The 55,609-nt window shown below is 68.8% G+C and carries 54 protein-coding genes and 1 other RNA gene (2 of these 55 only partly in view); 31 read left to right on the forward strand and 24 right to left on the reverse strand.

Features of this window, described 5'->3' with window-relative positions:
* Positions 1-1,024, reverse strand: partial view of a M3 family metallopeptidase gene (locus AB3X08_RS09595; RefSeq protein ID WP_369937884.1) — the 5' end (the start) only. The gene continues 1,178 nt to the left of window position 1, outside the view; the window shows 1,024 of its 2,202 coding nt (coding positions 1-1,024); the start codon lies at positions 1,022-1,024; its stop codon lies beyond the left edge, outside the window.
* 208 nt (positions 1,025-1,232) lie between these two features.
* Between AB3X08_RS09595 and AB3X08_RS09600 the strand changes: the two genes are divergently transcribed.
* Positions 1,233-3,275 carry an amidohydrolase family protein gene (locus tag AB3X08_RS09600; RefSeq protein WP_369937886.1) on the forward strand — a complete coding sequence of 681 codons (2,043 nt, stop codon included), beginning with the start codon at positions 1,233-1,235 and terminating at the stop codon, positions 3,273-3,275.
* 4 nt (positions 3,276-3,279) lie between these two features.
* Entirely contained in the window at positions 3,280-3,771 is a 492-nt protein-coding gene (locus AB3X08_RS09605) for a glutathione peroxidase (RefSeq protein WP_369937888.1), read from the forward strand.
* Between the two features lie 141 nt (positions 3,772-3,912).
* Here the strand turns inward: AB3X08_RS09605 and AB3X08_RS09610 are convergent, their stop codons facing one another.
* The 6 genes from AB3X08_RS09610 to AB3X08_RS09635 form a co-directional block, all read right to left on the reverse strand.
* Complete coding sequence (locus tag AB3X08_RS09610) at positions 3,913-4,692, reverse strand: ferredoxin--NADP reductase (protein WP_369937890.1); 780 nt, start codon at positions 4,690-4,692, stop codon at positions 3,913-3,915.
* A 97-nt stretch (positions 4,693-4,789) separates the two neighbouring features.
* The gene (locus AB3X08_RS09615; RefSeq protein ID WP_369937892.1) at positions 4,790-5,185 is read right to left on the reverse strand and encodes a hypothetical protein; all 396 of its coding nucleotides are present in this window, start codon (positions 5,183-5,185) and stop codon (positions 4,790-4,792) included.
* A gap of 25 nt (positions 5,186-5,210) precedes the next feature.
* Positions 5,211-7,094: an ABC transporter ATP-binding protein gene (locus AB3X08_RS09620; RefSeq protein ID WP_369937893.1), complete on the reverse strand. Its 1,884-nt coding sequence runs from the start codon at positions 7,092-7,094 to the stop codon at positions 5,211-5,213.
* A 374-nt stretch (positions 7,095-7,468) separates the two neighbouring features.
* A complete protein-coding gene (locus AB3X08_RS09625; RefSeq protein WP_369937894.1) occupies positions 7,469-8,374 on the reverse strand; it encodes a dimethylarginine dimethylaminohydrolase family protein in 906 nt (301 codons plus the stop codon).
* Between the two features lie 119 nt (positions 8,375-8,493).
* Entirely contained in the window at positions 8,494-8,934 is a 441-nt protein-coding gene (locus AB3X08_RS09630) for a carboxymuconolactone decarboxylase family protein (RefSeq protein ID WP_369937896.1), read from the reverse strand.
* An 84-nt stretch (positions 8,935-9,018) separates the two neighbouring features.
* On the reverse strand, positions 9,019-9,912 hold the full coding sequence (locus tag AB3X08_RS09635; RefSeq protein WP_369937897.1) for an RNA polymerase sigma-70 factor: 894 nt from the start codon (positions 9,910-9,912) through the stop codon (positions 9,019-9,021).
* Positions 9,913-10,012: 100 nt separating this feature from the next.
* Here AB3X08_RS09635 and AB3X08_RS09640 point away from each other — a divergent pair, with 100 nt between their 5' ends.
* Positions 10,013-11,533: a fumarate hydratase gene (locus AB3X08_RS09640; RefSeq protein WP_369937898.1), complete on the forward strand. Its 1,521-nt coding sequence runs from the start codon at positions 10,013-10,015 to the stop codon at positions 11,531-11,533.
* A 106-nt stretch (positions 11,534-11,639) separates the two neighbouring features.
* On the forward strand, positions 11,640-12,275 hold the full coding sequence (locus AB3X08_RS09645; RefSeq protein ID WP_369937899.1) for a glutathione S-transferase family protein: 636 nt from the start codon (positions 11,640-11,642) through the stop codon (positions 12,273-12,275).
* 70 nt (positions 12,276-12,345) lie between these two features.
* Here AB3X08_RS09645 and AB3X08_RS09650 read toward each other — a convergent pair whose 3' ends face one another.
* Positions 12,346-13,497 carry a phospholipase A gene (locus tag AB3X08_RS09650; protein ID WP_369937900.1) on the reverse strand — a complete coding sequence of 384 codons (1,152 nt, stop codon included), beginning with the start codon at positions 13,495-13,497 and terminating at the stop codon, positions 12,346-12,348.
* A gap of 128 nt (positions 13,498-13,625) precedes the next feature.
* Positions 13,626-14,111: a DUF456 domain-containing protein gene (locus AB3X08_RS09655; RefSeq protein WP_369937901.1), complete on the reverse strand. Its 486-nt coding sequence runs from the start codon at positions 14,109-14,111 to the stop codon at positions 13,626-13,628.
* A 236-nt stretch (positions 14,112-14,347) separates the two neighbouring features.
* Here AB3X08_RS09655 and AB3X08_RS09660 point away from each other — a divergent pair, with 236 nt between their 5' ends.
* Positions 14,348-14,563, forward strand: coding sequence for a cold-shock protein (locus AB3X08_RS09660; protein WP_184410209.1), 216 nt, complete (start codon positions 14,348-14,350; stop codon positions 14,561-14,563).
* Positions 14,564-14,659: 96 nt separating this feature from the next.
* Here AB3X08_RS09660 and AB3X08_RS09665 read toward each other — a convergent pair whose 3' ends face one another.
* Positions 14,660-15,145 (reverse strand): glycine zipper 2TM domain-containing protein, encoded by a 486-nt coding sequence (locus tag AB3X08_RS09665; protein ID WP_369937903.1) that lies wholly within the window; start codon positions 15,143-15,145, stop codon positions 14,660-14,662.
* Positions 15,146-15,296: 151 nt separating this feature from the next.
* On the reverse strand, positions 15,297-15,728 hold the full coding sequence (locus tag AB3X08_RS09670; protein WP_369937905.1) for a hypothetical protein: 432 nt from the start codon (positions 15,726-15,728) through the stop codon (positions 15,297-15,299).
* A gap of 95 nt (positions 15,729-15,823) precedes the next feature.
* Between AB3X08_RS09670 and AB3X08_RS09675 the strand changes: the two genes are divergently transcribed.
* Positions 15,824-16,666: a tRNA threonylcarbamoyladenosine dehydratase gene (locus AB3X08_RS09675; protein WP_369937906.1), complete on the forward strand. Its 843-nt coding sequence runs from the start codon at positions 15,824-15,826 to the stop codon at positions 16,664-16,666.
* Positions 16,667-16,701: 35 nt separating this feature from the next.
* On the opposite strand, the gene AB3X08_RS09680 is transcribed toward AB3X08_RS09675, so the two are convergent.
* From AB3X08_RS09680 to AB3X08_RS09700, 5 genes are all read right to left on the reverse strand, one after another.
* A complete protein-coding gene (locus AB3X08_RS09680) occupies positions 16,702-17,025 on the reverse strand; it encodes a hypothetical protein (protein ID WP_369937908.1) in 324 nt (107 codons plus the stop codon).
* A 12-nt stretch (positions 17,026-17,037) separates the two neighbouring features.
* The gene (locus tag AB3X08_RS09685) at positions 17,038-17,472 is read right to left on the reverse strand and encodes a tetratricopeptide repeat protein (RefSeq protein WP_369937910.1); all 435 of its coding nucleotides are present in this window, start codon (positions 17,470-17,472) and stop codon (positions 17,038-17,040) included.
* A 154-nt stretch (positions 17,473-17,626) separates the two neighbouring features.
* Positions 17,627-17,920, reverse strand: coding sequence for a hypothetical protein (locus AB3X08_RS09690; protein WP_369937912.1), 294 nt, complete (start codon positions 17,918-17,920; stop codon positions 17,627-17,629).
* Between the two features lie 36 nt (positions 17,921-17,956).
* Positions 17,957-18,739: a TatD family hydrolase gene (locus AB3X08_RS09695; RefSeq protein ID WP_369937913.1), complete on the reverse strand. Its 783-nt coding sequence runs from the start codon at positions 18,737-18,739 to the stop codon at positions 17,957-17,959.
* A gap of 6 nt (positions 18,740-18,745) precedes the next feature.
* Positions 18,746-18,985, reverse strand: coding sequence for a DUF6116 family protein (locus AB3X08_RS09700; protein ID WP_184410205.1), 240 nt, complete (start codon positions 18,983-18,985; stop codon positions 18,746-18,748).
* A gap of 174 nt (positions 18,986-19,159) precedes the next feature.
* On the opposite strand from AB3X08_RS09700, the gene AB3X08_RS09705 reads away from it, so the two are divergent.
* The 12 genes from AB3X08_RS09705 (at position 19,160) to AB3X08_RS09760 (ending at position 32,699) form a co-directional block, all read left to right on the forward strand.
* A complete protein-coding gene (locus tag AB3X08_RS09705; protein ID WP_369937915.1) occupies positions 19,160-19,972 on the forward strand; it encodes a glycine zipper 2TM domain-containing protein in 813 nt (270 codons plus the stop codon).
* A 106-nt stretch (positions 19,973-20,078) separates the two neighbouring features.
* A complete protein-coding gene (locus tag AB3X08_RS09710; protein ID WP_369937917.1) occupies positions 20,079-21,242 on the forward strand; it encodes an acyl-CoA dehydrogenase family protein in 1,164 nt (387 codons plus the stop codon).
* A gap of 60 nt (positions 21,243-21,302) precedes the next feature.
* Positions 21,303-21,842, forward strand: coding sequence for a GNAT family N-acetyltransferase (locus tag AB3X08_RS09715; protein WP_369937919.1), 540 nt, complete (start codon positions 21,303-21,305; stop codon positions 21,840-21,842).
* A gap of 90 nt (positions 21,843-21,932) precedes the next feature.
* A complete protein-coding gene (locus tag AB3X08_RS09720; protein ID WP_369937921.1) occupies positions 21,933-22,487 on the forward strand; it encodes an NADPH-dependent FMN reductase in 555 nt (184 codons plus the stop codon).
* 208 nt (positions 22,488-22,695) lie between these two features.
* Positions 22,696-24,114 (forward strand): replicative DNA helicase, encoded by a 1,419-nt coding sequence (locus AB3X08_RS09725; RefSeq protein WP_184410200.1) that lies wholly within the window; start codon positions 22,696-22,698, stop codon positions 24,112-24,114.
* A gap of 176 nt (positions 24,115-24,290) precedes the next feature.
* Entirely contained in the window at positions 24,291-25,400 is a 1,110-nt protein-coding gene (locus AB3X08_RS09730; RefSeq protein ID WP_369937923.1) for an FIST N-terminal domain-containing protein, read from the forward strand.
* A 2-nt stretch (positions 25,401-25,402) separates the two neighbouring features.
* Entirely contained in the window at positions 25,403-26,536 is a 1,134-nt protein-coding gene (locus AB3X08_RS09735) for a sensor histidine kinase (protein WP_369937925.1), read from the forward strand.
* A gap of 3 nt (positions 26,537-26,539) precedes the next feature.
* Positions 26,540-27,646: an HDOD domain-containing protein gene (locus AB3X08_RS09740; protein WP_369937926.1), complete on the forward strand. Its 1,107-nt coding sequence runs from the start codon at positions 26,540-26,542 to the stop codon at positions 27,644-27,646.
* Positions 27,643-28,800, forward strand: a complete 1,158-nt coding sequence (locus AB3X08_RS09745; RefSeq protein WP_369937928.1) for an HD domain-containing phosphohydrolase — start codon at positions 27,643-27,645, stop codon at positions 28,798-28,800. The genes AB3X08_RS09740 and AB3X08_RS09745 overlap by 4 nt, the downstream gene beginning before the upstream one ends.
* Before the next feature lie 96 nt (positions 28,801-28,896).
* The gene (locus AB3X08_RS09750; RefSeq protein WP_369937930.1) at positions 28,897-30,318 is read left to right on the forward strand and encodes a cryptochrome/photolyase family protein; all 1,422 of its coding nucleotides are present in this window, start codon (positions 28,897-28,899) and stop codon (positions 30,316-30,318) included.
* Positions 30,319-30,439: 121 nt separating this feature from the next.
* Positions 30,440-31,894: a WS/DGAT/MGAT family O-acyltransferase gene (locus AB3X08_RS09755; protein ID WP_369937931.1), complete on the forward strand. Its 1,455-nt coding sequence runs from the start codon at positions 30,440-30,442 to the stop codon at positions 31,892-31,894.
* 106 nt (positions 31,895-32,000) lie between these two features.
* On the forward strand, positions 32,001-32,699 hold the full coding sequence (locus tag AB3X08_RS09760) for an OmpA family protein (RefSeq protein ID WP_369937932.1): 699 nt from the start codon (positions 32,001-32,003) through the stop codon (positions 32,697-32,699).
* A 153-nt stretch (positions 32,700-32,852) separates the two neighbouring features.
* On the opposite strand, the gene AB3X08_RS09765 is transcribed toward AB3X08_RS09760, so the two are convergent.
* Positions 32,853-33,947, reverse strand: a complete 1,095-nt coding sequence (locus AB3X08_RS09765) for a LysR family transcriptional regulator (protein WP_369937934.1) — start codon at positions 33,945-33,947, stop codon at positions 32,853-32,855.
* Between the two features lie 129 nt (positions 33,948-34,076).
* Between AB3X08_RS09765 and AB3X08_RS09770 the strand changes: the two genes are divergently transcribed.
* The 6 genes from AB3X08_RS09770 to AB3X08_RS09795 all read left to right on the forward strand — a co-directional run bounded on the left by AB3X08_RS09770 (position 34,077) and on the right by AB3X08_RS09795 (position 41,821).
* Positions 34,077-34,301 carry a hypothetical protein gene (locus AB3X08_RS09770; RefSeq protein ID WP_369937935.1) on the forward strand — a complete coding sequence of 75 codons (225 nt, stop codon included), beginning with the start codon at positions 34,077-34,079 and terminating at the stop codon, positions 34,299-34,301.
* Positions 34,298-35,071 carry an SDR family NAD(P)-dependent oxidoreductase gene (locus AB3X08_RS09775; RefSeq protein WP_369937936.1) on the forward strand — a complete coding sequence of 258 codons (774 nt, stop codon included), beginning with the start codon at positions 34,298-34,300 and terminating at the stop codon, positions 35,069-35,071. Before AB3X08_RS09770 ends, AB3X08_RS09775 begins: the two co-directional genes overlap by 4 nt.
* A gap of 11 nt (positions 35,072-35,082) precedes the next feature.
* Positions 35,083-36,276, forward strand: a complete 1,194-nt coding sequence (locus AB3X08_RS09780) for an efflux RND transporter periplasmic adaptor subunit (RefSeq protein WP_369938503.1) — start codon at positions 35,083-35,085, stop codon at positions 36,274-36,276.
* Between the two features lie 163 nt (positions 36,277-36,439).
* Positions 36,440-39,610 (forward strand): efflux RND transporter permease subunit, encoded by a 3,171-nt coding sequence (locus tag AB3X08_RS09785; protein WP_369937937.1) that lies wholly within the window; start codon positions 36,440-36,442, stop codon positions 39,608-39,610.
* Positions 39,611-39,641: 31 nt separating this feature from the next.
* Positions 39,642-40,376, forward strand: coding sequence for an SDR family oxidoreductase (locus tag AB3X08_RS09790; RefSeq protein ID WP_184410188.1), 735 nt, complete (start codon positions 39,642-39,644; stop codon positions 40,374-40,376).
* Positions 40,370-41,821, forward strand: a complete 1,452-nt coding sequence (locus AB3X08_RS09795; RefSeq protein ID WP_369937939.1) for an efflux transporter outer membrane subunit — start codon at positions 40,370-40,372, stop codon at positions 41,819-41,821. The genes AB3X08_RS09790 and AB3X08_RS09795 overlap by 7 nt, the downstream gene beginning before the upstream one ends.
* A 241-nt stretch (positions 41,822-42,062) precedes the next feature.
* Here the strand turns inward: AB3X08_RS09795 and AB3X08_RS09800 are convergent, their stop codons facing one another.
* Together AB3X08_RS09800 and AB3X08_RS09805 are read right to left on the reverse strand one after the other, a co-directional pair.
* Complete coding sequence (locus AB3X08_RS09800; RefSeq protein ID WP_369937940.1) at positions 42,063-43,049, reverse strand: GGDEF domain-containing protein; 987 nt, start codon at positions 43,047-43,049, stop codon at positions 42,063-42,065.
* Positions 43,050-43,308: 259 nt separating this feature from the next.
* Positions 43,309-44,346: a LysR substrate-binding domain-containing protein gene (locus AB3X08_RS09805; protein ID WP_369937941.1), complete on the reverse strand. Its 1,038-nt coding sequence runs from the start codon at positions 44,344-44,346 to the stop codon at positions 43,309-43,311.
* 108 nt (positions 44,347-44,454) lie between these two features.
* Here AB3X08_RS09805 and AB3X08_RS09810 point away from each other — a divergent pair, with 108 nt between their 5' ends.
* The gene (locus AB3X08_RS09810; RefSeq protein ID WP_369937942.1) at positions 44,455-45,039 is read left to right on the forward strand and encodes an FMN-dependent NADH-azoreductase; all 585 of its coding nucleotides are present in this window, start codon (positions 44,455-44,457) and stop codon (positions 45,037-45,039) included.
* 269 nt (positions 45,040-45,308) lie between these two features.
* Here the strand turns inward: AB3X08_RS09810 and AB3X08_RS09815 are convergent, their stop codons facing one another.
* Positions 45,309-45,590, reverse strand: coding sequence for a hypothetical protein (locus AB3X08_RS09815; RefSeq protein ID WP_369937943.1), 282 nt, complete (start codon positions 45,588-45,590; stop codon positions 45,309-45,311).
* A 541-nt stretch (positions 45,591-46,131) separates the two neighbouring features.
* Positions 46,132-46,483: a transfer-messenger RNA gene (gene ssrA / locus AB3X08_RS09820) on the reverse strand.
* Between the two features lie 674 nt (positions 46,484-47,157).
* Between ssrA and AB3X08_RS09825 the strand changes: the two genes are divergently transcribed.
* A complete protein-coding gene (locus tag AB3X08_RS09825; protein ID WP_369938504.1) occupies positions 47,158-49,404 on the forward strand; it encodes a S8 family serine peptidase in 2,247 nt (748 codons plus the stop codon).
* Positions 49,405-49,475: 71 nt separating this feature from the next.
* On the opposite strand, the gene smpB is transcribed toward AB3X08_RS09825, so the two are convergent.
* Positions 49,476-49,979, reverse strand: a complete 504-nt coding sequence (gene smpB, locus AB3X08_RS09830; RefSeq protein WP_369937944.1) for an SsrA-binding protein SmpB — start codon at positions 49,977-49,979, stop codon at positions 49,476-49,478.
* A 60-nt stretch (positions 49,980-50,039) separates the two neighbouring features.
* On the opposite strand from smpB, the gene AB3X08_RS09835 reads away from it, so the two are divergent.
* Both AB3X08_RS09835 and AB3X08_RS09840 read left to right on the forward strand, forming a co-directional pair.
* Positions 50,040-50,471, forward strand: a complete 432-nt coding sequence (locus tag AB3X08_RS09835; RefSeq protein ID WP_184410181.1) for a type II toxin-antitoxin system RatA family toxin — start codon at positions 50,040-50,042, stop codon at positions 50,469-50,471.
* On the forward strand, positions 50,468-50,731 hold the full coding sequence (locus AB3X08_RS09840) for an RnfH family protein (protein ID WP_369937945.1): 264 nt from the start codon (positions 50,468-50,470) through the stop codon (positions 50,729-50,731). Before AB3X08_RS09835 ends, AB3X08_RS09840 begins: the two co-directional genes overlap by 4 nt.
* Before the next feature lie 27 nt (positions 50,732-50,758).
* Here AB3X08_RS09840 and AB3X08_RS09845 read toward each other — a convergent pair whose 3' ends face one another.
* Positions 50,759-51,157, reverse strand: a complete 399-nt coding sequence (locus tag AB3X08_RS09845) for an outer membrane protein assembly factor BamE (RefSeq protein ID WP_184410179.1) — start codon at positions 51,155-51,157, stop codon at positions 50,759-50,761.
* 103 nt (positions 51,158-51,260) lie between these two features.
* Between AB3X08_RS09845 and fur the strand changes: the two genes are divergently transcribed.
* Entirely contained in the window at positions 51,261-51,680 is a 420-nt protein-coding gene (gene fur, locus AB3X08_RS09850) for a ferric iron uptake transcriptional regulator (RefSeq protein ID WP_369937946.1), read from the forward strand.
* A gap of 425 nt (positions 51,681-52,105) precedes the next feature.
* Here fur and recN read toward each other — a convergent pair whose 3' ends face one another.
* A complete protein-coding gene (recN, locus tag AB3X08_RS09855) occupies positions 52,106-53,773 on the reverse strand; it encodes a DNA repair protein RecN (RefSeq protein WP_369937947.1) in 1,668 nt (555 codons plus the stop codon).
* Between the two features lie 113 nt (positions 53,774-53,886).
* Between recN and hrcA the strand changes: the two genes are divergently transcribed.
* Positions 53,887-54,945: a heat-inducible transcriptional repressor HrcA gene (gene hrcA, locus AB3X08_RS09860; protein WP_369937948.1), complete on the forward strand. Its 1,059-nt coding sequence runs from the start codon at positions 53,887-53,889 to the stop codon at positions 54,943-54,945.
* Between the two features lie 174 nt (positions 54,946-55,119).
* Positions 55,120-55,609 carry the 5' portion of a nucleotide exchange factor GrpE gene (grpE, locus tag AB3X08_RS09865; protein ID WP_184410175.1) on the forward strand. The gene runs 32 nt beyond the window's last position, so 490 of the gene's 522 nt are visible here — the first part of the coding sequence; the start codon lies at positions 55,120-55,122; its stop codon lies off the right edge, out of view.

Consider the following 55,609-nt stretch of genomic DNA (forward strand, 5'->3'; position numbering starts at 1 on the left):
TGGCGACCGCGGCCGGCGCCAGCTTGCCGAGCATCGCATTGACCGCTTCCGGAGTCTTGGCGGTCTGGTCTTCCAGCGAGTAGGCGGCGTGGTTCGGATAGCCCAGCAGCTTGGCGCGTTCGGCGCGCAGGCTCATGATCCGCGACACCAGCGCGGTGTTGTCGTACTTGCCGCCGTGGCTGCCGCGCGACACCGAGGCTTCGTAGATCTTCTGCCGCAGCGCGCGGTCCTTGAGCTGGGTCAGCGGCGGCTGGCCGGTGGTGTTGAGCAGCGCGATCACGTACTTGCCGTCGAGCTTGCGCGCCTTGGCCGCCTCGGCGGCCGCGGCGATCTGTTCGTCGGACAGGCCGTCGAGCTGCTTGACGTCGTCCACCACCACCGCGGCGGCATTCACTTCGGCCAGCACGTTCTGGCTGAATTGTGTGCCGAGCTTGGCCAGTTCGGCATTCATCGCCTTGAGCTTGGTCTTGTCGGCATCGCCGAGCTTGGCGCCGTCGCGCACGAAATCGCTGTAGTACTTCTCGACCAGGCGCACGCCCTGCGCGTCCAGGCCGAGCTGCTGGCGGGTGTCGTACAGCGTCTGGATGCGCGCGAACAGCTTGGGATTGAGCGAGATCGTATCGCGGTGCGCGGCGAACTTGCCCGAGTACTCGGCCTGCAGCTGCTTGCGCGCATCGTTGGTGTCGGCGCCGACCAGGTTGAAGAACACCGTGGTCGCGCGGTCCAGCACCTGGCCGCTCTTCTCCATCGCCACAATGGTGTTGTCGAACGTCGGCTTTGCCTTCTGGTTGGCGATCGCCTCCACTTCCTTCAGCTGCTGCGCCATGCCGGCGTCGAAGGCCGGGGCGAAATCGCTGTCCTTGATCCGGTCGAACTGCGGGTAGTGCAGCGGCAGCGGACTTTCGGCGAAGAACGGATTGGCCTGCATGGCCGCTTGCGAAGCGGCGGGCGTGGCGGCGTTGGCGTAGGCGGGCATGGCGAGTCCGAGCGTGGCGGCGAGCGCGAGGGCGAGGCGGGTGGTCATCAAGCGGTATCCAGCGATAAGGTCGGACCATGCAGGCTACCCCACTGCGGCGCGTGCGACCCGTGACTAAAGCCATGGGCACTGTGCCGCAGCGCAGCACATGCTGCGGCGCGCTTGCCTTCGTCGCGGCGGCGGCGTCATATAGCGCCTGACCGATGCAGACCACTGCCATTGTGTGAAGACGGCCGACGGCCGCGGGGAGAAATCGATGAAAGCGATCTTCGGCTTGTGCGTGGCCGCGTGCGCGGCATGGGCGGCGCCGGCGTGGTCGGCGCAGACGCTGCGCTACGTGGTGTTGGTGGACGGCGGCAAGCAGGCCGGGCAGCAGAATGTCAGCGTCGGCGACGACGGCGTCACCCGGGTCGACTTCGTGTTCAAGGACAACGGTCGCGGCCCGGAACTGAAGGAGCAGTACACGCTGGCTGCCGATGGCACCTTCAAGACCTACCAGGTGAAGGGCACCTCCACCTTCGGTGCGCCGGTGGACGAGCGCTTCAGCCGCGACGGCGAGCGCGTGCAGTGGAAGTCCACGTCCGACCAGGGCGAGCGGCGCGTGGCCGGCGGCGCGCAGTACTGGCCGCTCGGCGGCACCCCGGCGGCGACCTCGGCGGCGGTGGCCGCGCTGAGCCGCCGCGCCGACGGCAAGCTGCCGCTGATCCCCAGCGGCGCGCTGACCCTGCGCAAACTGCAGCAGGCGCAGGTCGGCCAGGGCAACAGCGCGCGCAAGGTGCAACTGGTGGCGCTGACCGGGGTCGGCTTCACCCCCACCTTCGCCTGGCTCACCACCGACGCCGCGCCACGCCTGTTCGCGTTCATCGCGCCGGGCTGGATGCAAATGATCGAGACCGGCTACGAAAAGGATGCCGGCGCGCTGGAAGCGGCGCAGAGACAGGCCGAGGCCACCGCCCTGGTCGAGTTGCAGCAGCGCCTGGCGCATCCCTTGCCCGGCACTACGCTGATCCGCAACGCGCGCGTGTTCGACAGCGAGCACGCCACGCTCGGCGCCGCCTCCGACGTACTGCTGCGCGACGGCAAGATCGTCTCCGTGGTCGCCACCGGTAGCGCGCAGGCGGCCGCGCAGCAGGTGGTCGATGCGCAAGGGCGGGTGCTGCTGCCAGGCCTGTTCGACATGCACGGGCACGTCGGTCGCTGGGACGGCGGCCTGCACCTGGCCGCCGGCGTCACCACCGTGCGCGACATGGGCAACGACAACGCCACGCTGCAGCAGGTGATGCAGGAAGAGCGCGCCGGCCAGTTGCTGATGCCGAGCCTGGTCGCCTGCGGCTTCCTGGAGGGCGAAAGCCCGATGGCGGCGCGCAACGGCTTCGTGGTCAGCACCCAGGCGCAGGCCAACGAGGCGGTCGACTGGTACGCGGCGCACGGCTACGTCGGGATCAAGATCTACAACTCGTTCCCGCAGGCGCTGGTGCGCGACACCGCCGCCTATGCGCACGCCAAGGGCCTGCGCGTGAGCGGGCACATCCCCGTGCACATGCTCGCGCACGAGGCGGTGGAACAGGGCTACGACGAGATCCAGCACATCAACCAGGTGCTGCTGAACTTCTACGCCACCCACGACACCGATACGCGCACGCTGGAGCGTTTCTACCTGCCGGCCAAGCGCACCGCCGACCTGGATTTCGACTCGGCGCCGGTGCAGGCCTTCGTGCAGGAGCTGGCCAAGCGGCAGATCGCCATCGATTCGACGGTGGCCACCTTCGACTTCATCCGCCAGCGCCCGGGCGAGCTGTCGCAGGCCTATGCCGCGGTCGCCGCGCATCTGCCGCCGGACGTGCAGCGCGGGCTGCGCAGCGCCGAATTCGACATTCCCGACGATGCCACCGCGGCGCTGTACAACCGTTCCTACGAAAAGATGGTGGCCTTCGTCGGGCGCCTGTACCGGGCCGGGGTACCGCTGGTCGCCGGCACCGACGCCACCCCCGGCTTCACCCTGCAGCGCGAGATCGAACTGTACGTGCAGGCCGGGCTGACCCCGGCGCAGGCGTTGCAGGTGGCGACCTGGAACGGCGCCAAGTACTCGCGCACGCTGGACAGCCGCGGCTCGATCGCGCCGGGCAAGCGCGCCGACCTGATCCTGGTCGACGGCGACCCGACCCGCGACATTGCCGATCTGCGCAAGGTCGCGCTGGTGGTCAAGCAGGGCACCGCGTACTACCCCAGCGAGGTCTACGCGGCGCTGGGCATCGAACCGTTCGCCGCGCCCGCGCGCATCGCCACTGCCGAGGAGTGAATGCATGGACACGCCGACCACCGCCTACGCCTTCACCGCCGACGATCTCGATGGCCGCCCGCAGCCGCTTGCCGACTACGCGGGCAAGGTGCTGTTGATCGTCAATGTCGCCTCCAAGTGCGGCTTTACCCCGCAATATGCCGGACTGCAGGCGCTGTGGCAGCGCTACCGCGAACGCGGACTGGTAGTGCTGGGATTTCCCTGCGACCAGTTCGGCCACCAAGAACCCGGCGACGCGGACGAGATCAAGCAATTCTGCACGCTCAACTACGAAGTCGATTTCCCGATGTTCGCCAAGGTGCAGGTCAACGGCGACGCCGCGCATCCGCTGTGGCAATGGCTCAAGCAGCAGAAGTCCGGCCTGCTCGGCATCGCCGCGATCAAGTGGAACTTCAGCAAGTTCCTAGTCGGCCGCGATGGCCGCGTGCTGGCGCGCTATGCGCCAACCGACAAGCCGGAAGCGCTGGCCGACGATATCGAGCGGGCGCTGGGGTGAGCTGGGTCGATGCGCGACGCGATCTGTTTTTTGTAGGAGCGGCTTCAGCCGCGACAGGCGCTACGGATAGCGCCTGTCGCGGCTGAAGCCGCTCCTACAGGGGCGCGCGCCGCGGTCGACGGGCGCACGCCTGGTGCTGCGTCACTTCTCGACGAAGGCGCGCTCGAACACGTAATGGCCCGGGGTGCCGATCCGCGAGGAGGCGACGAAGCCGCGCGCGTCCAGGGTCTGGCGCAGGTCGGCCAGCATCTGCGGGCTGCCGCAGATCATCGCCCGGTCGTATTCCGGGTTCAGCGGCGGCAGCCCCAGGGTCTGCTGCATGCGTCCGCTTTCCAGCAGTTCGGTGAGGCGGCCGCGGTTGCGGAAGTCCTCGCGGGTCACCGCGGGGTAGTACAGCAGTTTTTCGCGGATGGTCTCGCCGAGGAACTCGTGCTGCGGCAGCTCGTTTTCGAAGTAATCGCGGTAGGCCAGGTCTTTTTCGAAGCGCACGCCGTGGGTGAGGATCACCTTGTCGAAGCGCTCGTAGGTTTCCGGGTCCTTGATCACCGACAGCCACGGCGCCAGGCCGGTGCCGGTGCCGAGCAGGTACAGGTGCCGGCCAGGGTGCAGGTCGCTGATCAGCAGGGTGCCGGTGGGCTTCTTGCCGACCAGCACCGCATCGCCCGGCTTGATGTGCTGCAGGCGCGAGGTCAGCGGGCCGTCGGGCACCTTGATGCTGAAGAACTCCAGCCGCTCTTCCCAGTTGGCGCTGGCGATGGAGTAGGCGCGCAGCAGCGGCCGCGTCTCCGTCTCCAGGCCGATCATCACGAACTGGCCGTTGTCGAAGCGGAAGCCTTCGTTGCGGGTGGTGGTGAAGCTGAAGTAGTCGTCGGTCCAGTGACGGACCTTGAGCACCGTTTCGGGGCCAAAAGCAGAGGACATGCCGTTGATCGTGATGGGGAAGGAGCGGGCGCCATTCTACCCCATGCCATCCCAAATGAGAGGAAATCTCATTTGGGATGGTTCATCCCGGCGCGTGTCACTTCTCGAACGACAGTTCGTAGGACAGGTACAGCGGCACCTTCGGCGGGACCAGCAACGGGCGCTGGCGCAGGAAGCGCTCCAGGCACAGCGCCAGCGGCGTGGTGCCGTTGCGCCAGCTCGCGCCGACGTTGCCGTCGGCCTGCAGCTGGACCACGACCACGAACGGCGAGGTGTCCGGGCGCGGCGTGGCGCAGCTGGCCACGCCCTCGTCCAGCGCCGCGCGTTGCAGCGCCTGCAGGCGTTCGGCCAGCGCGCCGGGCAGCGCGGCTTCGTCGCGGTCGGCCAGGGCCTTGGCGGCGGCGTAGTCGGAGGGGCCGGGAACCGGGTCGGCCGCGGCAGCGGGGAACGCCACGGCGGCGGCAAGCAGGCAGGGCAGGAGGCGTCGCAGCATGGCGGATCCGAAGGACAGGCGAGGCTCAACGATACCCAGCGGCCTGCAATTCGAACAGCTCCGCGTAGCGCCCGCCCTGCGCCATCAGCTCGGCATGGGTGCCGCTGGCCTCGATCTGGCCGCCGGCCAGGACCAGGATGCGGTCGGCCATGCGCACGCTGGAGAAGCGGTGCGAGATCAGCACCGCGGTGCGGTTGTCCGACAGCTCCTTGAAGCGCTGGAACACCTCGAACTCGCTGCGCGCGTCCAGCGCCGCGGTCGGCTCGTCGAGGATCATCACCTGCGCATCGCGCATGTAGGCGCGGGCGATGGCGATCTTCTGCCACTGCCCGCCGGACAGGTCCACGCCGTTCTTGAAGCGGCGTCCGATCAACTGGTCGTAGCCGTGCGGCAGGCCCTCGATCAACTCGCTAGCCATCGCCCGCCCCGCGGCGGCGCGGATCCGCGCCGCATCGTCCATCGAATCGACCCGGCCGACGCCGATGTTCTCGCCGGCGCTGAGGTGGTAGCGCACGAAGTCCTGGAAGATCACCCCCAGGTTGGCGCGCAGGTCGTCCAGGTCGTAGTCGCGCAGGTCGCGGCCGTCGAGCAGGATGCGGCCTTCGTCCGGGTCGTACAGCCGCGCCAGCAGCTTGACCAGGGTGGTCTTGCCGGCGCCGTTCTCGCCGACCAGCGCCAGCACTTCGCCGGCGCGCAGTTCGAAGTCCAGGTGCCGCACCGCCCACTGCTCGGCGTCCGGGTAGCGGAAGCCGACGTTCTCGAACACGAAGCCGCGCACGATCGGCCGCGGCACCGGCACCGCGCCGGGGCGGGTACGGATCTCCGGCACGATGCGGAAGAACGAATACAGGTCGTCCAGGTACAGCGCCTGTCCGGCCACCTGCGAAAACCCGATCAACAGCCCTTCCAGCAGCTGGCGCAGGCGCAGGAAGCTGCCGGCCAGGAAGGTCAGGTCGCCGATGCTGAAATCGCCGCGCACCGTGCGCCAGGCGATGTAGCCATACGCGGCGTAGTAGCCCAGCGTGCCCAACGCCGCCAGCAGCGTGCCCCACAGCATGCGCTTGCGCGCCAGCGCGCGGTTGGCCTGGAAGAAGCGGTCGGCCAGCGCGCGGTAGCGCTCGATCAGGAAGCTGTGCAGATTGAAGATCTTCACTTCCTTGGCGGTCTCGACGCTGGCGCCGACCTGGCGCAGGTAGTCGAGCTGGCGCCGCTCGGCGGTCCACTGGAAGTTCAGCGAATAGCCCAGCGCGTTGAAATGCGCCTCGCCGACGAAGGCCGGGATCAGCGCCACGGCCAGCAGCACCATCAGCCACGGCGCATAGACGACCAGGCCGATCGCGAAGCTGATCACGGTGATCGCGTCCTGCACCTGGCCGAACAGCTGGCTCATCAGGTTCATCCGGCCCATGGTCTGGCGCCGCGCGCGATCGAGCTTGTCCTGCTGCTCCGGGTCCTCGAAATCCTCCAGATCCAGCTGCGCGGCATGCTCCATCAGCTGCACGCTGCTGATGTTGTTGAACAGCTCCGACAACAGCGTGTCGGCATAGCTGACCAGTCGCCCGAGCAGGTCCGAACCGATCGCCAGCGCCAGTTCCAGCGCCAGCAGTTCCAGCAGTCGGTCCAGCCGCCCGCTGACCAGCGCCTGGCCGAACGAGGTGAAGCCGGGCGACTGCCCGACCAGGTGGATCGCCTCGTCGATGATCAGCTTGCCGATGTACAGCGAGGCCACGGGGATCAGCGCGCGCAACACGCGCAGGCCGATGCTGCTGAGCGTCAGCCAGCGGCTGGTCTGCCAGATCTGGCGCAGGAACGGCGGCAGGTTGCGCATCGCATCGAAGCGCTCGCGCAGGCTGGGGCCGGTACGGGAGGAAGGGCGCGGCGCGCCGTGGACAGAAGAAGGGGAAGCCATCCGCGCATTGTGCCGGTGCCGGGCGTGCGCGGGGAGTGTTCGGGCCGGGCGCAGCGCAAGGTCGGCGCGCCGGAGTTGGACTCGGTGCGGTTGCGGGCGCGTTTCCCATGCCGCCTGGGATCACGGCCACTTCGTCCTCCTGTCGCGGCTGAAGCCGCTCCTACAACAGGCGCGCCGTGCTCTTGTAGAAGCGGCTTCAGCCGCGACAGGAAAACGACATGCCATCGAGACGAGCAACGCGCAGCTTCCGGACTGAGGTTGTTAGAGCTGCCCTTCAGTCGCGGTGGGCCTATCCCAAGGCGCGCGTGGCGAGTGATGGCCCGAGGCCAAGCGGAGTCGCGCCCACAAGGAAAAGCGCAAGCTCCGGCCCGGCCTCACTCGTCCAGGCGCAGGGTCAGGCACTTGGCCGCGCCGCCGGCCTTGAGGAATTCGTCCAGCGGGGTCTGCACCACCCGGTAGCCGATGCGGGCCAGGGCCGCGCACAGCGCGGGCGAGGCGCGGTTGAGCAGCACGCGCTCGTCCAGATCCACCGCATTGCAGGCGAAGGCCAGGGCATCGGCTTCGCTCACCGCGATGCGCCGCGCCGGCGGAATGCGGCGGGCGATGGCCTGCTGGGCGTAGTCGTCGAAGGCGGCCGGGTAGTACAGCAGGTAGCCGTCGCGCAACGGGCAAAAACAAGTGTCCAGGTGGTAGAAGCGCGGATCGACCAGGCGCAGCGGCATCACCTCGATGTCCAACAGGTCGGCCAGTTCGTGCGCGGCGACCAGGTCGCTGCGATGGCCGTGTCCCATCCACAGCCGGCGGGCGCCGCGCTCCAGCAGCGCATCGCCGGCGCCTTCGAAGCGCACGTCGTCCGGTAGCGCGCGGATGCGGAAACCGGCGTCGCGGCACCAGGCGGCGAACAGCGCTTCCTCGCCGCGGCGCTCGGCATGGCGGAAGCGGCTGGGCACGAAGTTGTCGCCGAGGACCAGGCCGGCGTTGGCGCTGAACACCATGTCCGGCAGGCCGGCGGCCGGCGCGATGCGCTCGACCCGGGCGCCGGCCGCCTCGGCTGCGGCGACCAGCGCATCCCACTGCGCCTGCGCGCGTTCGCGACTGGCGGCGTGGACGTTGCCTTCCATCCACGGGTTGATCACGTAATCCACGGCGAAGTGCTGCGGCGCGCACATCAGCAGGCGGTGGCCCGTGTGGACGGCGCTGGGCGCCTGCGCTTCCGGCTCGGCCACTGCCAGGTCCGTGTCGTCCGTGGCCGTGCCACCCGCCAGGAATTTCTCGATCATGCCCGCCTCGCCGTGCGTTGTGATGCGCAAACGCTAGCGGCATCGTGTTGCGGTTTGCGGTCACGCTATTGGGGATTGGGAGGCGGGCGGCGGGTGGCGCACGCCGCCCGCCGCTGCGCTTACGGCATTGCCGGTTGCAGGCCCACGCCGAGCCGGTTCCAAGCATTGATGAGGGCGATGGCCATGGTCAGCGCGCTGATGCCGTGTTCGTCGAAGTGCGTGGACAGGGCGTCGTAAGCGTCCTGCGGCGGCGCGCCGGACGGCAGCGTGGTGAGCGCCTCGGCCCAGGCCAGCGCCAGCCGTTCGCGCGGATCGAAGAAGCGGCTCTCGCGCCAGCCGGGGAGGGTGTCGAGCTTGCGCGGTTCGATGCCGGCCTTGCGCAGCGCGGTGGCATGCATGTCGATGCAATACGCGCAGCCGTTGAGCTGGGAGACGCGCAGGAACACCAGTTCGGTCAGTTCGTGGCCCAGCACGCCCTCGTGCACCTGCTGGCTGGCGGTCAGCAGGGCGCGGAACGCGGCGGGTTCGTGGCGGGTGTAGTCGATACGGTGGAAGTGCATGTTGCTTGCTCCATGACGGCCGCCATGGCCGTCTTCGCAGCAAGGACGCGGCAGCGCGCGGCGGCGTGACAGCGCCGCCGCAGATCAGGCGTTGGCGTCGGCGCTCGCGGCAGCGTCGGTGCCGGCCAGCGGCGGCAACTTGTCCGGATTCATCAGGGTCAGCACCTCGACGATGCGCTCGCCGTCGGTCACCACCAGCATCGCCGAATGCAGCCGCGTGCCGATGAAGCGCAGGATCGCCGGCTCGCCGTTGACCGTGCCGATCCGCGCCTGCAGGCCCAGCCCGCGCCGCGCCACCGCCCAGAACAGCATGGCGATGCGCTCGGCGCCGAGCAGCGGGCGCAACGCGGCAGTGACCTTGCCGCCGCCGTCCGAGCGCATCTGCGCGTTGGCATCGAGCAGGGCCACGATCGCGCCACGGTCGCCCTGCTGCGAGGCGTGCATGAAGCGCTCCAGCAATTGCCGGTGGCGTTCGGGCGCCACCGCGAAGCGCGGCCGGCCGGCCTTGAGCCGTTCGCGCGCCCGATGCACCAGCTGCCGGCAGTTCGCTTCGGCATGCCCGAGCAAGTGGCCGATCTGCGCGTAGTCGTAGTCGAACGCCTCCTTCAGCAGGAACGCGGCACGCTCCTCCGGACCCAGCCGCTCCAGCAGCGCCAGGAACGCGACCGACACCTGCTCGGCGCGCACGTGGCGCTCGGCCGGGTCGGTATCCTCGGCGATCTCCAGCGGTTCGGGCAGCCACGGGCCGGTGTAGTGGCCCCGGGCGCTGCGCGCCGCGCGCAGCCGGTCCAGCCCGAGCCGGGTGGTGGTGGTCACCAGCCAGGCCTCGGGGTCGCGGATCGCGGCGCGGTCGCTGGCCTGCCAGCGCAGCCACGCGTCCTGCAGCACGTCCTCGGCGTCGCTGCGGCTGCCGAGCAGGCGATAGGCCAGGCCGAACAGCCGGGGACGTTGGGTTTCGAAGGTGGGATCGGGGCTCATGGCGACCAGGACGGAACAGCGCGTGCCGGCGTGACAACGGGCGAGGCAGTCACTTTGCCCTAAAATGGCCGGGTTTCCCCCGCCAGCCGCAGAGCCAGCCGTGACCTCGATCAAGCAGGAAGACCTCATCCAGTCCGTCGCCGACGCGCTGCAGTACATCAGCTACTACCATCCGGTCGATTACATCAAGAACCTGGCCGCTGCCTACGAGCGCGAACAGTCGCCCGCGGCCAAGGACGCGATCGCGCAGATCCTGATCAACTCGCGCATGTGCGCCGAAGGCCACCGCCCGATCTGCCAGGACACCGGCATCGTCACCGTGTTCCTCGAGATCGGCATGAACGTGCGTTGGGACGACGCCACGATGGGCGTGGAGGACATGGTCAACGAAGGCGTGCGCCGCGCCTACAACCATCCAGACAACAAGCTGCGCGCCAGCGTGCTGGCCGACCCGGCCGGCAAGCGCGCCAACACCAAGGACAACACGCCGGCGGTGGTCAACACCAAGATCGTGCCCGGCGACCATGTCGAGGTGATCGTGGCGGCCAAGGGCGGCGGTTCGGAGGCCAAGAGCAAGTTCGCGATGCTCAACCCGTCCGACTCCATCGTCGACTGGGTGCTCAAGACCGTGCCGACCATGGGCGCCGGCTGGTGCCCGCCGGGCATGCTCGGCATCGGCATCGGCGGCACCGCCGAGAAGGCGATGCTGCTGGCCAAGGAAGCGCTGATGGAGCCGATCGACATCGTCGACCTGCAGGCGCGCGGCGCGGCCAACCGCGCCGAGGAACTGCGCCTGGAGCTGTACGAAAAAGTCAACGCGCTGGGCATCGGCGCGCAGGGCCTGGGCGGCCTGACCACGGTGCTGGACATCAAGGTCAAGGACTATCCGACCCACGCCGCCAATCTGCCGGTGGCGCTGATCCCGAACTGCGCGGCCACCCGCCATGCGCATTTCACCCTGGACGGCAGCGGCCCGGTGATGCTGGAGCCGCCGTCGCTGGAGGACTGGCCCAAGCTCACCTACAACCCCACCAATGCGCGCCGGGTCAACCTGGACACCATCACCCGCGAGGAAGTGGCGAGCTTCAAGCCGGGCGAGACGATCCTGCTCAACGGCAAGCTGCTGACCGGCCGCGACGCCGCGCACAAGCGCATGATCGACATGCTCAACCGCGGCGAGAAACTCCCGGTCGACTTCACCAACCGTTTCATCTACTACGTCGGCCCGGTCGATCCGGTGCGCGACGAAGTGGTGGGTCCGGCCGGTCCGACCACCGCCACGCGCATGGACAAGTTCACCCGGCAGATGCTGGAGCAGACCGGCCTGCTGGGCATGGTCGGCAAGTCCGAGCGCGGCGACGCGGCGATCGCCGCGATCCGCGACAACAAGGCGGTGTACCTGATGGCGGTCGGCGGTTCGGCCTACCTGGTGTCCAAGGCGATCAAGGCCTCGCGCGTGCTGGCGTTCGAAGACCTGGGCATGGAAGCGATCTACGAGTTCGAGGTCAAGGACATGCCGGTCACCGTCGCGGTGGACGCCAGCGGCGAGTCGGTGCACAAGACCGGCCCGCGCGAATGGCAATCGCGCATCGGCAAGATTCCGGTGGTGGTCGAGGCCTGATCGGCCGCAGCGCGAACGCCGGCGATGTCGCCGGCGTTCCGGGTGCTGGCCTCGCGCCGGCGTCGCGGCAATAATCGGCGCTGGTTCCGTCTCCGGGGAAAGCGTCGTGTCCATCGTGCTTTACGGCTCGCCCAGTACCGCCGCGTTCGTCGTGCACTGGTTGCTGATCGAACTGCAGGTCGATTTCGAACTGCGCATGCTCGATTTCGACCGCCAGGAGCAGAAAAGCCCCGAGTACCTGGCGCTCAACCCGCAGGGCCGGGTGCCGACCCTGGTCCTGGACGGGCAGGTGCTGACCGAATCGGTCGCCATCGCCATGCACCTGGCCGATCTCTATCCGCATGCCGGCCTGGCGCCGCCGCCGGGTACTCCCGAGCGCGCGGCCTACTACCGCTGGATGCTGTTCGGGGCCTACACCCTGATGCCGGCCTACCGCGACTGGTTCTATCCCGACGAACCGGCCGGCGCCGACAACGTCGAACGCGTGCGCGCCAGCGCCCGCGCGTTCCTGGAAAAGGCCTGGGACGAGGTCGCCGCGCATCTGCACGCGCACGGGCCGTATCTGCTGGGCGAGCACTGCAGCGCCGCCGATTTCGTGCTGGTCATGCTGATGCGCTGGTCGCGCAACATGCCGCGCCCCACCGATACCTGGCCGGCGCTGCAGGCGCACGCGCAGCGGATGAAGGCGCGGCCTGCGTTCCAGGAAACCTACCGCCGCGAAGGCCTGACCGACTGGACCTGAGCGCGGCGGTACCGTGGCGCGGCGGCCGTCGACGGCCGCCGCGCGATCGTGCTTCGAGGCCTCTCAGGCCTCAGTACCACTCCAGCAGCGACACGCCCAGGCCCACGTAGGTGGCGCGGTGGTTGTAGTCGATCATGCTCTCGCCGTAGCCGTCGAACACCTGCACATGGCCGCGCAGCAGGTTGCTGATCGGGAAACCCCAGTCCAGCTGCACCGCGCCGTGCGAACGGTCGCCGCTGCGCAGCGAATGCCGCGCCATCAGCGAGATCTCGTGGCCGTTGCGGTTGTAGGTCAGGGTCGCGTCGCCACGGCCCATGTAGTCCTCGATGTCCGGGTTGTTGTCCTGGCGGTCGCTCTCCGGGATCCGGTACCACGGACGCAGCACCAGCGCCCAGTTCTCGCGGTCCAGGCCGATGTTGAGGATCGCCCGGTTCCAGCTGCGCGAGAACGGATCGCTGCGGCCGTTGGACTGGTGGGTGAGCTGGATCCCGGTCATCCGTCCCTTCCAGCCGAACAGGCTGTAGTTGTTGCGGAACACCAGCGCCAGTTCCGGCTCGTAGTTGGTCTCGCGGAACGGCCGCGACTGCTCGCTGTTGTAGACCTGCCAGCGCGAGCTCTGGGTATAGGCGCCCCACAGGTCGCCGTTGTCGCCGAAGATGTTTTCCACGATCTTGGTCTTGAAGCTGAGCTGGAACTTGGCTTCGACGCTGTCCAGCGATTCGGCGGTGGTCACCGTGTTGTTGGGGTTCGGCGAGGACGGCAGCTCGTTCTTCTTGCTGGTCCAGAACGCCGGCAGCAGGTACACCGGCTTGTAGGCGCGCAGCTGGAACACGCCCAGCTTGGAGTCCTTGGCCAGCTCCCAGCGGCTGTCCAGCAGCGAGCCCTTGCCGGCGTTGGCGATGGTGGCGTCGTAGCGGTCGTCCTTGAACAGCGAGGCGGTGCGCTGGCGGGCGCGCTGCGCCAGGCCGGCGTCCTGCGGGATCGACGCATCCAGTTGCTGCTTCTGGGTCTCGCTGGCCGCCTTCGCCGCCGCATCGGCGGCCTGCGGATCGGCGACGCGGCGCGACAGCGCCTGGTCGTAGCAGGACAGGCGCGCGGCATCGCTGGAAATGGCGACGCAGGCTTCGGGCGAAGCAGGAGTGGGCATCACTTCCTGGGCGTGGGCCAGCGGCATCGCCGCGAAGGACAACAGCAACAGGGGACGGGCCGGGCGATGGATCATGCAGGTTCTCTCGAAAACGGGCGGCGCGGGCGGTGGTGCGCTGCCTAGGTGAATGGCCGGCTGCGAAAATACAGCAGCGCCCGTAACGGGGTCATCACACGTTCATCTCGCGGCGCCGACGCGCGGCTTCACAGCAGCCAGGCGGCGGCGAACAGCCCGACCATCGCCAGTGCCAGGGCCAGCTTGGCGGCGGTGCCCAGCACGATGCCCAGCCACGTGCCGAAGCCGACCTTGGTCGCCTGCTGCAACTGCCGGCCGTGCCAGTATTCGCCGGCCAGCGCGCCGACGAAGGGGCCGACGAACAGGCCGATCGGCATGAAGAACAGGCCCGCCACGCTGCCCAGCACCGACCCCCACAGCGCCTTGCGGCTGGCGCCCACGCGCTTGGCGCCGAACACGGTGGCCAGAAAATCGACCAGGAACGACAGCAGGGTCAGCACCCCGAGCACCGTCAGCGTCACCCAGCCCACGCGCTGGAAACCGTCGGCCCAGGCCGCCAGCAACAGCCCGGCGAACAGCAGCGGCATGCCCGGCAGGGCGGGCAGCACCACCCCGGCCAGGCCCAGCACCACCAACAGCCCGGCGACGATGTAGTAGATGAATGTAGGATCCACGCGGCCTGCTCCGGGGTGATTTGGGGGTTGACAGATGGGGTGTTTTTGCTGATTGCATTTTCATTTTCGCCGCGGTAAGTTTTCAGCCGCTGCGTTTGCAAAGGTCACCGTGAATCGTGGCCCGATGCGGTAGATCCAACCGATCCGCTACAGCGTTATACCTCGCTTCCTCCTTGCAACCAGCCGCCGAACCCACGGCGTACCCACCCCTGAGACGTGTTCCAAGGAGTAAGTCCATGACTGAAGGCAATCGCGAAAACGGCACCGTGAAGTGGTTCAACGATGCCAAGGGCTTCGGTTTCATCAGCCGAGAGAACGGCGAGGACGTGTTCGTGCACTTCCGCGCGATCCAGACCCAAGGCTTCAAGAGCCTGAAGGAAGGGCAGAAGGTCAGCTTCACCGTGGTGCAGGGCCAGAAGGGCCTGCAGGCCGACGCGGTGCAGCCGGTCTGACCCCCGGCGTTCCCGACCTGGCGCTGAGCGCCCAGCAAAAAGGCCCGCACTGCGGGCCTTTTTGCGTTGCGGCAAACGCCTGGGTGCGTGCTGCGCTTAGCGCGGCACCACGCGGCCGTTGACCACGCGCACATAGGTGTTCTCGCGGATCCCGGCCAGATCGCGCTGGTTGACCACGATCACCCGGCCGTCGTCCATCTGCACATGCACGTCGTAGCTGTCGCTGGTGACGTTGTTCTGGATCTGGTTGCCGGCCAGGGCGCCGGCGGCGGCACCGGCCACGGCCGACACGTTCTGGTTGCCCTTGCTGCCGCCGGTGTGGTCGGAGATCTCATGGCCGGCGATCGCGCCGACGATGCCGCCCAGGACCGCGCCGGTGCCGGTGGGCGCGGTGCGGTTGGAGGCCACCGTGTCGATGCGGGTGACGATGCCGCAGTCCGCGCAGCGGTTGTCCGAATAGCCGCGCGACGGCTGGCTGTAGCCGCCGCCACCGCCACCGCCACCGCCGTAGCCGGGGGACGTGGCGCAGCCGGCCAATGCCAGGACGGCGACGGCGCCAGTAGCCAGTAGATGGATCTTCATGTGTGCTCTCCTCGACAGACGGTGGACCGCGGCGGACCCGCGTTTGCACGCATCCTGTCCGCCAACGTGTGAATGCAACGCCAATCGCCCCCCGTGTGGCGTGCCGACGTGCCGCGGCGTCAGGGGGAATTCATCGAGGAGCGATGGAAGGTCAGCGGAAATCGCGATGGCAGGCGTCGCAGGTGTCGTCGATGCGGTGGGTGAGCTGGTCGAGCGCGGCGCAGGTGGTCGGCACCGGGGCCTGCGCCGCATCCAGCGTGGCGCGCAGCGCGCCGGCATGCTGCTGGAAGCGGCTGTCGTCGCCAAGTTCGGGGAATGCGGTTTCCAGGTCGTTGCCGAGCAGGCGCAGCGTCTGCACGCGCGCCAGCAGGTCGGCGGCACTGCAGCGGTTCTGCGTGCGGCTGCGCTGCAGCAAGGCCAGTTGCTTGTCCATCACCTGCATCAGCGCGCGCGGGAACGGATCCTGCCGCGCCTGCAATGCGCGCATCGCCATCACCGTGGCGACCAGGCCGATCAGCACGCCGGCGAGCAGCACAAACAGGTAGCGGGAGGCGGTGGAAGCAGGGGCTGTCTGGCTGGCCATGGGGCGGGCTGGCATGAGGAAAGCGCGATAGTACGCCGCCCCTGCATCACGTGGCGCCGCCGCGGCGCCGTCGCCGATGAAATAAACTTGCGCGCATGAACGAACAACTGCGTGAGCGCTTCGCCGGCATCGACCGGCTGTATGGGCGCGGGACCATCGAGCGCCTGGCGCACTGCCGCGTGGCGGTGGTGGGCATGGGCGGCGTCGGCTCGTGGGTGGTGGAGGCGCTGGCGCGGTCGGCGGTCGGCCATCTGTCCCTGATCGACGCCGACGACATCTGCGTGTCCAACACCAATCGCCAGCTGCCGGCACTGGCAGGGCAGTACGGGCGCAACAAGGCGCGAGCCATGGCCGAGCGCTGCGTGGCGATCAACCCGGCGATCGAGGCGACCGCGGTCGAGGCCTTCCTGACCCCGTCCAACATCGCCGAGCTGCTGGGCACCGGCTTCGACCTGGTCATCGATGCCTGCGACAGCTTCCGGGTCAAGGTCGAAACCATCGCCTGGTGCCGCCGGCGCAAGCTGCCGTTGCTGACCGTGGGTTCGGCCGGCGGGCGCACCGACCCGACCCTGGTGCGCATCCGCGACGTGTCGCGCACCGAGCACGACGCGATGCTGGCGCTGATCCGCAAGAAGCTGCGCAGCGAGTTCAACTTCCCCAAGAATCCGCAGCGCTATTTCGGCGTGCCGGCGGTGTATTCGCTGGAAAACGTGCGCTACCCGCAGGCCGACGGCAGCGTGTGCGGGCTGCGCCCACAGCTGGGGCCGGATGCGGCGCTGAACCTGGACTGCGGCGCCGGGCTGGGCGCGGCCACGCACATCACCGGCGCGTTCGCCTTCGCCGCGGCGGGCAAGGCCTTGGAGATGCTGTTGAAGCCCAAGCGCGAGCCGGCGATGGCTACGGCAACGGCGCTGGAAACAGAGCAACCATCCGATTGAGGTGCTTGTCCCGGGGCCCGGCGACCGGTTCGCTGTTACCAGCCTGATGGGACATCGTCGTCGTCGACGATGGAGATGTCGGTACGCGCCCTGATCCAGGCGAGGAGAGCGGACAGATCGGCTTCAATGCTGGGCGGATGGGCGGTGATTTCCAGGAAGATGTGATCCTTTTCCAGAAACAGCCGCACGTCGTGGCTCCAGCTTTGCGGATGTCTGGGTTCCGTGCCGATCAATCGAAACTCGATGTCGTCGCGACACCCGGAAAACGTCTCCAGGCCGGCGATCTGCTGCCGCATCGCGTCCAAATTGGCGGCGCGCCAGTTGTCGTCCTGGAAAAGCAGCTTGAATTCCGCTGACATGGATGCGCGCTTTCAGTCGTTCTTTTTCATGCAGAACGCGAGGTATTTCCTTGGCCTTCCCTGGAAGGCTCTCGCCTTGCCGCAACGGTAGGCTTCATCGAAGTACGTGCGGGCCTGTGCATATTCTTCCAGCTCGAAGTGCGCCATTCCCAGGTCGATCAAGGGGCCGGTATCGCTCCCCGATTCACGGGCCTGTAGCGACTTCTGCGCCCATTGTTTGGCGGCGGCGAAGTCGGCGTTGTCGAAATGCAGGTTGTAGAAGGAGGCGGTGATCCACGCCGACAACGGCGGCCATTCCAGCTTCGGCTCGGGCAGCAGGTCCCAGGCGCGGTGGTATGCCGATCGGGCGGCGTCCTTGTCGCCGCGCTCGTCCAGCGCATTGCCCGACTCCATGATGCCCATGATGTCTTTCGCCAGCGCGGGATTTGCGTCCGCCAGGTCCTCCATGCGTCACGGCTCCTTGCCGATGCGTTCTTCGTAGTCCGCCGATTCTACAGCCGGTCCAGCGGGCAGCCATTTGCCCTCGATTCTCTCGTCGCTGTCAGCCCGATACGGGTGGCGAGCGACGATGTCCGAAATTCGCTTCTGGAGATCGCGCTCCTCATGCCGGACGCTGCCGCACTCGCCGCGGCCCCAGAATGGCGGCGACTCGGTATCGATCCAATCGACCCGTCCCGCGCAGCGTGGAAGCGGGCAGCGATAGGTGGCTTGTGGTCGTGCGGCTTGGTGACAGCGACCATCGTGACGTATTGCTGGACGCGCCGCTGCACGGGCATTCGATCATGATGAAACGCTGGCCCTTCGCCAGTAGCGGCATGACGAACGCACGCTGTTGCGCGTCCAGATCGAAGCGCTCCTTGCAGACCCGGCACTGTGCTTTCGCTGTGGACTCCATGTCTGTTTCCTTGCAGGCCGCTGCATTTCCGAGCCGTCACGCCGGCTCGGCACGCGCATCCAGGCCGAACAGTTGCTGCGCATTGCGCGTGGTCTGTTCGGCGATCTCTGCGGCGGGTTGCCCGCGCAGCGCGGCGATGGTCTCCAGCACGGTGCGCAGCCGCGCCGGCTCGTTGCGCTGGCCGCGGATGGAGGCGTCCGGCTGGTCCGGTGCGTCGGTTTCCAGCAGCAACTGCTGCAGCGGCAGTTCGGCGGCGAGCCGGCGCAGCCGCTGCGCGCGTTCGTAGGTGACCGGACCGCCCAGGCCGATCAGGAAATCCAGCGACTGCAGTTGCCGCGCCTGTTCCGGGCTGCCGGCGAAGCTGTGCACCACGCCGCGCAGGCGCCCGACCTTGCGGATCGCCAGGATCACCGCATCCACCGCACGCCGCGCGTGCACAATCACCGGCAGGTCGAACTCGCGCGCCAGCTGCAGTTGGCCGACGAAATATCGCTGCTGCTCCGCCTCGTCCAGCCCTTCGACGAAGAAGTCCAATCCGCATTCGCCGATTGCGCAGGGCCGCTCGCGTGCGATCCACTCGCCGAGCAGCGGCAGATGCTCGGGGCGATGCGCATCCAGGAACAGCGGATGCAGGCCGTAGGCCGGATACAGGCCGTCGGCCATCGTGCAGACCTCGCGCAGCTTCGGCCACGCCGCCGCCGTCACCGCCGGCAGCACCTGCGCGGCGATGCCGGCGGCCTGCGCACGTGCAATCACCGCAGCGCGGTCGCCGTCGAATTCGGCGGCGTCGAGATGGCAATGGCTGTCGATCAGGCGCATCGGCGGTCAGCGGCGCATGCGACGCGCGCTGGAGGCGATCGGCTCCGGTTCGGCTGGCGCCGGTGCGCGGGTCTTCCAGTTCGCCAGCAACAAGGTGCCCAGGCCGAACACGAGCTCGTCGATGAAGGGCAGCGGGTCGGGCAGCAGCACGCTCAGCACGAACAGGCCGGCGGTCAGTTTGAACAGCGTGGGATAGCGCAATTTGCCGGCCCAGCGCAGCAGTGGCAGCACGATCGGATTAGGCATGGACGATCCTCCGGCAGGGTGATGAAAACGCTAACACGCTTGATATGGCGACTTTCCGCGCACCGCACCAGACCGCGCTGCGGATTTTCGCTGAATAGGGAGCGGATTGGTTCAGCTTCGGCATGGTAATCACAGCACCGTAGACAACGCGGCCGGACCGCAGGAGAGAACACGATGAAGAGCAATACGACAACCATTCTGGTCGCGGCTGGCGCATTGCTGGTCGGCGGCGTGGCCACCGCGGCCTTCATGAACAACCGCGACAAGCAGGAGTTCGCCGGCAGCGGCGACGTGCGCCCGGCCGCGGACAGCGCGGCCGGCGACGCGGTCGCCAGCAACGGCGTCGGCGGCAAGCTGGAATACGCCGATGTGGTGCGGGTCGATCCGATCACCCAGAAGGAACAGCGCTACGCCGAAGTCATCGGCACCGAGCCGCTGCGCGAGACCTCCACCACCACCACGCCTCGCCAGGTCTGCAACGACGTGGTGGTGCAGGAACGCCTGCCCGAGCGCGACGGCAACGTCGGCGGCACGGTGGTCGGCGCGGTGGTCGGCGGCTTGCTCGGCAACCAGGTCGGCCATGGCAACGGCCGCAAGGCGGCGACCGCGGCCGGCGCAGTGGCCGGCGGCTTCATCGGCAACCAGGTGGACCGCAACCACGTCGGCGGCCGCGTGGTCGATCGCACCGAGCGCCAGTGCCATACCGAGAACAGCACCGCCGAGTCCTCGCGCATCACCGGCTACAACGTGACCTATCGCAACGACGACGGCAGCACCGGCACCATGCGCACCGACAGCAAGCCGGGCAGCCGCATCGCCCTGGGCCAGGACGACGTGGTCAAGGGCTACGAGGTCACCTACCGCTACGACGGCCAAGAGAAGACCGTGCGCATGGACGACAAGCCCAGCAGCGACCGCCTGCCGGTACTGGACGGGCGCCTGGTCACCCAGACCGCCTCGGCCGGCGACGTGATCAGCCAGCGCTGAGCCACGCGCAACCGCAGGAGGAAAGGGCCGGCCAGGTGCCGGCCTTTTCTTTTTCCGAAGCGCGGGTGCGCCGATACAATGCGGCTTTCGCCTGCCGAGTTCCGCCATGCCGTTGCCTTGCGACGATCTGTTCGATGTGGCCTCGCTGCTCAGCGAGGAGGAGCGCGCGATCCAGCAGGCGGTGGCGCGCTTCGTCGATGCCAAGGTGTTGCCGATCATCGGCGATGCGTTCGACCAGGCGCGGTTTCCCGCCGAACTGGTGCCGGAACTGGCGCAGCTGGGCCTGCTCGGCGCCACGCTGCCGCCCGCCGACGGCGGCGCCGGACTCAATGCGGTCTGCTACGGCCTGATCTGCCAGGAACTGGAACGCGGCGACAGCGGGTTGCGCAGCTTCGTCAGCGTGCAGTCCTCGCTGTGCATGTATCCGATCCACGCCTACGGCAGTCAGGCGCAGCGGCAGCGCTGGTTGCCGCCGATGGCCGCCGGCAGCGCGATCGGCTGCTTCGGCCTGACCGAGGCGCAGGGCGGTTCCGATCCTGCCGCGATGCAGACCCGCGCGGTGCGCGAGGGCGATGGCTGGCGCCTGAGCGGCAGCAAGATGTGGATCACCAACGGCGGCCTGGCCGACGTGGCGATCGTGTGGGCGCAGACCGAGGACGGCGTGCAGGGATTCCTGGTCGAAGCTGGCACGCCGGGCTTCGCCACGCAGGACATCGCGCACAAGATGAGCCTGCGCGCCTCGGTGACCTCGGCGCTGTTTTTCGACGATGTGCGCCTGCCCGACAGCCAGCGCCTGCCTGGCGTGCGTGGGCTGAAGGGCCCGCTGGGCTGCCTGACCCAGGCCCGCTACGGCATCAGCTGGGGCGCGATCGGCGCGGCGATCGCCTGCCTGCGCGAGGCGCTGGCCTATGCCGGCGAACGCGTCCTGTTCGGCCGCCCGCTGGCGGCCACGCAGGGCGCGCAGATCAAGCTGGCCGACATGGCCCGGCGCATCGCTGCCGCGCAGCTGTTGGCGCTGCAGTTGGGCCGGCTCAAGGACGCCGGCACGCTGCAGCCGGCGCAGGTGTCGCTGGCGAAGTGGAACAACGTGCGCATGGCGCTGGACATCGCCCGCGAGTGCCGCGACCTGCTCGGCGCCGCCGGCATCACCACCGAATACGGCGCCATCCGCCATGCCTTGAACCTGGAATCGGTGATCACCTACGAAGGCACCGAGACCGTGCACCAACTGGTGGTCGGCCGCGAGCTGACCGGCATCAATGCGTTCTGAACCGGTGCGCGCCGCTGGCGTGGCCGCCGGCGCGACCCACGGGCACGAGGAGGCGAGGGCATGAGCATTTTCGACCTGCGACTGGAAACCGAGAGGCTGCTGCTGCGCCCGCCGAGCGCGGCGGATTTCGCGGACTTCTGCCGTTTCACCGGCGATGCCGAGACGATGCGCCATCTGGGCGGCGTGCAATCGCCGCCGGTGGCCTGGCGCGCGCTGGCGGCGCTGGTCGGCAGCTGGCAGTTGCAAGGGTTTTCGATGTTCTCGGTGATCGAGAAGCGCAGCGGGCAGTGGATCGGCCGGATCGGACCGTGGCAGCCGCATGGCTGGCCGGGGACCGAGGTGGGCTGGGGGATCGCGCGCCCGTACTGGGGCCAGGGCTATGCGCCGGAAGCGGCACGCGCGTCGATCGACTGGGCGTTCGCTCATCTGGGCTGGACCGAGGTGATCCACACCATCGCCGCCGACAATGCCAATTCCAAGGCGGTGGCGGCCAAGCTGGGCGCGCGCTACCTGCGCCAGGATCGCCTGCCCGAGCCGCTGCAGGCGCACGAGGTGGAGGTGTGGGGGCAGTCGCGCGTGGACTGGCAGGTGCGGCGCTGAGCGGCCCGGCGGCGTTGGCCTCGGTCGTATTCACCTGGCCGCCCCGCGCCGGCGGCTAGGCTGCAGGCTCCAAATCGTCAGGAGTCCGCCATGAGCCAGTACCGCATCGCCGTCTTCGTCGGCAGTCTGCGCAAGGAGTCTTACAACCGGCGCCTGGCGCTGGCGCTGGAGAAACTGGCCGGCGACCGCGCCCGCTTCGAGTACGTGGAGATTGGCGACCTGCCGCTGTACGACCAGGACCAGGACCAGGACTACCCGGAGCAGGGCAAGCGGCTGAAGGCGCAGGTCAGCAATGCCGACGCGGTGCTGTTCGTCACCCCCGAGTACAACCGCTCGATCCCCGGCGTGCTCAAGAACGCGATCGATCTGGGCTCGCGGCCCTACGGCGACAGCGCCTTCGCCGGCAAGCCGGCGGCGGTGTGCGGCATCTCGCCCGGTACGCTCGGCACCGCGCTGGCGCAGCAGCACCTGCGCAACGTACTGGCCTACCTGGACATGCCGGTGCTGGGCCAGCCGGAGGTGTTCATGCAGTTCACGGATGGCTTGATCGAGGCCGACGGCAGCATCGGCAACGCCGACACGCGCAAGTTCCTGCAGGGCTTCGTCGACAAGTTCATCGCCTGGGTCGACGAACTGCAGGCTTGAGCTGGCAGGATCGCAGCCGGTGCGACGCGTGGCGGCGATGCTGGCGGTGCCGGCGATCGCCTTGTGCGGCGCGGTCCGTGCGCAGTTCTCAACGGGTTGTCCACAGACTTGTCCCTAGCCCCGCCGCACCCCGCTGACTAAGATGGTCGGCCGGGTCGCGCCATCGGCGCGCCCGCCGACCGTGCCCCCACCAGAGAAGAATCAGCCCATGTCCGCCCGTCCCGGCTACCGCGGCGATCGCAAAAGCGAGCGTGGCGAACGCAGCGAGCCGCGCATCGATCAGTTGCGTGTGCCGCCGCATTCGATCGAGGCCGAGCAGGCCGTGCTCGGCGGCCTGATGCTGGCGCCCGATGCCTACGACCGGGTCAACGACCAGCTCACCGACAACGATTTCTACCGGCGCGACCACCAGCTGATCTACCGCGCGATCCGCGAGCTGGCCGAGAAGGGCCGCCCGTTCGACGCGGTGACCCTGGGCGAGTGGTTCGAGTCGCAGGGCAAGCTGGAGATGGTCGGCGACGGCGCCTACCTGATCGAACTGGCCAGCACCACGCCGTCGGCGGCCAACATCGCCGCCTATGCCGAGATCGTGCGCGACAAGGCGGTGCTGCGGCAGCTGATCGAGGTCGGCACCACCATCGTCAACGACGGCTTCCAGCCGGAGGGGCGCGAGAGCGCGGAGCTGCTGGCCAGCGCCGAGAAGGCGGTGTTCAAGATCGCCGAGGCCGGCGCGCGCGGGCGCAGCGACTTCGTGGCGATGCCCGGCGCGTTGAAGGACGCGTTCGAGGAATTGCGCAGCCGCTTCGAGAACGGCGGCAACATCACCGGCCTGCCCACCGGCTACAGCGACTTCGACGCGATGACCGCCGGCCTGCAGCCGACCGACCTGATCATCCTCGCCGCGCGTCCGGCGATGGGCAAGACCACCTTCGCGCTGAACATCGCCGAGTACGCGGCGATCAAGTCGAAGAAGGCGGTGGCGGTGTTCTCGATGGAAATGTCGGCGTCGCAGCTGGCGATGCGCCTGATCTCCTCCAACGGCCGTATCAATGCGCAGCGCCTGCGTACCGGCCAGCTCGAGGACGAGGACTGGGCACGGGTCACCGGCGCGATCAAGATGCTGAAGGAAACCAAGATCTTCATCGACGACACGCCCGGCGTGTCGCCGGAGATCCTGCGCTCCAAGGCGCGCCGGCTCAAGCGCGAGCACGACCTGGGCCTGATCGTCATCGACTATTTGCAGCTGATGTCGGTACCGGGCAACAGCGAGAACCGCGCCACCGAGATCTCCGAGATCTCGCGCTCGCTCAAGGGCCTGGCCAAGGAACTGGGCGTGCCGGTGATCGCGCTGTCGCAGCTCAACCGCTCGCTGGAAACGCGGACCGACAAACGTCCGGTGATGGCCGACCTGCGCGAATCCGGCGCGATCGAGCAGGACGCGGACATGATCGTGTTCATCTACCGCGACGATTACTACAACAAGGAAAATTCGCCGGACAAGGGCCTGGCCGAGATCATCATCGGCAAGCATCGCGGCGGCCCGACCGGGTCGTGCAAGCTCAAGTTCTTCGGCGAATACACCCGCTTCGACAATCTGGCGCACGACTCGGTGGGCGCCTTCGAATAGGCGCGGCACGCGACCGCGACGCCGGTCGCGCGATTGTTGCGGTGCGGTAGACGCGCCCGCCAGCGCGCGTATTCATCCGGGCGCAGCGATACGTCTGTCACAGAGCGCCGTCATCGCGCTCAACCTCCATCGGCGCTGGTCGATACCCGCGGAGAACCCATCCCGGATTCCCCGCCATGCCGCTGACCGTCACCCACGCGGAAACCGCCGACCGCGATGCCGTCGCCGCGATCGCCGCGCTGCGTGCGCAACTGGGCGCCGCGCCGCTGGACGCGCTGCTGCTGTTCTGCGATGCCGACTACGACCTGGACGCGCTGGGGCCGGCGATCAAGGCCGGCTTCGACTGTCCGGTGATCGGCTGCACCGCCGCCGGCCAGATCGGCGAGTACGGCTTCCAGAGCAACGGCATCCTGGTCGCCGGCCTGCGTGGCGGCGTGCTGCAGGCACAGCCGCTGCTGATCGCGCCGCTGAGCGACCTGCAGGCGCAGGTCGCGGTGGTCGCCGAGACGGTGCAGGCGGCGACGGCCGACAAGGCCGGGCAGTGCTTCTCGCTGCTGCTGGTCGACGGACTGTCCACCTGCGAGGAATACCTGGCGGCGGCGCTGTACCGGATGATCGGCAACGTGCCGCTGCTCGGCGGCTCGGCCGGCGACAACCTGCGTTTCGAGCGCACCCTGGTCTATTACGACGGCCGCTTCCTGGCCGATGCGGCGGTGCTGACCCTGTTCCATTCGCGGCATCCGTTCGTGGTGTTCAAGCTGCAGCACTTCGTCGCCAGCGAGATCGAGCTGGTGGTCACCGACGCCGATCCGGAGCGGCGCCTGATTCGCGAGATCAACGGCGAACCGGCCGCGCTGGCCTACGCGCAGGCGATCGGCGTGCCGCTGCAGGCGCTGGAACCGAAGGTGTTTTCCACCTATCCGCTGCTGCTGACCCTGAGCGGCGAGCCCTACGTGCGTTCGATCCTGCGGGTCAACGAGGATTTGTCGATGACCTGCTACTGCGCGGTGGAAGAGGGCATGGTGGTGGCGGTCGGGCAGGCGGTGGACGTGATGGAAACGCTGCAACAGGCCTTCGCCGAGGTGCACGAGACGATCCCCGACCCGGCGCTGGTGATCGGCTGCGACTGCATCCTGCGCCGCCTGGAGTTCGGTCAGTCGCGGATGCAGCAGCAGGTCGGCGCGTTCATGGCGCGGCAGCGCGTATTCGGGTTTTCCACCTACGGCGAGCAGTTCAACGGCCTGCACGTCAACCAGACCTTCACCGGCGTGGCGATCGGGAGATGAGCATGTCCGCAGATGCAGCGATGGTCTCGATGCCGGCGCATGCCGCAGGCGCGCCGCTGGAGAGCGGCGAGACGGCGGTGATCGCCGAGTTGCGCAGGCAACTGGCCGCGCGCGACAAGGTGATCGCGGTATTGAAGAAGCGGGTCACCGCGCGCGACGATGCGGCGGCCTCGCCGCTGGCGACGCTGCAGCAGAACATCGCGCTGGGCAAGGTGGTGGCGTTGAAGACGCAGGAGCTGAGCCGCGAGCGGCAGGAACTGGAGCATGCCCTGGCCGACCTCGGCAAGGCCCAGGTCGCGCTGCTGCAGGCGCAGAAGATGGAGTCGATCGGCCAGCTCGCCGCCGGCATCGCCCACGAGATCAACACCCCGGCGCAGTACGTGCGCGACAACGTCGCCTTCGTGTGCAAGGCCAAGCAGATCCTCGACCGCGTGTTCGACATGACTTTCGCCATCGTCGATGCGGCGCGCGCGCAGGGCGTGGCGCCCGAGCTGGTGGCCGCGCTCGACGCGCAGGTGACCTCGTCCAAGTTCCAGTACCTGCGCAAGCAGACGCCCGAGGCCCTGCAACAGTCGCTGGAAGGGCTGGACCGCATCACCAAGATCGTCAGTGCGATGAAGACCTTCTCGCATCCGTCGGCCGGCGAGAAGGAACCGGTGGACCTGCGCGAGCTGGTCGCCACCACCATCACCGTCGCCCGCAACGAATGGAAGTACGTGGCCGAGATCGAGACCGATTTCGCCGCCGACGTGCCGCTGGTGCCGTGCCTGCGCGACGAAATCGGCCAGGTGCTGCTGAACCTGGTGGTCAACGCGGCGCATGCGATCGGCGACACGCTGGTGCCGGGCGAGCGCGAGCAGGGCCGGATCCGCATCGTGCTGCGCCGGGCCGGCGACAGCCACGTGGACCTGTGCGTCAGCGACGACGGTCCGGGCATTCCCGAGGCGATCCGGAGCAAGGTGTTCGATCCGTTCTTCACCACCAAGCCGGTCGGCAAGGGCACCGGCCAGGGGCTGGCGATCGCCTATTCCACGGTGGTGGAAAAGCACCAGGGACGGATCTTCTTCGACCCGTCGCCGGACCAGCGCGGTACCACCTTCGTGGTGCGGCTGCCGTTGAACGCCGTGGCGGGCTGAGCGATGCGCGTGCTGTTCGTCGACGACGAAAAACAGGTGCTGGCCGGCCTCGAGCGCACCCTGTTCATGGCCGATCGCGATTGGGACGTGGCCTTCGCCGGCAGCGGCGCCGAGGCGCTGGTGGCGCTGCAGGCGCAGCCGGCCGACGTGGTGGTCTCGGACATGCGCATGCCGCTGATGGACGGCGCCGAACTGCTGCGCCGGGTGCGCGACCGTTGCCCGCGCACCATCCGCATCATCCTGTCCGGGCATACCGAACAGGAAGCGGCGCTGCGTTCGCTGGACGTGGCCCATCAGTTCCTGGCCAAGCCCTGCGAGGGCGATGCGCTGATCGAGGCGATCGACCGCGCGGTGGCGCTGCAGGTGTTGCTGGACGATCCGGCGGTGCAGGCGGTGGCCGGTCGCATCGGCGGGTTGCCGGCGGCGCCGCGCATGTTCGCGCAGCTCAACCGCCTGCTCGGCGACCCCGCTACCGGCGTCGCCCAGGTGGCCGCGGTGGTGGAAGGCGATCCGGCGCTGGCGGCCAAGGTGCTGCAACTGGCCAATTGCGCGTTCTTCGGCAATGGCCACCGGGTGGCCGAGATCAGGGAAGCGGTCAACCGCATCGGCATCGGCCTGCTGCGCACGCTGGTGCTGGCCAGCGAGGTGTTCCATAGCGGCGCCGGCGCCTCGGCCGACGCGATCCGCGCCGACGCGGTGCGCGCATCGCGGCTGGCGGCGGCGGTCGGCAAGGGCCATGCCGCCGAGGACGTGGTCACGACCGCGGCGCTGCTGGCCAACGTCGGCGCGTTGCTGCCGGACATCGCGCAGCTGTGCCGCGACGCCGATCCGCACGGCCGCGGCTTTCCGTCGCATGCGGAGATCGGCGCCTACCTGCTCGGCGTGTGGGGCCTGCCCGGGGCGATCGTCGAGGCGGTCGCCCATCACCGCACGCCGCGCCGGGTCGAGCATCGCCAGTTCGATGCGGTCGGTGTGGTGCACGTGGCGGTGGCGCTGGCCCAGGGCCTGGCGCCGGACCTGGAGTACCTGCAGGCGATGGGCGTGGCCGCCAGGCTGCCGCAGTGGCAGGCGGCGTGCGCGCAGATTCGCGAAGCGGAGGAGGCGACATGAGCGAACCGGAACTGCCGCGCATCTTGTGCGTGGACGACGAACCCAATCTGCTGGCGGCGCTGGAGCGCAACCTGTTCGGCCAGTTCGAGGTGGTCACCGCCAACGGCGGCGAGGCCGGACTGGCCGCGATCGCCGCCGGCCCGCCGTTCGCGGCGATCGTGTCGGACATGCGCATGCCGGGCATGGACGGCGCCGCGTTCCTGGCCGCGGCGCGCGCGCGCGCGCCGGACAGCGTGCGCCTGCTGTTGACCGGACAGGCCGATGCGACGTCGGCGATCGCCGCGATCAACCAGGGCGCGATCTTCCGCTTCCTGTGCAAGCCGTGCGCGACCGAGGAACTGGTCGCCGCGCTGGAGCAGGCGGTGGCGCTGCATCGCGCCACGCTGCTGGAACGCGAGCTGCTGGAAACCACGCTGGCCGGCACCACGCGCATGCTCACCGAGGTGCTGTCGATGGTCGCGCCGTGGGCGTTCCAACGCTCGGCGCAACTGCAGGCCTGCGTCGCCCACGTCACCGCCAAGCTGCCGTGGCCCAACCGCTGGATGGTGGAAGTGGCCGCGGCGTTGAGCCACATCGGCTGCGTTAGCGTGCCGGGCGACATCGTGCAGCGCGAGATCGCCGGCGACGAACTGTCCGAGGAAGAGCAGAAACTGATCGATGGCCATCCGCTGGTCGCGTACCGGCTGCTGACCGCGATCCCGCGCATGCAGGCAGTGGCCGAGATCGTGCGCTACCAGGCGTTGCCGCCGCCGGCCGACGCGTCGCCGGACGTGGTCCGCGGCGCACAGCTGCTGCGCGCCGCGCTGCTGCTGGTGCGCGGGCTGGCGCGCAAGCTGCCGTTGGCGCACGCGGTGCAGGAACTGCGCAAGGTCGAGCCGCCGCTGCCGCGCGGCCTGATCGATGCGCTCGCCGACCTGCAGCTCACGACCCGCAGCGGCATCCGCAAGGCCAAGGTCTGCGATCTGGTGCCGGGCTGGCGCCTGGAGCAGGACGTGGTGTCCAAGCGCGGCATGATGCTGCTGGCGCACGGCAGCGAGCTGAGCCTCACCTCGATCCTGGCCTTGCGCAATCTGCAGGCGGCCGGCGCCATCGTCGAGCCGCTGCTGGTCAGCTACGGCAACCAGGAACACGCCGGCGCGCCGGTCGCCGCCTAGCGCGCCGACCGGCAGCCGAGCCGGCGCCATCCGCTCACATCGGCTGTGCGCCGGCCCCGCGTATCCTTGCGCGTCCTTTTCCGGCCCGTCCTGCGCATGAGCTACGCCATCGTCTGGTTCCGGCGCGACCTGCGCCTGCACGATCACCCCGCGTTGCACGCGGCGCTGGCCGCCGGGCACACGCCGGTGCCGGTGTATGTGCACAGCCCCGGCGACGAAGGCGCCTGGGCCGCCGGCGCGGCCTCGCTGAGCTGGCTGCAGCGCTCGCTGGCCGCGCTCGACGCGCAACTGCAGGCGCGCGGATCGCGGCTGATCCTGCGCCAGGGTCCGGCCGAGACCGTGCTGCGCGACCTGATCGCCGACTGCGGCGCGGTCGCGGTGTACTGGAACCGCCGCTACGAACCGGCCACGCAGCCGCGCGACGCCCGGCTCAAGCGCGAACTGCGCGAGCAGGGCCTGGAGGTGCACAGCTTCAACGGCGCGCTGCTGTTCGAACCGTGGCAGCTGGCGACCCAGCAGGGCGGGCCGTACAAGGTGTTCACGCCGTTCTGGCGCAGCGTGCTGGGCCATTGGCAGGTGCCGGCGCCAGCGCCCGCACCGAAGACGCTGCCGCCACCGCCGCCGGAGTTGCACGGCCTGCCGCTGGAACGACTCGGGCTGGCGCCGACGCTTGGCTGGGACCGCGGCTTCTGGGACGTGTGGCAACCGGGCGAGGCGGGCGCGCACGAAGCGCTGGAGGTGTTCGTCGACGGCGCCCTGCGCGGCTACGTCCAGGGCCGCGACCGCCCCGACCAGGTCGGCACCTCGCGCCTGTCGCCGCACCTGCATTTCGGCGAGATCGCGCCGTGGCGGATCGTCGCCGAATTGGAAAAGCAGCGCAGCGCCGCCACCGGCGCGGCGATCGACGGCTACATCCGCCAGCTCGGCTGGCGCGATTTCGCCCACCACCTGCTGCACCATTTTCCGGCCACGCCCGAACACAACCTCAATCCGCGCTTCGCCCGGTTCCGCTGGGCCACGCCGGCGCCGGCGCAGCTGCAGGCCTGGCAGCGCGGCCGCACCGGCGTGCCGATCGTCGACGCCGGCCTGCGCGAGCTGTGGCACACCGGCTGGATGCACAACCGGGTGCGGATGATCGTCGCCAGCTACCTGTGCAAGCACCTGCGCGTGCATTGGTCCGAAGGCGCGCGCTGGTTCTGGGACACGCTGGTCGACGCCGACCTGGCCAACAACACGCTCGGCTGGCAGTGGGTGGCGGGCACCGGCGCCGACGCCGCGCCGTATTTCCGCGTGTTCAATCCAGTGACGCAGGCGCAGAAGTTCGATCCGCAGGGCCGCTACATCGCGCGCTGGGTGCCGGAGCTGGCGGCGCTGCCGGTGGCCGAGCGTTTCGCGCCGTGGTTGTCGCCGCAGCGCCTGGCCGCCAGCGCGCCGCACTATCCGCGGCAGCCGATCGTGGATCTGGCCGCCGGCCGCGATGCCGCGCTGGCCGCCTACCGCCAGACCAGCGGCGGCTGAAGCGGCAGCGCGATGCGCGCGTGCCGCGCCGCGGCGTGACCCGCGGCGACGCAGGGCGGGGTGCCGCGATTGACGCCCTTCGCCGCGCCATGATTCACTCCGGCCAGGCACAGGAGCATGCATGGCTACCAGCACCGCCCGCCGCAAGCCGCGGCGCGAACCGATGTCGCGTGTGGATACCGCCTGGCTGCGGATGGAGCGGCCGACCAATCCGATGATGATCACCGGCGTGCTGATGTTCGACGAGCCGCTGTCGCTGTCGCAGTTCAAGCAATTGGTGCGCAAGCGCTTCCTGTCGTTTCCGCGCTTTCAGCAAAAGCCGGTGGACACCGCGACCGGCGCCTACTGGCAACACGACGACGACTTCGATCTGGATTGGCACGTGCGCCTGTCGGCGCTGCCCGGACGCGGCGGCAAGAAGGCACTGGAGCGCTTCGCTGGGCAGATGGCGTCCACGCCCTTGGACAAAACCAAGCCGCTGTGGCAATTCCACCTGATCGAACGCTACGAGGGCGGTTCGGCGCTGGTCGCGCGCATCCACCACAGCTACGCCGACGGCATCGCCCTGGTGCAGGTGCTGCTGTCGCTGACCGACCTGCAGCGGGTGCCGGAGCCCTCGGCGCAGCTGGGCCGCGCCTGGCTGAAGGACGACGGCAAGGAGGTGGTGCGCCGGGTCGGGGCCATCGACCGCTACCTGAAACTGGGCGGACGCATGCTCGACAAGGGCCGCGAGATGTACCAGGACCCGAACCTGGCGCAGATGCTGGCCAAGGAAGGCGGCCTGATCGGCCGCGAACTGGCCAACGCGCTGCTGCTGTCCGACGATCCGCCGACCCTGCTGCGCGGGCGCCTGGGGGTCAGCAAGCGGGTGGCCTGGGCCGCGCCGCTGGACCTGGACGAAGTGAAGGCGGTCGGCCGCGCCTGCGATTGCACGGTCAACGACGTGCTGATGGCGACCATGGCCGGTGCGCTGCGCGACTACATGCTCGAGCGCGGCGAACAGCTGGACGGCGTCACCCTGCGCGCCACGGTGCCGGTCAACCTGCGGCCGTTGGAACACGCGCGCAAGCTCGGCAACCATTTCGGGCTGGTGTTCCTGGATCTGCCGGTGGGCGAGGCCAATCCGGTGCGGCGCGTGCAGCGCGTGGCCGAATCGATGCAGCAGCTCAAGCAGTCGCGGCAGGCGATGGTGGTGTTCGGCCTGCTGGCCGCGGTGGGCATGGCGCCGGCGGCGCTGCAGTCGCTGGCGCTGGACCTGTTCAGCCGCAAGGCGACCACCGTGGCGACCAACGTGCCCGGGCCGCAGCAGCCGCTGTACCTGGCCGGCAGCCGCGTGCGCGAGATGATGTTCTGGGTGCCGCAGACCGGGTCGATCGGGGTCGGCGTGTCGATCATGAGCTACAACCATCGCGTGCACTTCGGCCTGATCGGCGATGCGCGGCTGATTCCCGACCCGGATGCGGTGATGCGCCGGATCGGCGCCGAGTTCGAAAAGCTGCTGTACCTGGCGCTGATGGGCGACTGGGAGCATCCGCTGCGCGCAGCGGACGCGGACGCGCTGCTTCCGGTTTCCTGAACAGGGCGCATTCGGGCGCAGCGCGAGCAGCCCGGCGTTCATGCCCGTCTCGCAGACGCTTGTTTATGCTTGCGCCCACTTCAATCCAGATGTGGGAGAGAGCCCGATGAAACGCACCGTCATCCAAGGCATGTCCGCGGCGCTGGCCAGCGCGCTGATGTTGTCCGCCTGCGCCACCGGCGGTTCCTACGTGCAGCGCGACCAATACGGCAATCCGACCGAACAGCAGAACAACCGCACCGGCCGTGGCGCGCTGATCGGCACCGCGGTCGGCGTCGCCGCCGGCCTGCTCAGCGGCAGCAGCGCCACCGAGCGCCGCCAGCACGCGATGATCGGCGCCGGCATCGGCGCGCTCAGCGGCGCGGCGATCGGCAATTACCAGGACCGCCAGGAACGCGCGCTGCGCGAGCGCACCGCCAACACCGGCATCGACGTGCGCCGCGACGGCGACAACATCACCTTGAACCTGCCCGACGGCATCACCTTCGACTTCAACCAGTCCACGCTGAAGCCGCAGTTCTATTCGGCGCTCAACGGCGTGGCCAAGACCCTGGGCGAATACAACCAGACCATGATCGAAGTGGTCGGGCACACCGACAGCATCGGCAGCGATGCGGTCAACCAGCGCCTGTCCGAGCAGCGTGCCGCCTCGGTGGCCGCATACCTGACCGCGCAGGGCGTGCAGCGCGAGCGCATCGAAACGCTGGGCGCCGGCAAGAAGTATCCCATCGCCGACAACAGCACCGAGGCCGGTCGCGCGCAGAACCGCCGGGTCGAGATCCGCGTGGTGCCGCTGCGCTCCTGAGCGGCGCCTGCTCACCCGGAAATGCGAACGGGCCGCTGATGCGGCCCGTTTTTCGTTGTGCGCAAGTTGCGCGTCTGCCTGCCCCGAGGTCGTTCCCGGATCGCTATGTTCAGGACCGCAGCCAGCTACCGCGGTCGCTGCGTGCCTGCCTGCTCAGACCAGCACTTCTTCCTCCAGTTCCGATGGCGCCTCGGTTTCCTCCGGCTGCTCCCGCAGCGGCAGCTCGGCCAACTGCGGCAGCGCCATGCTCTGGGTATTCATCGCCACGCCGCTGCACAGGGTGAACTCGGCGCCGCTGTCGGCATGTTGCGTGGCCAGCTTGGCCGGGCACTGCGCCAGCATGTAGTTGACGTCGAAGTTGAGCTTGTCGACCAGGAAATCGACGAAGGCGCGCACCTTCGGCGACAGCATGCGCCCGCCCGGAAACACCGCATTGAAATCCAGGTCCGGGCCGACCCAGCCGCCGAGCACGCGGCGTGCCTTGCCGGCTTCGATCAGCGGCTTGATCGTCGCATCGCTGGCCAGCACCAGGCCCTCGCCGCAGACCAGCCCGCCGATCAGCGCGGCCGAGTCGTTGGCGACCAGGATCGGCTGGATCGCGAAGTCGCCGCTCTGCTTGCCGTTGCGCAGCGGCCAGCTGAGCCGGTTGTTGCCGTTGCGGCCATTGCTCAGCGCCAGCGTGCGGTGGTGTTGCAGATCGTCCGGATGCAGCGGCTCGCCATGGCGCTCGATGTAGTTGGGGCTGGCGAACACCTGGGTGCGGAAGGTGGCCAGCTTGCGCGCGACCATGGTCGAATCCAGCAGCGCGCCCATGTGCAGGGCCACGTCCACGCCCTCGGCGATCGGGTCGACCTTGTCGCTGGTCATGACCATTTCCAGGCGCACTTCCGGATGCTGCTTGTGGAATTCGCCCAGGATCGGCGCCACCCAGGAGATGCCGGCGGAGTAGGGCACGCTGAAACGCAGCCAGCCGCGCGGGCCGGCCTGCAGCTGCCCGACCGCGCTTTCGGCTTCCTCCAGTTCGCGCGCGATGCGCTGGCAATGCTCGTGATAGACCGCGCCGGCTTCGGTCAGGCCGAGGCGGCGCGTGGTCCGGTGCAGCAGACGCGCGCCCAGGCGCGCCTCGAGATCCTGCACCTTTCTGCTGACGGTGGTCTTGGGCAGGCCGAGCGCGTTGGCCGCGGCGATGAAGCTGCCTTGCTCGACCACCTTGACGAAGATCAGGGTGTCGTTCAGATCGTGGGTCATGGCGAGGTTCCTGAGAGGTGAAGGCGATTGGACCGGTGACGGGACGATTATTCCCCTTAATTCGGACTAATCAAGTGCGGCTTTGACGCCTAATTTGTACGCCTTCGCCGCCACCCGGGCCATTTGCTCATGCTGTTGCGCACTCTGTTCCAGTTTCTCGCCGGCGTCCGTCGCCCGAATCGGCTCGACGGCACGCCCATCGACGCCCTGGAAACCGGTTACCTCAAGGCATTCCGTGAATTCACCCCGCCGCCGCGCCGCCAGGCCGGCAGTTCGATGCAGCTCGGCCAGCGTGGCAACGGCCGACTCGGTCGAATCGCGATTGTCCCGTTTGCGGGAGTAAAAGTCCCGTGAGCGGGACGTTGGACCCGGAGGTGCTGGTGCTCGGCGGCACCGGCAACATCGGTCGGGGCGTGGTGCGCGCCCTGCTCGAAGCCGGCAGTCCGGTCCTGGCGGTGGCGCGCGAGCGCGGCCGGCTGCGCGCCTTGCGCGATCGCTACAGCGACGAACCGGCGTTGGACGTGCTGCAGGGCTCGGTCGCCAACGACGCCACCGCCGCTGCGCTGGCCGCGGCCGTGGCGCAGCGGCCGCGGCCGCTGGCCGGCGTGGTCGCCAGCCTCGGCAGCCCCTTGCGCTGCGGGCGCCTGCTGGACCAGCCGGTGACCGCGCTGCGCCGGCGCATGGAAGCCGACCTGCTGCCGCATCTGGCCGCCGCCCGGCATCTGCTGCCGCTGCTGGCGCAGGCCGAGCGCGGCGGCCGCTACATCCTGCTCGGCAGCCCGTGCGCGCTGCGCGCCTGGGCCGGGCATGGCGAGAGCTCGGTGGCCGCGGCGTCGATCCGCATGCTCGCCCAGGTCCTGCACGAAGAAGCCAAGCCGCTGGGCGTGCGCGTGCAGCTGCTGTCGGTGACCCATCCGGTCTGCCGCAGCGAAGCCGGCACCGACGAATGCCCGGAATGGTTCACCACGCTCAGCGTCGGCCGCGCCGCGGTGGCGCTGCTCGCCGACGCCGGCGTGCCGGGCCAGGCCATCGTCGACATCGACAAACACCACTACGCGCATCCACGCACCTCGTTGATGACCGCTCCGCATTTTTCCCCTTCCACTCACGAGGTTTCTCCATGAACCCGATTCCGATGTCGTTCCATTCCCCATCGCGTGCCCTGCGTCCGCTGGCGATCGCGCTGCTGGCCGCGGCCCTGGCCGCCTGCGGCGGCAAGGCCGAACAGCAGGGCGCGCCGCCGCCGCCGGCAGTCGGCGTGGCGCCCGCGCTGCAGAAGGAAATCAGCCAGTGGGACGAGTTCAGCGGCCGCGTCGAGGCGGTCGAACACGTCGATCTGCGCCCGCGCGTGTCCGGCTACATCGACAAGGTCAATTACGTCGAAGGGCAGGAGGTGAAGAAGGGCGATGTGCTGTTCACCATCGACGCGCGCAGCTACCGCGCCGAACTGGCGCGCGCCAACGCCGAACTGGCGCGGGCGCGGACCCAGGCCAAGCTCAGCGGCAGCGAGGCGTCGCGCGCCAAGAAGCTGTCCGACCAGCAGGCGATCTCCACCGAGACCTGGGAGCAGCGCCACGCCGCCGCCGAACAGGCCGATGCCGACGTGCTCGCCGCACAGGCCGCGGTGGATACCGCGCGCCTGAATCTGGAGTGGACCCAGGTCCGCGCGCCGATCGACGGCCACGCCGGCCGCGCCCTGGTCACCGCCGGCAATCTGGTCAGCGCCGGCGACAGCGCCAGCGTGCTGACCACGCTGGTGTCGCTGGACAAGGTGCATGTGTATTTCGATGCCGACGAAGGCACTTTCCTGCGCTATGCGCAGATGGCGCGCAAGGGCGAGCGGCCTAGCGAGCGCGACGGGCAGTTGCCGGTGCAGGTCGGCCTGGTCGGCGAGGACGGGTTCCCGCACGCCGGCAAGGTCGATTTCCTGGATAACCAGATCACCCGCACCACCGGCACCATCCGCGTGCGCGCCGTGCTCGACAACGCCGATCGCAGCTTCACCCCGGGCCTGTTCGCCCGCGTGCGCCTGCTCGGCAGCGGCCGCTTCAACGCGCTGTTGATCGACGACAGGTCGGTGTTGACCGACCAGGACCGCAAGTACGTCTACGTCGTCGACAAGGACGGCAAGGCGCAGCGTCGCGACGTGCAGCTGGGACGCAGCGCCGAAGGCCTGCGCATCGTGCTCGGCGGGCTCAACCCCGGCGACCGGGTCATCGTCGACGGGGTGCAGAAAGTGTTCATGCCGGGCATGCCGGTGCAGGCCAAGCCCGTGGCCCTGGCCACGGCCTCGCCGGCCGCCGCACGCAAGGCCGTCGCACTCGACTGAGCCGCTTCCGACTGACGCCGGAGGCGCGCACAGCGTTCTAGACCGGCCGCACTGGCGGCCGGTGCTTGCCGGCCGGGCCACCGTCGTGGCCCGGCATGGCCGCCGCTTTGCCCGCATTCCTGTTCGGCCATCCGTTTCACCCTAGTTTCCAGGACCACCACCCATGGACTTTTCCAGATTCTTCATCGACCGGCCGATCTTCGCGGCCGTGCTGTCGATCGTCATCTTCGCCGCGGGACTGATCGCGATCCCGATGCTGCCCATCGGCGAATACCCCGAAGTGGTACCGCCTTCGGTGGTGGTGCGCACGGTGTATCCGGGCGCCAACCCCAAGGTCATCGCCGAGACCGTGTCCACGCCGCTGGAGGAAGCGATCAACGGCGTCGAGAACATGATGTACATCAAGTCGGTGGCCGGCTCCGACGGCGTGCTGCAGATGACCGTGACTTTCCGCCCGGGCACCGACCCGGACGACGCTGCGGTCAAGGTGCAGAACCGCGTCGCACAGGCGCAGGCGCGCCTGCCCGAGGACGTGCGCCGGCAGGGCGTTACCACGCAGAAGCAGTCGCCGACCTTCCTGATGGTGGTGCACCTGACCTCGCCCAAGGGCAAGTACGACAGCCTGTACCTGCGCAACTACGCGCGCCTGCACGTCAAGGATGCGCTGGCGCGGATCCAGGGCGTCGGCGATGCGCAGGTGTTCGGCGGCGGCGATTACGCGATGCGCGCCTGGCTGGACCCGGAGCGGGTGGCCGCGCGCGGGCTCACCGCCGGCGACGTGGTCGCGGCGATGCGCGAGCAGAACGTGCAGGTCTCGGCCGGCCAGCTCGGCGCCGAGCCGATGCCCGACAGCAAGTTCCTGACCCTGATCAACGCCCAGGGCCGCCTGCGCACCGAGCAGGAGTTCAGCGACATCGTGCTCAAGGTGGGCACCGACGGCGAAACCGTGCGCCTGGGCGACGTCGCGCGCCTGGAGCTGGGCGCCGGCGACTACACCCTGCGCTCGCAGCTGGATGGCAAGAACGCGGTCGGCATCGGCATCTTCCAGGCGCCGGGCGCGAATGCGCTGCAGATCCGCGACCAGGTGATCGCCAAGATGGACGAGCTCACCAAGCAGTTTCCGGAGGACGTCAAGTACGAGGCGGTCTACGACACCACGATCTTCGTGCGCGACTCGATCACCGCCGTGGTGCACACCTTGCTGGAAGCGGTGCTGCTGGTGGTGCTGGTGGTGATCCTGTTCCTGCAGACCTGGCGCGCCTCGATCATTCCGTTGATCGCGGTCCCGGTGTCGGTGGTGGGTACGTTCGCCGCGCTGTACGTGCTGGGTTTCTCGATCAACACGCTGACCCTGTTCGGCCTGGTGCTGGCGATCGGCATCGTCGTGGACGATGCGATCGTGGTGGTGGAGAACGTGGAACGCAACATCGAGGAAGGGCTGGCCCCGCTGGCCGCGGCGCATCAGGCGATGCGCGAGGTGTCCGGACCGATCATCGCGATCGCGCTGGTGCTGTGCGCGGTGTTCGTGCCGATGGCGTTCCTGTCCGGCGTGACCGGTCAGTTCTACAAGCAGTTCGCGGTGACCATCGCCATTTCTACGGTGATCTCGGCAATCAACTCGCTGACCCTGTCGCCGGCGCTGGCCGCACGCCTGCTGCGCGCGCACGACGCGCCCAAGGACGGCCCGTCGCGGCTGATGGACCGCCTGTTCGGCGGCTGGCTGTTCCGTCCGTTCAACCGTTTCTTCAACCGCAGCTCCGAGCGCTACCAGGGCAGCGTGTCGCGCATCCTCGGCCGGCGCGGCGTGGTGTTCGTGGTCTATCTCGGCCTGCTGGCGGTCACCGGCGTGATGTTCAAGGCGGTGCCGGCCGGCTTCATCCCGACCCAGGACAAGATGTACCTGATCGCCGGCGTGAAGCTGCCCGAAGGCGCCTCGCTGGAACGCACCGACGCGTTGCTGCGCAAGGTCACCACCATCGCCATGCAGACCGAGGGCGTCGAGCACTCGATTTCCTTCCCCGGTTTGAACGCGTTGCAGTTCACCAATACGCCCAATACCGGCGTGGTGTTCCTGACCTTGAAGCCGTTCGCCAAGCGCCATCGCAGCGCGCTGGAGATCAACGCCGAAATCAACCAGCGCATCTCGCAGCTGGGCGAAGGCATGGCGTTCGCGTTCATGCCGCCGCCGATCCTCGGCCTGGGCAACGGCAACGGCTACCAGCTGTTCATCGAGGACCGCGCCAACCTGGGCTACGGCGCGCTGCAGAATGCTGTCAGCACGATGCAGGGCGCAGTGGCGCAGACCCCGGGCATGAGCTTCCCGATCGGCACCTACCAGGCCAACGTGCCGCAGCTGGACGCCGAGGTCGACCGGGTCAAGGCCAAGGCGCAGGGCGTGGCCCTGACCGACCTGTTCGATACGCTGCAGACCTACCTGGGCTCGGCCTACGTCAACGACTTCAACCAGTTCGGCCGCACCTGGCAGGTGATCGCCCAGGCCGACGCGCCGTTCCGCGAGAACGTGGAGGACATCGCGCGGTTGCGCACCCGCAACGCCGCCGGCGAAATGGTGCCGATCGGCTCGATGGTGACGATCAAGCAGAGCTTCGGTCCGGATCCTGTGCTGCGCTACAACGGCTATCCGGCGGCCGACCTGGCCGGCGAGGCGGATGCGCGCATGCTGTCCTCGGCCGAAGCGATGGCCAAGATCACCCAGCTCGCCAAGCAGGTGCTGCCCAACGGCATGGAAATCGAATGGACCGACCTGAGCTATCAGCAGGCGAGCCAGGGCAACGCGGCGATGGTGGTGTTCCCGTTGGCGGTGATGCTGGCGTTCCTGGTGCTCGCCGCGCTGTACGAAAGCTGGACGCTGCCGCTGGCGGTGATCCTGATCGTGCCGATGACGCTGCTGTCGGCGCTGTTCGGGGTGTGGCTGACCGGCGGCGACAACAACGTGTTCGTGCAGGTCGGCCTGGTGGTGCTGATGGGCCTGGCGTGCAAGAACGCGATCCTGATCGTCGAGTTCGCCCGCGAACTGGAGCTGCAGGGCAAGGGCATCGTGGAATCGGCGCTGCAGGCCTGCCGCCTGCGTCTGCGTCCGATCGTGATGACCTCGATCGCGTTCATCGCCGGCACTGTGCCGCTGGTGTTCTCGCACGGCGCCGGCGCGGAAGTGCGCTCGGCCACCGGCATCACGGTGTTCGCCGGCATGCTCGGCGTGACCCTGTTCGGCCTGTTCCTGACCCCGGTGTTCTATGTCGCCCTGCGCAAGCTGTCCGGGCGTCCGTTGGTATCGCATGCACCGGCGCACGTCGAAGCGCCGAGCCACGCTTGATCCTTTCATTCCGCTTTTTCAGGAAATCCGCATGAACACGACCCACAAGATCGCACTCGTCACCGGCGCCACCCGCGGCATCGGCCTGCACACCGTGCGCCAGCTGGCCGAGACCGGCGTGCACACGCTGCTGGCCGGCCGCGACTCCACCCGCGCCACCGCCGCCGCGCTGGAACTGCAGGGCGAAGGCCTGCCGGTGGAAGCGCTGACCCTGGACGTCACCGATGCCGCCAGCATCGCCGCCGCGGTGGCGACGGTGCAGGCGCGCCACGGCCGGCTCGACATCCTGGTCAACAACGCCGGCATCATCGTCGACGACTTCAAGCTGGCGGTCTCGCAGCAGAGCCTGCAGACCTGGCGCACCACCTTCGACACCAACCTGTTCGGCCTGATCGCCGTCACCCAGGCGTTCCTGCCGCTGCTGCGCGCTGCACCGGCCGCGCGCATCGTCAACGTCTCCAGCCTGCTGGGCTCGTTGACGCTGCACAGCCAGCCCGGCTCGCCGATCTACGACTTCAAGGTGCCGGCCTACAACGTGTCCAAGAGCGCGGTCAACGCGTGGACCGTGCAACTGGCCTACGAACTGCGCGACACCCCGATCAAGGTCAACACCATCCATCCCGGCTACGTGAAGACCGACATGAATGCTGGCGAAGGCGAACTGGAAGTGGCCGACGGCGCGCGCAGCAGCGTGATGATGGCGCTGCTCGACGCCGATGGCCCGACCGGCAGCTACACCCATGTGGGCCAGGTGCTGCCATGGTGATCCGTCCTGTCATCGGCGCGCTGGCGTTGGCGCTGCTCAGTGCCTGCGCCAGCGTTGGCCCCAACTACCGCGCACCGGAACAGGCGCCGGTGACGCTGCAGGGTGCGGCGGACCCGGTGTTCGCGACCACCTCGCCGGTCGCCTCGTGGTGGGCGCAGTTCGACGACCCGGTGCTGGAACAGCTGGTGCACCAGAGCCTGGTCGCCAACCTCGACCTGCGCATCGCCCTGGCGCGGGTGCACGAGGCGCGCGCGGTCTTCGCCGAACGGCGCCTGGACCAGGCGCCGCACGTCACCGCGAACGGCGATTACAGCCGCGGCAAGGCGCCGGATGCGGATGCCGGCGGCGCGCGGGTGCTGACCGAGAGCTACAGCCTGGGCTTCGATGCCGGCTGGGAACTCGACCTGTTCGGACGCCAGCGCCGCGCCAGCGAGGCGGCGCGCGCCGACCTGGAAGCCGAACAGGCCGGCATGGCCGATGCGCAGGTCACCGTCGCCGCGGAAGTGGCCCGCAACTACTTCGAGTTGCGCGGCGCGCAGAAGCGCATCGCGGTCGCGCGCACCACGCTGGACAACCTGCGCGATACCCAGCGCCTGACCGAGACCCGCTGGCAACTGGGCGCAGGCAGCGAACTGGACGTGCAGAGCAGCCGCGCCCGGCTCAAGGCGATCGAGGCCGACATCCCGTTGCTGGAAGTCAGCGAAGCGCAGGCGCGGCATCGGCTGGCGGTGCTGCTCGGGCGCCAGCCCGGCGCGCTCGACGAGCTGCTGGCACCGCGTGCGACGCCGGCCTACGCCCGCGCGCTGCCGCTGGGCGATACCACCCAGTTGCTGCGCCGGCGACCGGATGTGCGCATCGCCGAGCGCCGCCTGGCCGCGGCGACGGCGCAGGTCGGCGTGGCCACCGCCGACCTGTTTCCGCGGATCAGCCTCAGCGGCTTCGTCGGCTTCCTGTCCGGCGATGCCGGCTCGCTGCTGAAGGGCAGCAGCAAGGCCTGGTCGCTGACGCCGTCGATCAGCTGGGCGGCGTTCGACTTCGGCACCGTGCGGGCGCGGCTGCGCGCCAGCCAGGCCCAGGCCGACGGTGCTGCCGCCGACTACGAGAAGGCGGTGCTCGGCGCGCTGGAGGACACCGAGAACGCCTTGACCTCCTACGCCAAACAGCAGGCGCGGCTGGCGATCGTCGCCGAGCAGGCGCAGGCGGCGGGTCGTGCCGAAGCGCTGGCGCAAGTGCGTTACCGCGAAGGGTCGGAGGATTTCCTGACCCTGCTCGATACGCAGCGCACCAAGCTGTCCGCCGACGATGCGCTGGCCGATGCCGAAGCGTCGGTCAACATCGGCGTGGTGCGGGTCTACAAGGCGCTGGGCGGCTGGGGCCAGGATGCGGTGCTGCCGCCGGAGGTGGCCTTGGCAACGCCGCCGGCAGCGGCGCCGGTGGCGCGCTGACGGGAAGGACGTCTTCTCTCGGTTGGCGACGGGCCGCGGGATCGAGCCGCGGGACGCCGCTTCGGTCGCGCTGGGCGACAGCAAGAACGCCCATCGCGACCGGCGGTTTGCGCCAGTAGAGGGCGCCGCGGCCGGAATGCCGCGGCGCCTGTACGGCAGCGCAGCCTAGATCGCGCATGACGGCGGGATCAGCATCCGCCTCGATGTCGATCCCGTTACCGTACTCGCGCAGTACGACCGATCACGCCGAAGGCAGGTCCTGGGCGATCACGTAGGTGTCGCGCCCGCCGTTCTTGGCCTGGTACAGCGCCGCGTCGGCGCGCGAGAACCAATCCTGCCAGTGCTGCTCGTCGCACAGCATGGCCGCGCCGAGGGAAACGCTGAGGCGGCCGCCGGGGCCGCGCAAGGCCTCGCGCGTGACCTGGTGCAGGCGCTTGGTGAATGCCGCCAGTTCGCTATGCGACTGCAGCCGCGCCACCACCACGAATTCCTCGCCGCCGAAGCGGAACACCTCGTCCGGCGCGCGCACCTGGAGGCGCAGCAGCGCAGCCAGTTCGGCCAGCGTGCGGTCGCCGGCAGCGTGCCCGTAGAGGTCGTTGACCTCCTTGAAGTGATCGATGTCGATCACGATCAGCCCATGCCGCCGCGTCTTGCGGCGCGCATCGGTTACGCGCTGCGACAGGCTGCGTTCCAGCATGCGCCGGTTCGGCAGCCCGGTCAGCGCGTCGTGCGACGCCATCTGTTCCAGCTGCACGCGGTCGCCCTCCAGGCGCAAGGACAACACATAGCCCAGGCCGGTGATCAGCAGCGAGACGGCGATCAACGAGAACGTGTGCTCGGCGCCGAGCAGGGTGCCCGGCGTGACCAGCATGATCACGATCAAGGTGGCGTTGCAGGCCAGCCCGACGCTGCGCGCGACCACGAAGAAATTGCTCATCATCACCAGGTATAGCCACGGCACCGCAGCCTGGTGCAAGGCATGGCTGGCCAACGCGCCGCCCAGCAGCCAGCTCAGGGTCAGCAGCGCGTCCATGCGGCCGTCGCCGCGGCGCAAGGCCAGCGCGGTGGCCAACGCCGCCAGGCCGGCCAACGCGACCCCGGCGGCGCCGCCCCAGACATGGCCGTGGAGCCACCGATAGATTCCGAACAGCAGCAGGACCGCGGCCGTGGTCGGCCCCAGGATCTTGATGATGCCGAGCCGGAAGTGCCGGCGCATCGACGCGCTCACGGGCGTACTGCGCTTTGCGCAGCGCGCGCTGTAGGCCTGGCGGAGAGAGAAGCGTGCATGCGGACGTCGCGCTGCGTTGGGGTCGCAGTGGAGAGGCAAATTCTGTGCCGTCCGCCGCATCGGTCGTGTGAGTGGGGCAGGGCGGGGCGGATCGCCGGGCAGCTGCGGTCGCGTCCATGCGGCGCCGCGTGCCGATCCGCCGTGCCCGAATTGGCGCAAGGCGGCCGCTGGCGCGGGGCGGGCGTCGCACCTGCGCGCTTCACTCCCGTGGGATCGGCATCGGTGCCGCTGCAGGAACGGTGCCGGCGACAGGGGCCGTGTGCGGCCCGGGCGCCTGGCATGGCTCGGGCGGCAGTCGCTGGCACTCGTGGTGGAACGTGGCCTGCGGCAGGCGCTCGGCCAGGAAATCGACGAAGCTGCGGACCGCCGGCAGCAGGCCGCGGCGGCTCGGGTAGACGAAATGCAGCAAGCCCTGCGCGGTGCTGTAGTCCGGCAACACCCATTCCAGCAGGCCGTTGGCGAGCAGCGGGGCGCAGAACTCCTCGGGCAGCAGCGCCACGCCGCAGTCCTGCACGGCCGCGGCCGTGAGCACCGAGAAATCGCCGCTGACCAGCCGCGGCGCCATCTCCACCGCGGTCTTGTTGCCGCCGCCGTCGAGCAGTTCCCACAAGTGCGCGCCCTCGTGTTCGAACATCGACAATGCCGGTAGTCGGGCCAGGTCCTGCAGCGTCTGCGGGCGGCCATGTGCGTTCAGGAACGCGCGGCTGGCCACCAGGATGCTGCGCGCATGGCCGACGCTGCGTACCACCAGGGTGGCATCGGTATCGAGCTTGTCGCGCACCCGGATCGCCACGTCGTAGCCTTCGCCGATCACGTCCACGCGGCGGTTGGTCGCGGTGAGCCGCACCCGCACCTTGGGATGTTCGCGCAGGAAGGCCGGCAGGAGCGGGCCCAACACGTTCTGCGCCAGCGACACCGGGCAGCTGACCCGCACCACGCCGCGCGGCTCGGTACGCAGTTCGTCGACCGCCTCCTGTGCCGCGCGCGCTTCTTCCAGCACCGCGCGGCAGTGCTGGTAGAAGCGCGTGCCGACCTCGGTGACCATGAAGCGGCGCGTGGTCCTCTGCAGCAGGCGCACCCCGAGCCGCTCCTCGAGCTGGGCGATGCGCTTGCTCAGCCGCGACTTGGGCAGGCCCAGCGCGCGCCCGGCGGCGGAAAATCCGCCGTGTTCGACCACCGAGGCGAAGAAATACAGATCGTTGAGGTCGTGCAGGACGCCGTCCATCGTCGGGCTCATCGTTTCTTATTGCGAACGATCAGTGTACTTCATGCGGGCTAATCGCCGGATTGTTTCGCGCGTATCGTCTTCGTCATACCGCTACGCGGTCAACGCAAAGGACCTCCCATGAAACTCCTGCACATCGACAGCAGCGCGCTTGGCGCGCATTCCGTCTCACGCGGCCTGACCGACGCCATCGTCGCCGAGTTCGTCGCCGCGCATCCGGGCGTGGATGTCGCCTACCGCGACATGCATGCCGCGCCGCTGAGCCACTGGGCGCCGCCGGCCGGCGATACCGACCCGGCAGCCATCGAAAACAGCCAGGTGCTGGAAGAGTTCTTGGCCGCCGATGTCGTGGTGATCGGCGCGCCGATGTACAACTTCGGCATCGCCAGCTCGCTGAAGGCCTGGATCGACCGCCTCGCCGTGGCCGGCAAGACTTTCCGCTACGGCGCGACCGGTGCGGAAGGCCTGGCCGGCGGCAAGCGCGTGATCGTCGCGTCTTCGCGCGGCGGCATCTACAGCCCGGGAACCCCGGCGGCGGCGAACGATTTCCAGGAGACCTACCTGCGCGCGGTGTTCGGTTTCTTCGGTATCACCGACATCGCGTTCGTCCGCGCCGAAGGCGTGGCGATGGGCGACGATCACCGCAGCCAGGCGATCGGCGGCGCGATCGCCGGCATCGGTGGCTTGTTGCGCGAAGCCGCGTGATCGGCGACGTCGCGCGTAGCCGGAGTGTTTTCCGGTAGCGGGGCGGCGGGCAGCGGGAGCGGCCGGATGCAGATGCGCCCGCCCGTTCTCGCATACGCAACCCAGCGGGTGAGTTTCTAGTGCGGAGCGCTGGCGAGCGCGTGCATGGCCGCGATGGCGACGCCGCCGTATCGGCCATGCCGATGAAATCGAGATAAGCCCGTCCATCCGATGGCATCCATGCCGCTGCGCGTGGCCGTCGCCGGCGCTGGATCTGCTCTGTTGCGACGCTACCTGGCGTCGCCTTCGATCAGGCGCATGCCTTGCGGGCTGAGCGCGATGTCGCCGTCTTCGCCTTGCGCGGCGTAGTCTGCGCGCACGGCCCAGTTCGCCTCTTCTTCGCTGACGGGCTTCGTGGCATGGATGTCCTGCAGAATGCGCAGTTGTTCGTGGGTCAGTTGCATGGCGCACCAAGGTCGGCAATCGATGCCTCCACCGTACAGGCCGCGCGTGATGGGTATGTCGCCGGGGCGGCCTGGGCAGGCCGCAGTCCTCGAGCGGCGCGTCACCATGCCACGTGAATCGTGGGATCCGCAACGCAAAGGCCGGACACCGTTTCGCGCGTGTCGTCGTTCCGACACGCCGCGAGGACATCTTCCTAACAGTGCCTGCCGCATTCTTCCGTCACCAGCTGTGCGGCCGCGGATAAACATCTAGGGCTGCTTCAAGGATGCAGACATCCGCGGCTGGACCATCTTCCTGCGATGTGTCGCAGATGCACCCACCGCGGTGCGGCCTTGCGACCTTCAGCCAACTGCGCCGTGTGCTACCGGCGCTCATCGTAACGACCGGCAGCGCCTCGATCCGCTCATCTGCAGCGCCGCATCGAGGTGCTGAGCGATGGTTGTCGCTGCGAGAAGACCAATGGCATCGCAAGCACCCGGTGACAGATCGCACCAAGTCCGGAAACGCGGACGCCCGCAGACCCATCGCGCCGTGTGGGAAGGGCGCGTCTGTCGGCATCGGATACCAACAAAAAGGGCCGGATTGCCCTGGAATCCAGGAAAATCCGACCCTTGTCGTACGTCCGCCAAATCGCTGCGAACGTTCAGATGGTGGAGGTGGGCGGAATCGAACCGCCGTCCGAAGGCACTCCATCCCCGGCACTACATGCTTAGCTCATCGTTGGATCTCGCCCCGGAACAGCACGATGTGCGAAGCGCATCCCGGGACCAGCCTGCTTGATTTAGCCAATGGCTGACAGGCAGCCACCACCGGCGATTCCGTGATAATGACCCTACGTCGCGAGCACGGACACAAGCGATTTCGGGGCTAGGCCTTAAGCGGCCAGTGCGTAGTTGTCGTCGTTGGCAACTATAAGTTTGCGGCTGGATTTACGAGGAAAGCTGCCCCCTCGGCATGCGCCAAGCGATTTTGCAACCCCCGTCGAAACCAGTGCACCCCCGGGGAAAACGTAAAACGCTGACTCGCACAGTGTAGGGATCGGGGAGGGCAGTCACAAGTCTTGCGACTGCGGCGGCTTAAGCTGGCTTCACTCGGCGCGGCAGCTGGCGGTATGCGCCGACGGACCTCCCCCAGGCATGGAGCACCGCGATGGCAACCAGGCAACAGCGTGCGCGCGACGGCGGGCGCGATGGGAAACGAGCAGCCGCGGCGTCGGTAGCCGCAGCGAAACCGGCGAAAGCGCCCGCCCAGGGTGGCCGGGCGTCGCCCGACCGGCGCGGCGTTGCGGCGAAGAAGGCCAAGCCCGGGAACGCCGCGGCGCAGCGCGCCGGGGCGAAGACCGCGGAAAGGGCGGTCGCTCGGTCGAGCGCATCGGCGCGGCGCACTGCGGCGGAGCCGACAGCTGGCGGCAAGGCCGGAGCAGGCGCACGCAAGGCGGCCAAGGCCCGGACAGCCAAACCCAAGGCGGCCAGATCCGCGGCAGCCGAGCCGCAAGCCGCCGCCAAGCGTGCCTCCTCGTCTCGTGGCAACGCAGCTGCCGCCACCGCCGCCAGTGCTCATGCGCCTGGGCGCACCCTCAGGCCCAAGGCCACCGGCGCAAGCTCGCTGGCGCAGGGCCAGGCGCGCACGGTCGTCTACATCCACGGCATCGGCAACAAGCCGCCGGCCGAGGTGCTGCGCTGCCAGTGGGACCGCGCCCTGTTCGGCCGCGAGATGGGCGAGCGCACGCGCATGGCGTACTGGGTCAACCGCGAGCGCTATCCCTCGCCCGAGCCCGGCAGTTGCCAGGATCAGGATCGTGGGCCGGCCCTGAATCAGGCCGAGCAGCGCGTACTGGGCGCGCTTGGCGTTGTACCGCAACTGGCCGATCTGCGCCAACTGGCCGATTCGCTGGCCGCCAGCGAGACCGAACGTGCCTGGCTGCAGCAACTGCTGGACGAGGTGCAGGCGGCCGCGCCTGCGCCGGAGCCCACCGGCCTGCATGCGCAGGGGCCGATCGACGTACTGAACCGGATGCTGCTCAAGCTGATTTCCGCCGCGCTGCTGCAGGACGTGCACGATTTCTTCTTCGTGCCGGCGCGGCGCGAGCAGATGCGCGAAAGCCTGCTGCAGCGCATGCGCGCCGGTGGCGGTCCGTTCGTGGTGATCGCGCACAGCCAGGGGTCGCTGATCGCCTACGACGTGCTGCGCGAGTTCGAGGCCGAAGGCTGCGAGGTGTCGCTGTTGCTGACCCTGGGCTCGCCGCTGGGCCTGCCGGTGGTGCGCAGCATGTTCAAGCAGTGGACCGGCACGCCGAAGTTGCCGTTTCCGGCGTGCGTGAAGCGCTGGCTCAACGTCGCCGAGCGGCGCGATCCGGTCGCGCTGGACGAGGATCTGAGCGACGACATCGCCGATGCGCAAGGGCGCTTCTACAACATCGCCGGATCGCAGATCAACCCGGATTGGCAGCGCAATCCGCATTCCGGCTCCGGCTACCTGTCCATCCCCGAGGTCCGCGCCGAGGTGCGGCGCGCAGTGGGTGTCGGCTTCGACCAGCCGATCGCGCATCCGGTGTTGATCAAGGACCTTTCCGACCAATTGGAGGCGCACGCGCCCGACTATCGCCACGAGGTGCTGATCGAACTGGACCGCCTGTCGGACGCGCGCGAGCCGGCGCAGTTGAAGCGCGACCTGATCGCGGCGCTGCGCGAGCTGACCCAGGCGTCCACCGGATTGAACGGGGAGGCGCTGGACGCGGCGATCGAGCTGGAGGACACGCTGCAGCGTTATGTGTCGGCGCGCCTGACCCGGTTCGAGATCGAAAGCCTGCGCGAGCGCTACCGCACGCTGAGCCTGAAACGGCTGTGGCGCGATGCCGGCAAGCGCGCGCTGATCTATCAGTCGCGCAGCACCGTGCAGGTCGACGCGGCGCAGGTGGCGTACCGCGCGCTCGGTTCCGGCATCGGCTGGGCGGTGCTGGACAGCGGCATCGCCGCGGCGCATCCGCATTTCCAGCCGCCCGGGCTGCCGGAAACGGTGCTGGCGCAATGGGACTGCACCCAGCGCGGCCGCGCCCGCGAGCTGCGCGGCCACGACGGCGCCGGCTTCGACACGCTGGACGGCAACGGCCATGGCACCCACGTGGCCGGGATCATCGCCGGGCAGTGCGAGGCGCCGCTGCCCGGGGTCGCGCCGGCCACGCCGCTGCGCTTCGCCGGCATGGCGCCGCAGGCGCGGCTGTACGGGCTGAAGGTGCTGGACGACGACGGCAATGGCCGCGATTCGTGGATCATCAAGGGCGTGCAGCAGGTCGCCGAGATCAACGAGCGCGCCGGCGAGCTGGTCGTCCACGGGGTCAACCTGAGCCTGGGTGGCTACTTCGATGCGGAAAGCTACGGCTGCGGCTTCACCCCGCTGTGCAACGAACTGCGCCGGCTATGGCGGCAGGGCGTGGTGGTGGTGATCGCCGCCGGCAACGACGGCCTGGCCTGGCTGATGCAGGACGATGGGCAGGCCTACCCGATGAATCTGGACCTGAGCATCGGCGACCCGGCCAACCTGGAGGAGGCGCTGGCGGTCGGCTCGGTGCACAAAAGCAGCCCGCACAGCTACGGCGTGTCGTATTTCTCCTCGCGCGGCCCGACCGCCGACGGCCGACACAAGCCGGACCTGGTGGCACCGGGCGAGAAGATCGTCTCCGCCCACCATCGCTACGACGTCGACGACCCCGGCACCTGGATGGTGGAGATGAGCGGCACCAGCATGGCGGCCGCGCACGTGTCCGGACTGATCGCCGCGTTCCTGTCGGTGCGCCGCGAGTTCATCGGCTTCCCCGACCGGGTCAAACAGCTGCTGCTCGACCAGTGCCTGGACCTGCAGCGCGATCCCTACATGCAGGGCCGCGGCTTGCCGAGTCTGATGCGGATGCTGGGCGGGACGTGATGGAGCAGGGATTCGGGATTAGGGATTGGCAAAGGCGGAGTACCGCGAATCCCCAATCCCGTCATCCCCAATCACGCGTTCTTGTTGTGCCGCCGCATGATCCGCTGCTTGTCGCGGGCCCAGTCGCGGTCCTTGGCGGCGTCGCGCTTGTCGTGGTCCTGCTTGCCCTTGGCCAGCGCGATCTCGAGCTTGATCTTGTTCTTGCTCCAGTACATCGCGGTGGGCACCAGGGTGTAGCCGTCGCGCTCGACGCGGCCGATCAGCTTGTCGATCTCGTGCCGGTGCAGCAGCAGCTTGCGGGTGCGGCGGTCGTCGGCGACCACATGGGTGGAGGCCTGGATCAGCGGGGTGAACTGCGCGCCGAACAGGAACAGTTCGCCCTGGCGTACGAACGCGTAGCTCTCGCCGATGTTGGCGCGGCCGGCGCGGATCGACTTGACCTCCCAGCCCTGCAGGGCCAGACCGGCCTCGTAGCGGTCCTCCAGGTGGTATTCGTGGCGCGCACGCTTGTTCAACGCGATGGTCTTGTTGGCCGTCGCGCCGTTTGCTTTATCCTTGGCGGGTTTCTTGCTCATCTTGCTATTGTCTCCGATTCGGGGCCTCCCGAACGTCTTGGTCCACTTTCCCCGCACCGAATGCCTATCATCCGCCGCAGCGCCCTGGTCGAACACCCCGCAACGCGCATGTTCGACCTGGTCAATGATGTCGCCGCCTATCCGCGCCGCTTCGCCTGGTGCGATGCGGCGCACGTGCTCGAGCATAGCGACCAATCCCTGGTGGCGCGGCTGGACCTGGGCGTGGGCTCGTTCCGGACCTGGTTCACCACCGAGAACCGGCTGCAGCGCCCCGACCGCATCGATATGCTGCTGCGCGACGGCCCGTTCAAGCGCCTGCAGGGGCAGTGGGAGTTCCAGGGTTTCAACGAGCATGCCAGCAAGGTCAGCCTGACGCTGGACTTCGAGCCGGCCTCGCGGCTGCTGGGGCCGGCGTTGGCATTGGGCTTCCAGAGCCTGGCCGACCGCATGGTCAACGACTTCGTGCGCGTGGCCGACCGCGAAGACCCATGAGCGGGCTGCAGGTCGAGGTGGTGCTGGCCTGGCCGGACCGCTTCGTCGCGCGCACGCTGCAATTGCCCGAAGGTTCCACCGTCGCCGATGCGGTGAGCGCGGCGGCCTTGGCCGAGGCTGTGCCGGGCATGCCCTGCGCGATTCATGGCAGCGTGGCCGCGCCGACCCAGCTGCTGCACGACGGCGACCGGGTCGAACTGCTCAGGCCATTGCTGGCCGATCCGAAGGACGCCCGGCGGCGACGCGCGAAACCGCGCTAGCGCCGCCAGGCGCGTTGCCGGCGCTGCTTATTCGCTGCGGCGCTGCTTCTTCTTGTCCTTGGCCAGGTTGCGGCCGAACTGGCGCACGCTGTTCTTGGCCAGCTCCGAATCGTTGTCCGGGAAATAGTCGCCTTCCCAGCGGGTCACCGTGTCGTTGTCGAAGTAGACGACGAAATTCTTGATCTCGGTCCGGCCGAGGCGGTCGAGGCGCTCGGTCGAGGTGTAGTCCCAGCGCTGCGCATGGAACGGATCCGGGATCGACGGGGTTCCCAGCAGCGCGTTCACCTGCTGCTTGCTCTGGCCGACCTTGAGCTGATCGACGGCCGCCTGCTTGATCAGGTTGCCTTGGTAGATGGGCTGCTTGTAGATGATCCCGCAGCCAGCGGTGGACAGGGCAACAGCGGCGACCAGCAAGAGATTGCGCATCGGGGACAGTACTGAGGGAAATCGGGTCGATGATACACTCCCGACGACCGCCGCGACCCATCCCGAGGCAGCTGGCGCTAAACCAGCTATGAATGGAGACGCCATGGAATCCCACGATCTGCGCAAAGTCGGCCTGAAGGTCACGCATCCCCGGATGCGTATCCTGGAGCTGCTCGAGCAGAAGTCGGCGCGCCACCACATGACCGCGGAAGAGATCTACCGCCAGCTGCTCGATCACGGCGACGAGATCGGCCTGGCCACGGTGTACCGGGTCCTGACCCAGTTCGAGGCGGCCGGACTGGTGCTCAAGCACAATTTCGAAGGCGGCCAGGCGGTGTACGAACTGGACCGCGGCGGCCACCACGACCATATGGTGGACGTGGACACCGGCAACGTCATCGAGTTCGAAAGCGCCGAGATCGAGGAGTTGCAGCGCAAGATCGCCGCCGAGCACGGCTACGAGCTGGAAGAGCACTCGCTGGTGCTGTACGTGCGCAGCAAGCGCCCGACCAAGAAGGGCTGAGCTGGCGCCGTGCGGGCGTGGTCGCGTTTGACCTGAACCCATCGCCGCGGACCGCGGTTGAAACCGCTGCTATAGGTTGAACCGCCTCCTGCAGAAGGCGGGCGGACGACTCGCCGAGTGCACTGTGGGAGGGACTTCAGTCCCGACGCGGTCCGACCCAGGGATGTTGGGCATCTCCGCTAGTCGCGGCTGAAACCTCTCACAGTGAACTCGCGGCGAACCGGCCGGGTGCACTGTAGGAGGGGCTTCAGCCCCGACCCGACACCATCCGGCGCCCACAAGCTGCCTACCCCAAATCGCCGAGGGACATGGCTCCAGTCACCGGATGGCTTGAGGCTGCGCAACCCCCTACGCGATGCGGCGCTCGGTTACCGAACCAACGCCAAGCCCGGCTTGCCAGCCCGGCAAGCGCCGCCCACGACGCCTCAGCCCGCGCTCTGCAACAGCCGCTTGGCGGCCGCGCGGGCTTCCTTGCTGACCTCGACCCCGCCCAGCATCCGCGCCAGTTCTTCCTCGCGCTGCCGCGGCGCAAGCAGTTCGACCGAGCTCTGGGTCATGCCCTCGACCGGCGCCTTGCTGACCCGGTAATGGGCGTGGCCCTGCGCCGCGACCTGCGGCAGGTGGGTCACGCACAGCACCTGGCGCTGCTCGCCGAGCGCGCGCAGCTTCTTGCCGACGATGTCGGCGACCGCGCCGCCGATGCCCGAGTCCACCTCGTCGAACACCATCGTCGGCACCGCGTCCAGGCCCAGTGCGGCGACCTCGATCGCCAGCGAGATGCGCGACAGCTCGCCGCCGGAGGCGACCTTGCGCAGCGCGCGCGGCGGCTGGCCGGCATTGGCCGCGACCAGGAACTCCACGCGCTCGGCACCGGCCGGGTCGGGGCGCTCGGTCTCGTGCGGCTCGAGCTGGATCTCGAAGCGTCCGCCGCCCATGCCCAGTTCGCCGATCAGCGCGGTGGTATCGCGCGACAGCGCCTGCGCGCCGCGCCGGCGGGTGCCGCTGAGCGCGGCGGCGGCGTCGCGCCAGGCCTGGGTGGCGCGGGCGATCTCCGCATCCAGCACGTCCAGGCGTTCGCCGGCGCCGCGCAGGCCTTCGACTTCGGCCAGCAGCGCGTCGCGGTGCTCGCCCAGGGTGTCCGTGGTGACCCGGTGCTTGCGCGCCAGGTCGTGCAGCCGGCCCAGTTTGCGTTCCATGTCCTCGAATTGCGCCGGGTCCGCGTCCAGGTCGTCGCGGACCCGGTCGACCAGCGCCAGCGCCTCTTCCAGCTGGATCGTGGCGCTGTCGATCAGCGCTTCGACCTCGGCCAGGCGCGGCTCGTATTCGCCGACCTTGCCGAGTTCGTGGCGGGTCTGCTGCAGCAGTTCCAGCACCGCCGGAGCTTCGTCGCCGTTGAGCCGCTGTGCGGCGCCCTCGCAGGCGCCGATCAGCGCCGCGGCGTGGGCCTGGCGGCGATGGTTGGCGTCCAGCGCGGCGATCGCCGCCGGGTCCAGGTCCTCGCGCTGCAGCTCGGCCAGCTGGTGTTCGAGGAAGCCGATGCGGTCGGACACGTCGCCCTGCGCCAGTAGCGTTTCGCGCTCGGCCAGCAACGCCTGCCAGCGCGCGGCGGCGGCGCGCACCGCGGCGCGTTCGGCATCGTTGCGGGCGTAGGCGTCGAGCAGGCCCAGCTGGCTGCCGCGCGACAGCAGCGCCTGGTGTTCGTGCTGGCCATGGATCTCGACCAGGTGCCCGGCCAGTTCGGCCAGCTGCGACAGGGTCACCGGACGGCCGTTGATCCAGGCGCGCGAGCCGCCGTCGGCGCGGATCACCCGGCGCAGCTGGCACTGTTCGTCGTCGTCGAGCTCGTTCTCGCGCAGCCAGGCGCGCGCCGGCGCGGCGTCGGGTACGGCGAATTCGGCCGACAGTTCGGCGCGGTCGGCGCCATGGCGGACCACGCCGCTGTCGGCGCGCAGCCCGGACAGGAAGCCGAGCGCGTCCACCATCAGCGACTTGCCGGCGCCGGTTTCGCCGGACACCACGGTCATGCCAGGGCCGAATTCCAGTTCGGTGCCGCGGACGACGGCGAAATCCTTGATCGAGAGATGTCTGAGCATGGGGGTCGCAAATCCAGGGCCGCGCAACGCTAGCATGCGCGGGTAGGTGGGCCAATGACTTGCCAAGCCGGCATGCAGCCATTATCTAGTGTCCAGTCTCACGGATTGATTCAATGCGCGCCTCTCCGGTCCACTCTTCGCTCGACCCACGCGCCCGGCAGCTGTTGCGCACGCTGATCTCGCGCTACATCCGCGATGGCGAACCGGTCGGCTCGCAGACCCTGGCCCGCCACGCCGGACTGGACGTGAGCCCGGCGACGATCCGCAACATCCTCGCCGACCTGGAGGACGCCGGCCTGCTCAGCTCGCCGCACACCTCGGCCGGGCGCATTCCCACCGCCACCGGCTACCGGGTGTTCGTCGACAGCCTGGTGCAGATGCGCCCGCCCGGCGAAGGCGAGGTGGCGCGGCTGCGCGCGGAGATGAGCAGCGCCGCCGGCACCCAGGCGCTGCTCGGCAGCGCCTCGGAACTGCTGTCGGCGATGACCCATTTCGTCGGCGTGGTCAGCGCGCCCAAGCGCGAGCAGTTCGCGTTCCGGCATATCGACTTCGTGCCGCTGGACGCGCGCCGGGTGCTGGCGATCCTGGTGTTCGCCGACAACGAGGTGCAGAACCGGGTCATCGAACCGCGCAAGGCCTACGAGCCGGCCGAGCTGGAGCGGGTGGCCAATTACTTGAACGGGCATTTCGCCGGGCGCGCGCTGGCCGATATCCGCGCCAGCCTGCTGCGCGACCTGCGCCACGCCCGCGACGAGATGGAGCTGCTGCTGGCGCACAGCGTGGAACTGGCCGAGCAGGCGCTGGCGCCGGCCGGCGACGACATGGTGCTGGCCGGGCAGACCAAGCTGATGGGGGTGCAGGACCTGTCGGACCTGGAGCGGCTGCGCGAGCTGTTCGAGATCTTCGCCAGCAAGCGCGAGATCCTGCAGCTGCTGGAGCGCACCATCCGTGCGCCGGGGGTGCGCATCTTCATCGGCGAGGAAACCGGGGTAGTGCCGCTGGAGAGCGTGTCGCTGGTCACCGCGCCGTACATGGCCGGCGGCCAGGTGCTGGGCGTGCTGGGGGTGATCGGCCCCAAGCGCATGGACTACGACCGGGTGATCCCGCTGGTACAGACCGCCGCCGAGGTCCTCGGCGCCGCCCTGGACCCGACCCCGCCGACCGAGCGCTAGCGTGCAAGGCAGGGGCGTCCAACTGGCCCCGAAGCCGGGGTTGCCGCCCGCTTTTCCCATTCCCGATTCCCGTCTCCCCATTCCCCCAAATGCAACACAGCATCTTGAATCCGCTGCGCACGCCCACATAGGTGGTCCGGTAGGGCGGGTGCATCATCCGCCAGGGAACCGGAAATGAACCAAGACCACCCCGAATTCGATTCTGAACATCTGTCCGAGGCACAGCAGCCCGCGTCCGATCCGCTGCAGGCGGAGATCGAGACCCTGCGCAGCGAGCTGGCGCTGGTCAAGGCCGACGCGCTGCGCGAGCGCGCCGACCTGGAAAACCAGCGCAAGCGCATCGCCCGCGACGTCGAGCAGGCGCGCAAGTTCGCCAACGAGCGCCTGCTCGGCGACCTGCTGCCGGTGTTCGACAGCCTGGACGCCGGCCTGAGCGCGGCCGGCAGCGAACCCAGCCCGCTGCGCGACGGCCTGGAACTTACTTACAAGCAACTGCTCAAGGTCGCCGCCGACAACGGCCTGACCCTGCTCGATCCGACCGGGCAGCCGTTCAACCCAGAGCACCACCAGGCGATCAGCCAGGCCGAGGCCGACGGCGTCGCCCCCGGTCACGTGATCCAGGTGTTCCAGAAGGGCTACCTGCTCAACGATCGCCTGCTGCGGC

The sequence above is a fragment of the Xanthomonas sp. DAR 34887 genome (assembly GCF_041245805.1).
GTDB classification, from domain to species: domain Bacteria; phylum Pseudomonadota; class Gammaproteobacteria; order Xanthomonadales; family Xanthomonadaceae; genus Xanthomonas_A; species Xanthomonas_A tesorieronis.

Coding starts and splice junctions, on each gene's coding strand:
- AB3X08_RS09600 (WP_369937886.1), top strand. CDS start 1,233: ATGAAAGCGATCTTCGGCTTGTGCGTGGCCGCGTGCGCGGCATGGGCG.
- AB3X08_RS09605 (WP_369937888.1), top strand. CDS start 3,280: ATGGACACGCCGACCACCGCCTACGCCTTCACCGCCGACGATCTCGAT.
- AB3X08_RS09610 (WP_369937890.1), bottom strand. CDS start 4,692: ATGTCCTCTGCTTTTGGCCCCGAAACGGTGCTCAAGGTCCGTCACTGG.
- AB3X08_RS09615 (WP_369937892.1), bottom strand. CDS start 5,185: ATGCTGCGACGCCTCCTGCCCTGCCTGCTTGCCGCCGCCGTGGCGTTC.
- AB3X08_RS09620 (WP_369937893.1), bottom strand. CDS start 7,094: ATGGCTTCCCCTTCTTCTGTCCACGGCGCGCCGCGCCCTTCCTCCCGT.
- AB3X08_RS09625 (WP_369937894.1), bottom strand. CDS start 8,374: ATGATCGAGAAATTCCTGGCGGGTGGCACGGCCACGGACGACACGGAC.
- AB3X08_RS09630 (WP_369937896.1), bottom strand. CDS start 8,934: ATGCACTTCCACCGTATCGACTACACCCGCCACGAACCCGCCGCGTTC.
- AB3X08_RS09635 (WP_369937897.1), bottom strand. CDS start 9,912: ATGAGCCCCGATCCCACCTTCGAAACCCAACGTCCCCGGCTGTTCGGC.
- AB3X08_RS09650 (WP_369937900.1), bottom strand. CDS start 13,497: ATGATCCATCGCCCGGCCCGTCCCCTGTTGCTGTTGTCCTTCGCGGCG.
- AB3X08_RS09660 (WP_184410209.1), top strand. CDS start 14,348: ATGACTGAAGGCAATCGCGAAAACGGCACCGTGAAGTGGTTCAACGAT.
- AB3X08_RS09665 (WP_369937903.1), bottom strand. CDS start 15,145: ATGAAGATCCATCTACTGGCTACTGGCGCCGTCGCCGTCCTGGCATTG.
- AB3X08_RS09670 (WP_369937905.1), bottom strand. CDS start 15,728: ATGGCCAGCCAGACAGCCCCTGCTTCCACCGCCTCCCGCTACCTGTTT.
- AB3X08_RS09675 (WP_369937906.1), top strand. CDS start 15,824: ATGAACGAACAACTGCGTGAGCGCTTCGCCGGCATCGACCGGCTGTAT.
- AB3X08_RS09680 (WP_369937908.1), bottom strand. CDS start 17,025: ATGTCAGCGGAATTCAAGCTGCTTTTCCAGGACGACAACTGGCGCGCC.
- AB3X08_RS09685 (WP_369937910.1), bottom strand. CDS start 17,472: ATGGAGGACCTGGCGGACGCAAATCCCGCGCTGGCGAAAGACATCATG.
- AB3X08_RS09690 (WP_369937912.1), bottom strand. CDS start 17,920: ATGGAGTCCACAGCGAAAGCACAGTGCCGGGTCTGCAAGGAGCGCTTC.
- AB3X08_RS09695 (WP_369937913.1), bottom strand. CDS start 18,739: ATGCGCCTGATCGACAGCCATTGCCATCTCGACGCCGCCGAATTCGAC.
- AB3X08_RS09700 (WP_184410205.1), bottom strand. CDS start 18,985: ATGCCTAATCCGATCGTGCTGCCACTGCTGCGCTGGGCCGGCAAATTG.
- AB3X08_RS09705 (WP_369937915.1), top strand. CDS start 19,160: ATGAAGAGCAATACGACAACCATTCTGGTCGCGGCTGGCGCATTGCTG.
- AB3X08_RS09710 (WP_369937917.1), top strand. CDS start 20,079: ATGCCGTTGCCTTGCGACGATCTGTTCGATGTGGCCTCGCTGCTCAGC.
- AB3X08_RS09715 (WP_369937919.1), top strand. CDS start 21,303: ATGAGCATTTTCGACCTGCGACTGGAAACCGAGAGGCTGCTGCTGCGC.
- AB3X08_RS09720 (WP_369937921.1), top strand. CDS start 21,933: ATGAGCCAGTACCGCATCGCCGTCTTCGTCGGCAGTCTGCGCAAGGAG.
- AB3X08_RS09725 (WP_184410200.1), top strand. CDS start 22,696: ATGTCCGCCCGTCCCGGCTACCGCGGCGATCGCAAAAGCGAGCGTGGC.
- AB3X08_RS09730 (WP_369937923.1), top strand. CDS start 24,291: ATGCCGCTGACCGTCACCCACGCGGAAACCGCCGACCGCGATGCCGTC.
- AB3X08_RS09735 (WP_369937925.1), top strand. CDS start 25,403: ATGTCCGCAGATGCAGCGATGGTCTCGATGCCGGCGCATGCCGCAGGC.
- AB3X08_RS09740 (WP_369937926.1), top strand. CDS start 26,540: ATGCGCGTGCTGTTCGTCGACGACGAAAAACAGGTGCTGGCCGGCCTC.
- AB3X08_RS09745 (WP_369937928.1), top strand. CDS start 27,643: ATGAGCGAACCGGAACTGCCGCGCATCTTGTGCGTGGACGACGAACCC.
- AB3X08_RS09750 (WP_369937930.1), top strand. CDS start 28,897: ATGAGCTACGCCATCGTCTGGTTCCGGCGCGACCTGCGCCTGCACGAT.
- AB3X08_RS09755 (WP_369937931.1), top strand. CDS start 30,440: ATGGCTACCAGCACCGCCCGCCGCAAGCCGCGGCGCGAACCGATGTCG.
- AB3X08_RS09760 (WP_369937932.1), top strand. CDS start 32,001: ATGAAACGCACCGTCATCCAAGGCATGTCCGCGGCGCTGGCCAGCGCG.
- AB3X08_RS09765 (WP_369937934.1), bottom strand. CDS start 33,947: ATGACCCACGATCTGAACGACACCCTGATCTTCGTCAAGGTGGTCGAG.
- AB3X08_RS09770 (WP_369937935.1), top strand. CDS start 34,077: ATGCTGTTGCGCACTCTGTTCCAGTTTCTCGCCGGCGTCCGTCGCCCG.
- AB3X08_RS09780 (WP_369938503.1), top strand. CDS start 35,083: ATGTCGTTCCATTCCCCATCGCGTGCCCTGCGTCCGCTGGCGATCGCG.
- AB3X08_RS09785 (WP_369937937.1), top strand. CDS start 36,440: ATGGACTTTTCCAGATTCTTCATCGACCGGCCGATCTTCGCGGCCGTG.
- AB3X08_RS09790 (WP_184410188.1), top strand. CDS start 39,642: ATGAACACGACCCACAAGATCGCACTCGTCACCGGCGCCACCCGCGGC.
- AB3X08_RS09795 (WP_369937939.1), top strand. CDS start 40,370: ATGGTGATCCGTCCTGTCATCGGCGCGCTGGCGTTGGCGCTGCTCAGT.
- AB3X08_RS09805 (WP_369937941.1), bottom strand. CDS start 44,346: ATGAGCCCGACGATGGACGGCGTCCTGCACGACCTCAACGATCTGTAT.
- AB3X08_RS09810 (WP_369937942.1), top strand. CDS start 44,455: ATGAAACTCCTGCACATCGACAGCAGCGCGCTTGGCGCGCATTCCGTC.
- AB3X08_RS09815 (WP_369937943.1), bottom strand. CDS start 45,590: ATGGTGACGCGCCGCTCGAGGACTGCGGCCTGCCCAGGCCGCCCCGGC.
- smpB (WP_369937944.1), bottom strand. CDS start 49,979: ATGAGCAAGAAACCCGCCAAGGATAAAGCAAACGGCGCGACGGCCAAC.
- AB3X08_RS09835 (WP_184410181.1), top strand. CDS start 50,040: ATGCCTATCATCCGCCGCAGCGCCCTGGTCGAACACCCCGCAACGCGC.
- AB3X08_RS09840 (WP_369937945.1), top strand. CDS start 50,468: ATGAGCGGGCTGCAGGTCGAGGTGGTGCTGGCCTGGCCGGACCGCTTC.
- AB3X08_RS09845 (WP_184410179.1), bottom strand. CDS start 51,157: ATGCGCAATCTCTTGCTGGTCGCCGCTGTTGCCCTGTCCACCGCTGGC.
- fur (WP_369937946.1), top strand. CDS start 51,261: ATGGAATCCCACGATCTGCGCAAAGTCGGCCTGAAGGTCACGCATCCC.
- recN (WP_369937947.1), bottom strand. CDS start 53,773: ATGCTCAGACATCTCTCGATCAAGGATTTCGCCGTCGTCCGCGGCACC.
- hrcA (WP_369937948.1), top strand. CDS start 53,887: ATGCGCGCCTCTCCGGTCCACTCTTCGCTCGACCCACGCGCCCGGCAG.